General features: G+C 65.2%; 42 protein-coding genes (1 of these 42 running past the window's edge). 12 read left to right on the top strand and 30 right to left on the bottom strand.

Annotation, left to right across the window (positions count from 1 at the left end):
* Positions 1-238, bottom strand: partial view of a hypothetical protein gene (locus HS053_RS00210; protein WP_174209179.1) — the 5' portion only. The gene continues 38 nt to the left of window position 1, outside the view; only the first 238 of its 276 coding nucleotides appear in the window; its start codon is at positions 236-238; the stop codon falls past the left edge of the window.
* Between the two features lie 133 nt (positions 239-371).
* Here HS053_RS00210 and HS053_RS00205 point away from each other — a divergent pair, with 133 nt between their 5' ends.
* From HS053_RS00205 to HS053_RS00195, 3 genes are all read left to right on the top strand, one after another.
* Positions 372-773 (top strand): DUF1036 domain-containing protein, encoded by a 402-nt coding sequence (locus HS053_RS00205; protein ID WP_174209178.1) that lies wholly within the window; start codon positions 372-374, stop codon positions 771-773.
* A gap of 82 nt (positions 774-855) precedes the next feature.
* Positions 856-2565 (top strand): caspase family protein, encoded by a 1710-nt coding sequence (locus HS053_RS00200; RefSeq protein ID WP_174209177.1) that lies wholly within the window; start codon positions 856-858, stop codon positions 2563-2565.
* A gap of 18 nt (positions 2566-2583) precedes the next feature.
* A complete protein-coding gene (locus HS053_RS00195; protein ID WP_174209176.1) occupies positions 2584-4899 on the top strand; it encodes a peptidoglycan DD-metalloendopeptidase family protein in 2316 nt (771 codons plus the stop codon).
* Positions 4900-5113: 214 nt separating this feature from the next.
* On the opposite strand, the gene tssH is transcribed toward HS053_RS00195, so the two are convergent.
* From tssH to HS053_RS00105, 18 genes are all read right to left on the bottom strand, one after another.
* A complete protein-coding gene (gene tssH, locus HS053_RS00190) occupies positions 5114-7789 on the bottom strand; it encodes a type VI secretion system ATPase TssH (protein WP_174209175.1) in 2676 nt (891 codons plus the stop codon).
* A gap of 43 nt (positions 7790-7832) precedes the next feature.
* Positions 7833-8828 carry a type VI secretion system baseplate subunit TssG gene (gene tssG / locus HS053_RS00185; protein ID WP_174209174.1) on the bottom strand — a complete coding sequence of 332 codons (996 nt, stop codon included), beginning with the start codon at positions 8826-8828 and terminating at the stop codon, positions 7833-7835.
* Positions 8829-8836: 8 nt separating this feature from the next.
* Positions 8837-10777, bottom strand: coding sequence for a type VI secretion system baseplate subunit TssF (gene tssF / locus HS053_RS00180; RefSeq protein ID WP_174209173.1), 1941 nt, complete (start codon positions 10775-10777; stop codon positions 8837-8839).
* Positions 10774-11325 (bottom strand): GPW/gp25 family protein, encoded by a 552-nt coding sequence (locus HS053_RS00175; RefSeq protein WP_174209172.1) that lies wholly within the window; start codon positions 11323-11325, stop codon positions 10774-10776. The genes tssF and HS053_RS00175 overlap by 4 nt, the downstream gene beginning before the upstream one ends.
* 96 nt (positions 11326-11421) lie before the next feature.
* Positions 11422-11910, bottom strand: coding sequence for an Hcp family type VI secretion system effector (locus HS053_RS00170; protein WP_174209171.1), 489 nt, complete (start codon positions 11908-11910; stop codon positions 11422-11424).
* A gap of 59 nt (positions 11911-11969) precedes the next feature.
* Complete coding sequence (tssC, locus tag HS053_RS00165) at positions 11970-13460, bottom strand: type VI secretion system contractile sheath large subunit (protein WP_174209170.1); 1491 nt, start codon at positions 13458-13460, stop codon at positions 11970-11972.
* 60 nt (positions 13461-13520) lie between these two features.
* Positions 13521-14045, bottom strand: coding sequence for a type VI secretion system contractile sheath small subunit (gene tssB, locus HS053_RS00160; RefSeq protein ID WP_174209169.1), 525 nt, complete (start codon positions 14043-14045; stop codon positions 13521-13523).
* A gap of 87 nt (positions 14046-14132) precedes the next feature.
* Complete coding sequence (locus HS053_RS00155) at positions 14133-15461, bottom strand: type VI secretion system protein TssA (RefSeq protein WP_174209168.1); 1329 nt, start codon at positions 15459-15461, stop codon at positions 14133-14135.
* A gap of 198 nt (positions 15462-15659) precedes the next feature.
* Positions 15660-16964, bottom strand: a complete 1305-nt coding sequence (gene tagH, locus HS053_RS00150; protein ID WP_174209167.1) for a type VI secretion system-associated FHA domain protein TagH — start codon at positions 16962-16964, stop codon at positions 15660-15662.
* A gap of 100 nt (positions 16965-17064) precedes the next feature.
* A complete protein-coding gene (locus tag HS053_RS00145) occupies positions 17065-17661 on the bottom strand; it encodes a DUF6931 family protein (RefSeq protein ID WP_174209166.1) in 597 nt (198 codons plus the stop codon).
* Between the two features lie 2 nt (positions 17662-17663).
* Positions 17664-19502, bottom strand: a complete 1839-nt coding sequence (locus tag HS053_RS00140; RefSeq protein ID WP_174209165.1) for a type VI secretion system Vgr family protein — start codon at positions 19500-19502, stop codon at positions 17664-17666.
* A gap of 173 nt (positions 19503-19675) precedes the next feature.
* Positions 19676-22396: a serine/threonine-protein kinase gene (locus HS053_RS00135; protein WP_174209164.1), complete on the bottom strand. Its 2721-nt coding sequence runs from the start codon at positions 22394-22396 to the stop codon at positions 19676-19678.
* A gap of 3 nt (positions 22397-22399) precedes the next feature.
* On the bottom strand, positions 22400-23206 hold the full coding sequence (locus HS053_RS00130; RefSeq protein ID WP_174209163.1) for a PP2C family protein-serine/threonine phosphatase: 807 nt from the start codon (positions 23204-23206) through the stop codon (positions 22400-22402).
* Positions 23207-23263: 57 nt separating this feature from the next.
* Positions 23264-24235 (bottom strand): type VI secretion system-associated protein TagF, encoded by a 972-nt coding sequence (gene tagF, locus HS053_RS00125; protein ID WP_174209162.1) that lies wholly within the window; start codon positions 24233-24235, stop codon positions 23264-23266.
* 1 nt (position 24236) lies between these two features.
* Positions 24237-27842, bottom strand: coding sequence for a type VI secretion system membrane subunit TssM (tssM, locus tag HS053_RS00120; protein WP_174209161.1), 3606 nt, complete (start codon positions 27840-27842; stop codon positions 24237-24239).
* 16 nt (positions 27843-27858) lie between these two features.
* Positions 27859-29604 carry a type VI secretion system protein TssL, long form gene (gene tssL / locus HS053_RS00115; protein WP_174209160.1) on the bottom strand — a complete coding sequence of 582 codons (1746 nt, stop codon included), beginning with the start codon at positions 29602-29604 and terminating at the stop codon, positions 27859-27861.
* A 22-nt stretch (positions 29605-29626) separates the two neighbouring features.
* Positions 29627-30964: a type VI secretion system baseplate subunit TssK gene (tssK, locus tag HS053_RS00110; protein ID WP_174209159.1), complete on the bottom strand. Its 1338-nt coding sequence runs from the start codon at positions 30962-30964 to the stop codon at positions 29627-29629.
* 221 nt (positions 30965-31185) lie between these two features.
* A complete protein-coding gene (locus HS053_RS00105) occupies positions 31186-38877 on the bottom strand; it encodes an autotransporter-associated beta strand repeat-containing protein (RefSeq protein WP_174209158.1) in 7692 nt (2563 codons plus the stop codon).
* Positions 38878-39081: 204 nt separating this feature from the next.
* Here HS053_RS00105 and zapE point away from each other — a divergent pair, with 204 nt between their 5' ends.
* The gene (gene zapE / locus HS053_RS00100) at positions 39082-40167 is read left to right on the top strand and encodes a cell division protein ZapE (RefSeq protein WP_174209157.1); all 1086 of its coding nucleotides are present in this window, start codon (positions 39082-39084) and stop codon (positions 40165-40167) included.
* A gap of 94 nt (positions 40168-40261) precedes the next feature.
* Here zapE and HS053_RS00095 read toward each other — a convergent pair whose 3' ends face one another.
* On the bottom strand, positions 40262-41296 hold the full coding sequence (locus HS053_RS00095; protein WP_174209156.1) for an NAD(P)/FAD-dependent oxidoreductase: 1035 nt from the start codon (positions 41294-41296) through the stop codon (positions 40262-40264).
* Positions 41297-41343: 47 nt separating this feature from the next.
* Between HS053_RS00095 and mnmD the strand changes: the two genes are divergently transcribed.
* From mnmD to HS053_RS00080, 3 genes are read left to right on the top strand one after another with little or no spacing between them, the layout of a single operon-like run.
* Positions 41344-42012, top strand: coding sequence for a tRNA (5-methylaminomethyl-2-thiouridine)(34)-methyltransferase MnmD (gene mnmD / locus HS053_RS00090; protein WP_241699708.1), 669 nt, complete (start codon positions 41344-41346; stop codon positions 42010-42012).
* Positions 42009-42878, top strand: a complete 870-nt coding sequence (locus HS053_RS00085; protein WP_174209155.1) for a DMT family transporter — start codon at positions 42009-42011, stop codon at positions 42876-42878. The genes mnmD and HS053_RS00085 overlap by 4 nt, the downstream gene beginning before the upstream one ends.
* 5 nt (positions 42879-42883) lie before the next feature.
* On the top strand, positions 42884-43756 hold the full coding sequence (locus HS053_RS00080) for a DMT family transporter (protein WP_174209154.1): 873 nt from the start codon (positions 42884-42886) through the stop codon (positions 43754-43756).
* Here the strand turns inward: HS053_RS00080 and HS053_RS00075 are convergent, their stop codons facing one another.
* A complete protein-coding gene (locus tag HS053_RS00075; RefSeq protein ID WP_241699707.1) occupies positions 43757-45709 on the bottom strand; it encodes a lytic transglycosylase domain-containing protein in 1953 nt (650 codons plus the stop codon).
* A gap of 164 nt (positions 45710-45873) precedes the next feature.
* Between HS053_RS00075 and dapA the strand changes: the two genes are divergently transcribed.
* The gene (gene dapA, locus HS053_RS00070; RefSeq protein WP_174209153.1) at positions 45874-46746 is read left to right on the top strand and encodes a 4-hydroxy-tetrahydrodipicolinate synthase; all 873 of its coding nucleotides are present in this window, start codon (positions 45874-45876) and stop codon (positions 46744-46746) included.
* Positions 46747-46897: 151 nt separating this feature from the next.
* Positions 46898-47749: a DMT family transporter gene (locus HS053_RS00065; protein WP_206677564.1), complete on the top strand. Its 852-nt coding sequence runs from the start codon at positions 46898-46900 to the stop codon at positions 47747-47749.
* A gap of 3 nt (positions 47750-47752) precedes the next feature.
* On the opposite strand, the gene fzlA is transcribed toward HS053_RS00065, so the two are convergent.
* From fzlA to HS053_RS00045, 4 genes are all read right to left on the bottom strand, one after another.
* The gene (gene fzlA / locus HS053_RS00060) at positions 47753-48418 is read right to left on the bottom strand and encodes an FtsZ-binding protein FzlA (RefSeq protein ID WP_174209152.1); all 666 of its coding nucleotides are present in this window, start codon (positions 48416-48418) and stop codon (positions 47753-47755) included.
* A 67-nt stretch (positions 48419-48485) separates the two neighbouring features.
* A complete protein-coding gene (gene mtgA, locus HS053_RS00055; protein ID WP_174209151.1) occupies positions 48486-49220 on the bottom strand; it encodes a monofunctional biosynthetic peptidoglycan transglycosylase in 735 nt (244 codons plus the stop codon).
* Between the two features lie 433 nt (positions 49221-49653).
* The gene (locus tag HS053_RS00050) at positions 49654-50412 is read right to left on the bottom strand and encodes a DeoR/GlpR family DNA-binding transcription regulator (protein ID WP_174209150.1); all 759 of its coding nucleotides are present in this window, start codon (positions 50410-50412) and stop codon (positions 49654-49656) included.
* Between the two features lie 52 nt (positions 50413-50464).
* Positions 50465-51490 carry a glycoside hydrolase family 3 N-terminal domain-containing protein gene (locus HS053_RS00045; protein WP_174209149.1) on the bottom strand — a complete coding sequence of 342 codons (1026 nt, stop codon included), beginning with the start codon at positions 51488-51490 and terminating at the stop codon, positions 50465-50467.
* Positions 51491-51573: 83 nt separating this feature from the next.
* On the opposite strand from HS053_RS00045, the gene HS053_RS00040 reads away from it, so the two are divergent.
* Genes HS053_RS00040 through HS053_RS00030 form a run of 3 tightly spaced genes read left to right on the top strand, consistent with a single transcriptional unit; the run spans position 51574 to position 53411 of the window.
* Entirely contained in the window at positions 51574-51954 is a 381-nt protein-coding gene (locus HS053_RS00040) for a VOC family protein (RefSeq protein WP_174209148.1), read from the top strand.
* 10 nt (positions 51955-51964) lie between these two features.
* A complete protein-coding gene (locus HS053_RS00035; RefSeq protein ID WP_174209147.1) occupies positions 51965-52957 on the top strand; it encodes a glycoside hydrolase family 3 N-terminal domain-containing protein in 993 nt (330 codons plus the stop codon).
* A gap of 13 nt (positions 52958-52970) precedes the next feature.
* Positions 52971-53411 (top strand): VOC family protein, encoded by a 441-nt coding sequence (locus HS053_RS00030; RefSeq protein WP_174209146.1) that lies wholly within the window; start codon positions 52971-52973, stop codon positions 53409-53411.
* Positions 53412-53426: 15 nt separating this feature from the next.
* On the opposite strand, the gene HS053_RS00025 is transcribed toward HS053_RS00030, so the two are convergent.
* From HS053_RS00025 to HS053_RS00005, 5 genes are read right to left on the bottom strand one after another with little or no spacing between them, the layout of a single operon-like run.
* The gene (locus HS053_RS00025) at positions 53427-53603 is read right to left on the bottom strand and encodes a hypothetical protein (protein ID WP_174209145.1); all 177 of its coding nucleotides are present in this window, start codon (positions 53601-53603) and stop codon (positions 53427-53429) included.
* On the bottom strand, positions 53600-55111 hold the full coding sequence (locus tag HS053_RS00020; protein WP_174209144.1) for a GMC oxidoreductase: 1512 nt from the start codon (positions 55109-55111) through the stop codon (positions 53600-53602). The genes HS053_RS00025 and HS053_RS00020 overlap by 4 nt, the downstream gene beginning before the upstream one ends.
* Positions 55112-55115: 4 nt before the next feature.
* On the bottom strand, positions 55116-56204 hold the full coding sequence (locus tag HS053_RS00015; protein ID WP_174209143.1) for an ABC transporter ATP-binding protein: 1089 nt from the start codon (positions 56202-56204) through the stop codon (positions 55116-55118).
* Positions 56205-56208: 4 nt separating this feature from the next.
* Entirely contained in the window at positions 56209-57075 is an 867-nt protein-coding gene (locus HS053_RS00010) for a carbohydrate ABC transporter permease (protein ID WP_174209142.1), read from the bottom strand.
* A complete protein-coding gene (locus HS053_RS00005) occupies positions 57065-57607 on the bottom strand; it encodes a carbohydrate ABC transporter permease (protein ID WP_347233276.1) in 543 nt (180 codons plus the stop codon). Before HS053_RS00005 ends, HS053_RS00010 begins: the two co-directional genes overlap by 11 nt.
* Positions 57608-57671 lie beyond the last annotated feature (64 nt).

Raw genomic sequence — 57671 nt, 5'->3', positions numbered from 1 at the left:
TGCGCCGCACCGGACGCTCTCTGACCGGCGAATCGGCAAAGATCAGGGCGCGGGGCGGCTTGACCACAGGCAGGGCGCGCGGCGGCTGGCACTCGGGGCGCGCCGCGCGCACCTCGTCCCGCAGGTCGGCGCAGGTGGCGGCGATCACGGCCGACTCACCCGGGCGGGATGTCGGCGTTTCGGCACCGGCGGCAACCGGAAGGGCCAACAGGGCCAGAGCCAAGGCTGTCTGTTTCATGCACCATCTCCCACGGCGGGCACTCCTTTGCCCGACAAATTAACGTTAGCACGGAATTGTGGCATAAGACAGGCAGGGGTTTCCTGACGGCAAAGCCTTGCCGCCTGCCCCGGCGCCGCCCTATGATTGCACCATGCTGCGGCCCGTCCTTCTTGCGCTTCTTGCCTTGCCCGGCGTGGCCCACGCCGAATTTGCGGTCTGCAACCAGTCGTTTGACGTGGTGAATGTCGCCGTCGGGCAGGATGTCGGCGGCGAGATGCAGACCGAAGGCTGGTGGACCATCGGCCCCAACCAATGCGCCAACGTCATCAAGGATGAATTGACCAGCCGCTACATCTACATCTACGCGCAGGATGTCTTCGGTCAGCCGATCCTGAACGGCACCACGACGATGTGCGTCGATCCGCGCAAGTTCACCATCCGCGGCATCGCCGATTGCTGGCGCTGGGGCCATATCGCCGCCGGCTTCATTGAGGTGGACACGCAGAAGACGCAACGCTGGTCGCTGTTCCTCTCGCCGCCCCCCGGCGGTTGAGTGCCGGGTATGGAATCTAGCTCTGGTCAGACGGCATCCTGCGGGTTAGTCTGATCCCATAATTTCCGAGAGGCATTTGACGATGGCGGCCAGATGGCAGCAAGCATGGGCATCGCGCGCGCGGGCAACCGCCGCAGCCTTGGTGCTGTGCCTTGCCGCTGCCCATCCCGCCCTTGCGGAACGTCTGGCGCTGGTGGTTGGCAATGGCGACTATGCCGCAGCCCCCGATCTGGCCAATCCGGTCGGCGATGCAACCGCGATTGCCGCCGCGCTTAAGGATCTCGACTTCAAGGTCACGCTGATGACCGATGCCGGGGGCGATGCCCTTTGGGCCGAGATGGACCGCTTTGTGAAAGACGCCGAAAGCGCCGAAAGCGTGGTCTTCTACTATGCCGGCCATGCCTTTCAGATGAGCGGGGTGAACTATCTTGTGCCCGTCACGGCCAAGCTGGAAACCCGCGACGGGCTGACCAAGGAAACCTGGAGCCTGGATGCCATCATCGCCCGGCTGCAAAGCCGCAGCCGCCAGACGCTGATCTTCCTTGACGCCTGCCGCAATGATCCGCTGCCGCCCGCCGTGCGCGGCTCGGGTGCGGCGGCCGACGGTCTGGCGCGGGTTCAGGCCGGGGTCGGCACCTTTGTCGCCTTTGCCACGGCACCGGGCGGCGTGACCGCCGATGCGGTGGACGGCGCCAAGAACAGCCCCTTCACCACGGCGCTGCTCAAGCATATCACCGCCAAGGGCAAATCGGTCTCGGACATGATGATCGAGGTGCGCAACGATGTGGAAAATGCCACGCTGCGCAAACAGGTGCCCTGGGACCAATCCTCGCTGCGCGAGCAGTTCTATTTCGTCGCCCCCTCCGACGGCGGCAAACAAGAGTTGAGCGAAGCCGACTATGAACGTCTGGCGCAGCTTGACCCCGCCGTGCGCAAGCAGTTCCTTGATCTTCTGGCGCAGTCGGGCTTTGACGAAGCCTCGCTCAAACTGGCCGAGGAAGAGATTGCACTGGCCGAAGCCAATCTGGATCAGGTTGCAGAGGAAACCACCATCATCGAAGATGTCGCGCCCGCGCTTGAGGCCGAAGACCTGTCGCAAGCCGACCCTTCGACCGAAATCGGCGACGTGGTGATTGCCGCCCTGCCCGAAGGCATGGATGTGACCGGCGACGATGTCACCATCGGCGATGCGCCGGACGAAACCGTGATCGCCGCCATCGACCCGGCCCTGAAACCCGAAGAGACCACCGGCGAAGAGCCGATCCGCCTTGCCGCACTTGACTGGAAGACCCGCGAGGTCGCCTTGGGCCGCGGCGCGCCGATCCGCATTCCGGGCCACCAACTCAGCCCCGAAACCGATGAGGGCCGCGAGGTGATTGCTGCCCTTGCGCCATGGGTGCTTGAGGAAACCGTGACCCCCGAACTTGAAGGCAAGGAACTCGCCCGCGCGGTGCAGGCCGAACTGAAGCGCGTCGGCTGCTATCAGATGGCGGTTGACGGGTCTTGGGGCAAAGGCTCCAGCACGGCGCTGACCTCGTATTACCTTGCCAAGCTGGCCGTTCCCGAAAGCCTTGACCCCACCCCGGCGCTTTATGCCCAGCTTCAGACCGAAACCAAGGTTGTCTGCGAAGTGCGGGTGGCCAAGTCCGCCGTCAAGACCGGCAAGCGCGCCAAGGTGGAAACCAAGGTCGAGAAGGCTTCGGTCAAGTCCAACGTCAAGACGGGGAAAAAGCAGGAAACCGCCAAGACCCGGATCACCAAAGGCACCATCGGGATTACCGGGTCGTTCTGAGGGCAGGCAGCGGCGGCGATGGAAATTGACCCCCGCTTCAAAGCCGCCAAGGCCGAATCTCACCGCCGCCGCCGCAATTCCTGGCTGGTGCCGCTGATCCTGTGGTCGGGTGGCGCGCTGATTCTGGCGGGGCTGGGAACCGGGCTCTACTTCGGCGGTATCCTGAAATTTGGCCATCCGACCGAACGCGAGGTGGCCGAGAACGCCGGCGTGCAGGACGAAGGCGTGGTGATCGACGCCGCTGCGGCCTATAACACCGCCTTCGTCGATCTGGCGGGCGATCCGATGATCTTGCGGTTTGACACCTCTGCCGCCGCCGACCGCCGCAAGACCCTGCCCCGCCCGCCGGAAATTCCGGCCGACCGCGCAGGCAACGATCTGATCCTGCTGGCCGATGACATGATCACCACCTCAGAGCGGCTGATCACCACTCTGCCCTCCAGCCGCGAGGATTTCGCCTTCTTTCAGGCCCAGCGCAACGCCAAGGCGGCCCCGCTGGCCCCCGCCCCGACCCAAACCGCTGCGCCCCCCTCCGATACTCCGATTGAAACCGTCGTGGTCGAAGAGGGCGACGGCAGTTGGGGCGACAGCATCGAAGGTGTCACCACGCCCGGCCAGGGCGACAGCTTCACCCGCACCAAGATCGAGGACACCACCTCGCTCACCTTCATCCTGCCGGAAAAGAGCCGCGCACAGCCCTATGAGGATATCATCCTCAAGCTCAAGGATGCCCCCGACCTGATCAAGCTGATGGTCAGCAAAGGCATGGACGAAGCGGCGGCCACCCACTTTGTCGAGGGTGGCAAGGCGATCATCCCCGATATCGCCGCCCTGGCGCCGGGCCATATCCTTGCCATCCGGGCGGCAAGCCGGCAGGGCGTGAAGGTGCCGGTGCAACTGTCGCTTTATACCCGCGACAGCTATGCTGGCAGCCTTGCCGTCACCGACAGCGGAAGCGTGGTCGAAGGCGCCGACCCTTGGGTCGAAGAAGATCTCTTCTCCTTTGCCGGAGACAGCGCCACCGCCGAAGCCGACATCGGTCGCAAATACCGGCTGCTGGACGCCTTCTATTCCGCCGCAATCCGAAATGGCGTGCCTTCGGCGGTGGTGGCGGAAACCATCGTCATGCTCAGTCAATCCTTCGACATGGAAAGCTTCGCCAGCCCCGGCGACAAGATGACCCTGCTTTACGCCCCCGATCCGGGCAGCGCCGGACCCGGGCCGGGGCAGGTGCTGTATGCCGCCATAAAGGGCGAGGGCCGCAATCTTGAGTGCCACGTCTTCAAGCAGACCGGCAAAGAGGATTATAGCTGCTTCAGCGCCAGCGCCTCGGGCGGCGGCGGCGCGGGCGGCGTCAGCCTGCGCGGCGGCATGGTCACCCCCACAACCGGCGTTCTGACGTCGCGCTTCGGGCCGCGGATGCACCCGATCCTCAAGGTCGCCAAACTGCACAAGGGCACCGACTGGGCTGCACCTGTGGGCACGCCTGTCATGGCCGCTTTCGCCGGCACCATTGCCCGGGCGGGCGACGGCGGCACCTATGGCAACCTTGTCACCATCACCCATCCCGGCGGCACCGAAACCCGCTATGCCCACCTCTCCGCCTTTGCCGAAGGGCTGAAACCCGGACAGACCGTGACCGCGGGGCAGTTGATCGGCTATATCGGCACCACCGGCCAATCCACCGGCCCCCACCTGCATTTCGAGCTTTACGAAAACGGCGAGGCGGTGGACCCGTTCAGCGCCGCCGGCTCCACTTCCGCCCCGACCGGAGGGGCCTCCTCGGCGGTGGAAACGCTGGTCGATCAGATCATCCATGTCGAATCCGGCGGCAAGGCCGATGCCAAGAACCCGCTCTCCTCGGCCACCGGCCTTGGCCAGTTCATCGAAAGCACATGGCTAAGGATGATGAAGCAATACCGCCCCGACCTTGCCGGCTCGATGGGTCGGGAAGAATTGCTGGCGCTGCGCAACGACCCCACCCTCAGCCGCGAGATGATCACCGCCTTGGCCCGCGAAGGCGAAGCCTATCTGCGCGCCAGAGGGCACCAGATCACGGCGGGGCGGCTTTACCTCTGCCATTTCCTCGGGGCGGCGGGGGCGGATATCGTGCTGTCCTCGCCGGACGATGCGCTGGTGGGCGATGTGATGGGCGCGGGCGTGATCACCGCCAACCCCTTCCTCAAGGGCCGCAGCATCGCCTATGTCAAGGAATGGGCCGAATTGAAGATGAACCGCAAAGGCGGCAGCAGCCTGCCCGCCGTGGCCGTCACCCCGCCCGAAGTGCTGGCCTATCAGAAGATCATCGCAACCCTGATCGGCGCCACCGGCTGACACCCGCCAGAGGTTCCGCGCGGCAGAGGCGTTGAACCCTCCGGGGGGAGTATTTCAAAAGGTGCAAATGCAAGACCGCGCCCGGTTTGCACCTTGCAAAATACTCCCCCCGGAGGATCCGCCCCGTCAGGCAATGAAACGCCCCGGCCCCTTCCGCGGCAGCCGGGTGAGGGGGGCTCGACGCCCCCCGAGACCGCTGTCATTTCGGGCCCCTTCAGGCGAAGTCGTAGCCGATCTCGCCGTCCTGCAACACCAGTTCCACCCGCGTCATCGGCGACTGCGCCACCATCCGGTTCAGCACCTCGCGCGACAGCCGCGGCAGGATGGTGTTCGAGATGATGTTGTCCACCATCCGCCCGCCGGAATCCGGGTCGCGGCACTGATCGACGATATGGGTGATCACCTCGGGGCTGACCACCATCGCCGCGCCGTGGTTTTCCTTCATCCGCTTGACGATGGCGTTCAGCTTCAGCTTGGTGATCCCGGCCAGCACCTCGGTCGAGAGCGGGAAATAGGGGATGGTCACGATCCGGCCCAACAGCGCCGGCGGGAAGACCCGCAGCAGATGCGGCTTCATCACCTCTTCCAGCGCCTCAAGCTCGGGGCGTGTCTCGCCCTTTTCGGCCAGATCCATGATCGCATCGGTGCCGACATTCGAGGTCAGCAGGATCAGCGTGTTCTTGAAGTTGATCTGGCGGCCAGAGCCATCTTCCATGATCCCCTTGTCAAAGACCTGGAAAAACAGCTCATGCACGTCGCTGTGGGCTTTCTCCACCTCGTCCAACAGCACCACGGAATAGGGCTTGCGGCGCACCGCCTCGGTCAGCCGCCCGCCTTCGCCATAGCCGACATAGCCGGGCGGGGCACCTTTCAGCAGCGAAACCGTATGGGCCTCTTGGAACTCGCTCATGTTGATGGTGATGATGTTCTGCTCGCCGCCATAGACCGCTTCGGCCAGCGCCAGCGCGGTTTCGGTCTTGCCCACGCCCGAGGGGCCACAGAGCATGAAGACCCCGATCGGCTTGTTCGGGTTGGCCAGCTTGGCCGAGGCAGTCTGGATGCGGGTCGAGATCATCTCCAGCCCGTGATCCTGCCCGATCACCCGTTCCTTTAGCCGCTCGGCCAATTGCAGGATCGCCTGCAACTCGTCCGACACCATCTTGCCCGCCGGAATCCCCGTCCAGTCAGAGATCACCGCCGCCACAGCCTGAGCATCGACATGGGCATAGATCTTGCGGCTGTCGGCCGGGCGGGCCTGCAAGCGCTTGACGCTTTCCATCGCCTGCGGGCGCAGGGTTTCCGGCTCGCCCGCAACATCGCCTTCCTGCACCACGCCATCGGCGGGGGCCGCCGTCGGGCTTGCCATCTTCTTCCAGACATCCAGAAGCTGATCGACCAGCGCCTTTTCCTCGGCAAACTCGGCTTCCAGCGCGGCCAGCGTGCTGCGCTCTTTCACCAGCAGATCGTGGATTTCGGCCACGCGGCCCCCGGCATCTTCGCCCAGATCGGCCTGCCGCTCCTTGGCGCCCAATTCGGTTTCCAGCCCGGCGATGCGGGCCTTGCAATCCTGAATGGTGGCGGGTTCGGTGGACTGGCTGATCGCCACCCGGGCGCAGGCGGTATCCAGAAGCGACACCGCCTTGTCCGGCAATTGCCGCGAGGGGATATAGCGGGCCGACAGGTTCACCGCCGCCACCACCGCCTCATCCGAGATGCGCACGCCGTGGTGGGTTTCCATCGGCGCCAGAATGCCGCGCAGCATATAGGCGGCGCGGTCAAGGCTGGGTTCGTCGATGTTCACCGGCTGGAAGCGGCGGGTCATCGCCGGGTCTTTCTCGAAATACTTGGCGTATTCCATCCATGTCGTGGCGCCGATGGTGCGCAACGTGCCGCGCGCCAGCGCCGGTTTCAGAAGGTTCGCGGCATCGCCGGTTCCGGCAGCGCCCCCCGCCCCCATCAGGGTGTGAATCTCGTCAATGAACAGGATGATCGGCACCGGCGAACCCTGCACCTCGTCGATGACCGAGCGCAGGCGTTGTTCAAACTCGCCCTTCATGCTGGCGCCAGCCTGCATCAGGCCAAGGTCCAGCATGAACAGCTTGGTGCCTTGCAGTTTCGGCGGCACCTCGTTCGCCGCCAGCCGCTGGGCAAAGCCCTCGACCACCGCGGTCTTGCCCACCCCGGCCTCGCCCGTGAGAATCGGGTTGTTCTGGCGGCGACGCAGCAGGATATCGACGATCTGGCGGATTTCATCATCGCGGCCCACGATCGGGTCCATCTTGCCGCTGGCGGCAACCGCCGTCATGTCCACCGCGAAACGGCCCAGCGCCGTCGTGCCACCCTGCCCCGGCGCCGCAGCGCCGCCCCCGGCAGGCGCCCCGATGCCCGAGCCGTCCATCGGGCGCATGTCCTCTTCGTCGCTGTCAGCCCAGGCGGTGCGCGCCTCGTTCACCAGCGTATCGACGTTCAGTTGCCCGAACACCTTCGACAACTGCACCAGATCGCGCTTCAGCGTGCTGTTCTTCAGCGCCGCCACCAGAATATGCCCGGTCCTGATCTGCGCCTCGCCGAACATCAGCGTGGCATAGTGCCAGCCGCGGTCCAGAATATCCGTCAGTTGCTCGGCAATCTGCGGCATGTCGGTGGCGTTCTTGCGCAAAGCCCCGATGACCGAGCCGAGGTCGGCAATCATCCGCGCCCGGTCCAGCTTGAAATGATCCAGCGTCACCGAAAGGTCGGATTTCGGGTTCTGCACGATGTGGAACAGCCAGTGCGACAGTTCCACATTGCGGTTGCCCTCGCTGCGGGCGTGGCGAAGCGATTGCAGGAAGGCATCGTAACCGACGCGGTTGAGCTTTCCGGCAACGGTTTCAAGACTGATATCGGCCATGGTCCTATCCCTGTCTTTTCTTGTTCAATTCAGACTGTCCGAGTCACCTCGTCTGATGCTCGGACGAAAACACCGCATCGCTGCGGAAACTCCCCGGTTCCGCCGGGGGCGGTGAAATCCAGCCCGTCCAGCCCAGCGCCCCCGATTTGCCAAGGGCCATGCCGCGCACCTGATCGGCGGGCAGCGAAGGGGCAATCTCCACTTCAACCTCATGGCCAAGATAGCAGAAGAGCAACTCGGTCAGGCGGGCGAAATTTGATCCTCCGGGCAGAAAACTCTGATACTCGGCAATACTTTCGGTCCGCACACCGACGCGGATCTTTTCATTCACGCTTTGCACCCGCGCACCCAGCCGGCAATCGCGGCCCAGACTGGCCCCCGCCTGCCCCAGACGCGAGCGGTCCGAGGGTTCGAAGTTCAGCCAGGAGGGCACATTCTCTTCGATGGTGATCGAAACCCGGCACAGGTTTTCCAGCATCTGGCGCAGGCGCACCGGGCTTTTCACCCGCGACAGCGCCATGCCCGCGATGGGCAGCCGCGCCATGTCGGGCACCACACCCCGCCCCTTCAGCGCGGGCGAGGCAAGGCCCAGCCAAGCCCCGACATAGGTCTGAAAACGGTCATTATCGGGCCGGTCATATTGGGTGATGCCGCGGCTGTCAGACCAGGCGCGGAAGAACAACTGCTGAAAGCGGTTGGTAAAGATGTCGGCCAGCCGCACAAACGCCTCATCCCGGCGCAGATACCATTGCTGCACCTCGGCCGTCATGTTGATGGGCAGCGCCCCCTGCGGACCGAAATAGCCAAGGAAGTTCGAGCGGATACGCAACCGCCCATCCTCGCGCGGCTGCACCTGACTGACATTCGAGGCCGGGAAAGCCTGAAACGGCTCCTGCCCCAGACGAACCGCCTCATCGCGCAGCGACAGGTTGCGGCCAATGCGCGGCTTGTCCGGCTGGCCCCGCTCGATCTCACGCATAAGAGACAGGAACCCGAACTGCGTCGGGTCGTCCAGCAGCGCCTTGCGGCGGCGGGGCATCTCGCCGCTCACAACAGCGGCCCTTGTCCGGTGCGCGGTGGCCATGTCTTGATGACGCCCCGCTGATCGCTGCGGATCACAACCTGCGTGAAACTGTTGACCGAGGCATAATCGGCCAGAAACCTGTCCAGCACCGCGCCCAGCAGGAACACGCCCGAACCTTCAAACGCCCGTTCATCGAATTGCAACGTCACTTCGGTTCCGCGCGCCGCATGGTAACCGCCGCCGCGCCGGATGGTGCGCGTTACCGGCCGCGCCGACACGGCTTTGAGCCCCTGCAACTGCCGTTCGCTGATCTGGGCGGAAATGTCGGTGAAAAGCGACAGCATCTCGCGCAGCGCGGCGCCCTGATCGCGGCTGCCGCGATTATCAAGGCCCAGATAATTCAGCGTCAGATAACTCAGCAGCCGCCAATGCACCGGCCCAGCCGTGGCACGGTGCGGTGCGGCTTTCTCAAGCTCCACCACGCTTTCGCGCGGGTTGCTCGGCCCGGCGATGCAGCGCAGCGGCAGGTTGGTGTCGTCATTCATCCGAAAATCGGCCCCACCCTGCGCGATGGGCAGCGACTGCGCCAGATGTCGGTTTGAGCAGAGAAGCTTGATCTGCAACCGCTTCACCCGCTCTTCGCTGTCCAGATGGCCGGGTTCGTAAATCGAGATCATCGTCTCGGTTCCCGAATAGCCCTGCACCTTGCCGAACCGTTTCTCCTTGGCCGACAACCGCCGCGGCCGCTGGCGGGCGGTATAGAACAGCGCCTCACGCGGCTGGATCACATCGGACGGCAGACCATACAGAGGATGCACCGGCACCTTGGTTTTCACATCGGCGAAATAGGCGAAAACCTCGCGGATGCGATGCACCTCGTAATGCGAGGCGGGACTGCTGTCGGCCTGCACCAGAAATTCGTGCCGCAGCGTGTCCAGCTTTACGGTCGAGCAGTTCTCCTCGAACAGGTTCACCGCCGGCGCGGCATGCAGGCGGAAATTCTCGGTGGTGATGCGGGCCGGCAGGTTGGGCCGCATATTCTCCATCTCGATCAGCACGTCAAAGCTGCTGCCATTCACCCGGGGCAGGACCGCCGACAGACCGCCCAACCGGAAGCCAAGGAATTTCTGCGGAAACAGAAAGAACTCGCGCAACAGGGTAAAGCCGCGAAAAACACGGGTATCCTCGGCAAAGATCGCCTCGTCATCGTCAAAGCCGATCTGCCCGATGGCATCGGGCGGCAGCGCCATGAAAACCGGATCGCCCCGTGCATCCAGCCAGCGCAGGGTGACGCGGCTGACGCTGGTGAACAACTGTTCATATACGGCAATCATCTCCGCCGGATCGCCCACCAGATGCACCGGCAGACTGTCAAGCTTGAGCGGGGCAATGGGCTTGCCCGGTGCCCCCTCGGCTGCCCCCGCCGTCGCCGGACGCTGGAAGGACAGGATAAGCCCGCCCGCCGTGCCACGCCCGACATCCAGCCCCATCGCCTGAAAGGCCGTCGCCCCCGCCACGAACCGCGCCGCCTGCAAGCGCAGCGGCCAGACCCGCAATTCCGACGAGAGCCGGAACCGGCAGGAAATCCGCTGATCGCGGTCCACATAGCGCGCGTCCAGATAGGAACCGGGGGCAAAGCCCTTGCCCTTCTCCAGCTCGTCATCGGCGAAATTCGGTTCGGCCTGCACCAGAATGGCCGCCGGCGTGGGCGCCATGAAATTCGGCAGAAGCTGATCCAGCATCTCGGCGGTGAAGGTCTCGAACTCGGTATCCAGCTTGAGCTGGACCCGCGCGGCCATGAAGGCCGCCCCCTCCAGAAGGCCCGCGACCGCCGGGTCGAGATTGTCCTGCGTCAGCCCGCCCAGACGCTCGGCAATGCCCGGATAATCCTCGGCAAATTCCTTGGCGCCCTCATACAGAAGCGCAAGCTCGCGGTTGAAGGCATCGACGAAATCGCGGTTCATCCGCGCACCGTCAGGTTCGACAGGGCCACCTTGCCGGCCCCGGTGTCGATCTCGGCCACGAATTCCAAGGGCACATCCACAGGCTTGGCCGCCATCTCGGCGGTGATGTCAAAGGCAACATGGTGGCTGCGGCCACTGGTGCTGCGCAGCTTGACCACCAGCGTTTCGGGCACCAGCCGCGGTTCATGCGCCAACAGCGACCGCTTGAGATCCTGCGCCAGCTTGGTGCGGCGGCTGTCATCAACGGTCAGGTGGGTCAGATCGGACATGCCATAGTTCAGGATCGACCGTTTCACATGGTCGAACCCGTCCAGCGATTGCGCCGAGTCCAGATTGATGGTGGCCATCAGATTGGCCAGATCCTGCGCCAGATTCTCGCGCAGCGTGGCCTGCCCCGCACCTTCGCGCCGCTCAAGGCTGCGCACCGAAAGAACGCGCCCATCTTCGGTCACTTCACTGGTCGCCTTGCGGGCATCACGTTCCCGCGCGGCGTTGCGGAAGACGTTCATGAGCGAGATCTGGAAGTAGCCGTCGCTGCGCTCTTTCATCGTCGGTTCAGCTTTCTTCCGGGTCGTCCGCCTTGGTCATTTCATGCCCAAACCGGGCGCGACAGGCGCGCCCGGCTGGAATGTCTGCCCCGAATATCAGCCCACCGGGCCGACCGAGATGTCATACTCGACCGGAACCTTGGACTGGCCGGCGCCCTTGCCGTCCTGGACGGTGTAGGTCATCTTGAACTTCTTGAAGTTCAGAGCCAGGTTTTCGAAAATCCGGTCATCGTTGCCCGAGCCGCCGCCGGTCTGGTACATCGAGATGATGACCTCTTCCAGCTCGATGATCAGATAGTCCAAGGGCTTGCCGCCGGTCACCTTGCGGACGGTGATCTTGCCCTTGTCAAAGTGCTTGCCGTCAAGCAGCGCCTTGTAGAGAACCGGGGTGGACTTATCCATATATTTGGAAAAGCTGATGTCGCCGACATTGGCCTGACCCGAGCCGCCGCCCGTGCCATGCTGGCGGGTGGCCGACTGCGACGAGGCCCAGCTGTAGCTGAGCAGGTCAATCTTGCCGACAAAGCCGGACTTTTGCGACTCGCCCTCGACGGCGTCCATTTCCAGGAAGATTTCTACAGCCATTTCTGTGACTCCTATGTCAATCAATTGCACCCCGGGGACCGCCCCCGGAGTTGGTTAAGTCATTTCGCGCCCGGAAGCTTGGAGACCAGGCTCATCCCGATATCCATGCCTTCCAGCTGGAAGTGCGGGCGCAGGAAGAACTTGCCGACGTAATAGCCGGGGTTCTCTTCGTCCGCGATCACCTCCACCTTGGCCGCCGCCAGAGGCAGAAGTGCCTTGTCACGCTCCGACGCATTCGCGGGGGAGCCGTGAACATAGCCGCTGATCCAGCCCTGCAATTCACGCTGCAGCTGGTCGCGTTCCTTGTTCGACCCGATCATGTCGCGCACCATGCACTTCAGATAGTGGCTGAAGCGCGACACGGCGAAGATGTAGGGCAGACGCGACGACACATTGTCCGAGGCGGTCGCCTGTTCGTCCTGATACTTCTTCGGGCGATAGAGGGTCTGCGCGCCGATAAAGGCGGCGCGGTCGGTATTCTTGCGATGAATCAGGCTGATAAGGCCCGATTTGGAAAGCTCGCCCTCGCGCCGGTCGCTGATGGCGAACTCGGTCGGGCATTTCATGTCGGTCGAACCGTCGCCGGTGTCGAAGTTGTGGACCGGCAGGTTCGTCACTTCGCCGCCCGACTGCACACCGCGGATCTGCACGGTCCAGCCATATTCCTTGTGGGCGCGGTTGATGTTCACCGCCATGGCATGGGCGGCATTCATCCAAGCGTAATGCTTGCCTTCGTGACCGTCGGTGGCTTCTTCAAAGTTGAACTCGTCAACCGGCTCGCCGTTCTGACCATAGGGCGAACGCGACAGGACGCGCGGCAGGGTGATGGCCAGATAGCGCGAGTTTTCGCTGTCGCGCAGGCTGTTCCAGCCGGCATAGTCAGGCGTGTCGAACACCGTCGAAAGGTCGCGCGGATTGCCCAGCTCGTTCCAGCTATCCATGCCCAAGAGCGTGGGTGCCGCGGCCGAGATGAAGGGCGCATGGGCCGAAGCGGCGATCTTGCCAAGGTCGCGCAGCAGGCGCACATCCGACGACGAATGATCGAAGTAGAAATCGCCGATCAGCGCGCCAAAGGGCTGGCCGCCCAATTGGCCGAATTCGGCTTCGTAGATCTTCTTGAACAGCGGCGACTGATCCCATTTGGCGCCCGGGAACATGCGCAGCTCGCGGTCCAGTTCGGACTTCGAGATGTTCATGACCTGCACCTTGAGCGAGGCATCGGTCTCAGAATTGTTCACCGTATAGGCCAGCCCGCGCCACGAGCTTTCCAGCTTCTGATATTCGGGATGGTGGATGATCTCGTTCACCTGCGCCGAAAGCTTGGCGTCCAGCTTGGCGATCATCGCGTCGATCGTGTCGAGGATGTCGTCGGCGACGAGGCTGTCATCCGACAGCGCCTCGCGCACCAGAGTCGAGACGGCATTATCAATTTCTTTGGCCGCGGTGTCGCTGCGCGGTTTGAAGTTCTGTTTGAGGATCGCCGAAAACTCGTCGAGTTCGGCCAGTGCCCCTGCGCCACCACCGGCGCCCCGTTCCAGTTCAGTTGCCATATTCTTTATCCAGATGTGAGTGTTGGCTTCCCCTCCGGCCCCTGTGGGCCGGGCGCCTGATCATTCGGTTTCGCCGTCCTTGGCCCCTGCCTTGCGCTCGGAAAGCGCGGCCATCAGCGCCGGGTCTTGCAACAACTGCTTCAACTGGTCCTGCGCCGCCGATTTGCCGTTCATGAAGCGTTGCAGGTTCGCCAGTTGCTGGCGCGCTTCCAGAAGCGTGGCCAGCGCGGGCACCTGACGGGCAATCTCACCGGGGCTGAGGTCGGCCATCTTCGAGAAATTCAGGCTGACCGAAAGCTTGCCCCCCGCTTCCGGGTCCAGCGTGTTGTTCACGTTCAGCGCGAGACCCGGCTGGATGCTGGCCATATAGTCATCCAGATTGTCCTGGCTGACCTGCGTGAACTCACGCTCGGCCACCGGAAGCTTTTCCACCTTCGAGGCATTGCCCGAAAGGTCGGACATGACCCCCATGACGAAGGGCAGTTCGACCTGCTTGTTCGCCTCGATGGGGTCGGCGTAAGAAATCTGCACACGCGGCGGGCGATTGCGCTTGATGAAACCCGTTGCGGAATCCGAAGTTGCCATGAAATTCTCCCTTCTATTTTTCTTGATGGAAGCCGCAACGGGGCAAACGAGTCAACAGGATTGAACAGGGGTGGCCCGGGGGCCGGATCAGGTGGGGCTGGGCGGAAGCAACTCGCGCACCAGAGAATGAAAATCTTTGGTCAGGAAATTCCGGGCCTTGAACAAAAGGATCGGAATCGGGCTTGCAGGTTCACGCTGGCGGAAGAAATCTTCAATCTGTTTCAGCACGATCCCGGCATGTTCGCGCGAAACGATGACCGGCGGTTCGGCGTCGCCTTCCTGCCATTCGTCCAGCGCCTCGGCGCCCGGGATGCCGGCCTGAGTCGCCAGTTCGCGCATCCGATACATCGACAGCGAGAACCCCTGTTCGGTGCCGAAATTCAGCACGGCGTAATTGGCGTTTTGCTCCAGCAGCGCGTCAATCGCCTCCGACAGCGGACGGCCGATCAGGATGCGCGACTGGGTGACAAGGATCAGCGCCAGCGACGACGGCTCGGTCGAGACGAAATAGGATTCCAGCGCCTTGAGCGCGCGGTAGGCGGCACGGTGGTCGGCGATATCGCCGACAACGGCCGTCATGGTGATGGTCTGGCCCGCAGCACCGCCGCTGGCCGGCACCTCCCCCCCCTCGACGCCTTCGGCGAACGCGCCGTCTTCGGCGGTTTCCTCGGCCGGGACGCCGGCAAGATCGGGACGCGCGGTTTCGACCAGCAGGATGAAATCACCCAGCTTGTCCAAGAGCTTGTCAAAGCGCGGCGTGCAGGGTTGTGCCGCGCGCTGGCAGATCGTGGTGACCTCTTTCAGCCCGTCGCGTAGCGCGATCAGTTGCGCATAAAGCGCATCCACCGCCGCGATATTCTCAGACGAACCCAGCGCCGTGGTTGCCAGACCGGCATCGCCCGGCTCTTCGCCCTCGCGCAGGGTGATCTTGCCGCTGCCGGTGCCATAGGGCCGGAAGATGATGTCACCCGAACGGCGGTCGGTGATCAGCGCGGCATAGTCCAGCGGCGCCAGAACGGTGGGCTGCGCGTTCAGCTCTTCCAGCGCATTCTGCCGTTCCACCGGGTCACGGGGGTGAATGTCGTCGGGCCATGTCCGCACCAGCGCGATCATGCCCTGCACCGCCTCGGCCCAGCCCTTGAACCGACCGGCAAGGATCTGGAACTTTGCCTCGATCCCGACCAGCCGTAGGTCGCGGGTCTGCTTCAGAAGCGCGTCGATCTGCGCTGTCTCGCCCCGGTGATCGACCGATTTCGGATCGAACAGCGTGCCCGTCGCCAGCTTGAAATAGCTGGAGGGGAAGCGGTCATCGACGTTGAAGTAATAGTCCACGAACTCCGGCTCATCCACCGCGAGCAGGTCTTCGCCACAGGGGGCGTCTGGCGAAACAGGTTTCAGAAGATCGTCGAGTTTCATGGCGATACCCTCTCACGCCCCCCCGAAGCTGCGGCGCATGGGCCGGGCAGCTCGGGGTTTCGCGGATGCGACCACCCATAGGGGCAGAGGCAGCGGGCAGGCCATTGGAACACCTCGAAGGAATAACTTGTCAGTGAGCCTAGCCGCCGCTTTCCGCCCGGTCAATCTGCGCCCAAGGCCCAGAAGGATATCCTTACCTTACCCGCCCGTCTTCTTGACAGCCACGTCATAGGCATCCGCGAAATAGGCCAGGAACACGTCCAGCATCCCGTTTTCATAGGGGTGGGTCTTGGCGTCCCAACGCTCGACGAAAATCTCCCAGGCATTGGCCTTTTTCGACGACATCAGCCCGCCCGAAGCCCGCTCTTCGATCGACTCGGGGCTGAGGTCTTCCAGAAGCCGCGCCAGCGCCGGTTGCATCGCGGCATAGACCGCCGTCTGGTGCCGCTTGATGTCGTCAAACCCCTGCTGAAAGCTGGCGGTCGAGGTCAGATAGCTGTCCGAGCGTTGCGCGAACATGGTCTGCATCGCCTCGGCGGCATTGGGCTTGAACTTCAGCGGGCTGTTGTTCACCCCGCCGATCATGGTGCGGCTGGCGGATTTGACGAATTGCTTGGCGGCTGCGCGGGCGCCCAGAAGGGCCATCAGCTCTTCGGTGGCAATCCGCAGGCATTTGCCGATCTCTTCACCCAGTTTCAGCGGATCGACGGCGCCCAGGCTGCCCTCGGGCAGGCCCGCACCGCGGCAGATCGCATCCAGAAGGGCCGCGGCATCGCCGCTGGCCACAGGGGCCGCCGCGACGGGGGCAGCAGGCGGCAACGGCGTGGCCACCGGCTGCGGCCGGGGGGCAAAGGGTTCGGGGGCGGGCATCATCGGTGCGGCGGCGGCACCGCCAAGGCCCGGCGGCACCGGGGCGACAGGCGGCGGCGCAGCGGGCGTTGGCGCCGGGCGCGGCGCCTCGATGAAACTGTCGCCATATTGCCCGGCAAGCGGCGTCGGCGCCCGGTTCGGCGCCGGCATCGCCGTGGGCATCGGCGCAGGGTTGGGCACCATGCTCCACGGGTCCGCGGCCGCCTGCGGCGGGGCGGTCGGCGTGCTGAAAGGCTGCGGCGCGAAACCGGGCTGCGCGCCAAAGGGCGATACCGCCGCCGCACCGAAGGCCGGCCCCGGTGCCGCCGCCTGCGCCGGTTCGCTGATCAGCACCCGGATGATGTAATGACCAACCTGAAGCCGGTCGTTATGCGCCAGCAGATGCGGCGACGAAACCCGCAGCGTCTGGCCATAGACATAGGTGCCATTGGCCGACAGATCGTTGAGCCAGAATTGCCGGTCGCGGAAAGCCACCTCGAAATGCCGCGAAGAGATGCGGCGGTTCGGATCGGGCAGGGTCCAGTCCATCTCGCTGCCGCGCCCGGCCTCGAACCCGCGGCCATTGGCCGAAAACTCCAAAGGCCCGCCGTCTGGCAGGCTGTCATAGTTCTCGATCTTGCAGGTGATCTTCATACTGCCCGGGTCCGCTCGTCCCTCTTGTGCCACAATGGCAGAGGGCGAAGCAAGACACCACACGGCACGGCGATTCTGTTCAAGAGGCAAGTGCCCCTGTTCACGGGCTTTTTGCCAGCACTTCCGCCATACCGACATAATGGTCGATCATCCGGCGCCGCAGATCCAGCGGAACCCGCGCCAGCGCCGAATTGATCCCCGCATTCAGCGCCTGTCCCGTGGCACCCACCGGCGGCGGCACCGGCGGCAACCCCCGCCCCGAGATCGAGCCCCCGGACCAGCCGGTGCCCAGCGCCAGCCAGACACCCGGACCATGAACCGCCGCGCGCAGGCCGGCCTCTAGCGCGGCATAACGGCTGTCATCATCCTGTTCGGCCACCCATGCCGCGATCAGCGCCATCATCTCACGGTCCTGATCGGTCAGAAGCTCGGGCGTGGCTTTGAGGCATTCATGCCCCCACCAGACCGCATGGCGCGCCATCAGCGCAAAGGCCATGAAGGTCAGCGCCTCTTCCGGGGTGCTGCCCTGCAACAACTGCCGCAGGAAATCCATGCAATGCTGCGAGGGCTGCGGCCGCGCCAGCACCAGATTGGCAATGGCAGGCACGCTGTCGAACAAGTCCCGGGCCACCTGCACCCGCAGGCCCGGCGCGGGCTCTGTCGTCTTGGGTGCGTGGGTGTCGGTCCTTGTGGTCATGATCACGAATTGATGCGGACGATGGCAGACTGGATGGCGAAATCGACCGTCGCCCCATGATCCGCCTTCAGCGCGGCGGTCTTGAGCAGGGCGGTGGCCGAGACTTCGACACTGGTCGAAGTAATGGTGATCTTCTCCGGTGTCATGGTGATTTTCGAGGTGCCGCAAACCAGTTCGATCTTGGTCGCCGCCTCGATCTTCACATCGGCGGTGGACGAGGCCAGTTTCGAGGTCTTGGTCACCGTCACCGTGCTGTTGCCAGAGATGTTGGTGGTCTGGTTGCCGCCCACCTTCTTGGTGTTGTCCACCTTGATGTCGGTCACCGCGTTGTTCAGCACCGTCGAAGAGAAGTCCTTCTGCGAATGCAGGGTAAACTTCTCGCTGCCCGAGGTGTCGTCAAACGACAATTCGTTGTAACCCGAGCCGCCCATCGACGTGGTCTTGATGCCACTGACCGCCTTCTTGCCCGGCAGCGACCATGGCGGCATGTTCTGGGCATTGTAGACGCAGCCGGTGATCATCGGGTGATCCACGTCGCCGTTGATGAACTGGACAATGACCTCCATCCCTGCGCGCGGGATAAAGACCGTGCCCCAGGTGTTGCCCGCCCACATCTGCGCCACCCGGCAGGGCACCGATTCCGTCGCATCCAGATCCCAGGGGAAGGTCACCCGCACCCGGCCATATTCATCGACCACATTCTCGGCCCCGGTCGAAACCACCGCCACCTGCGGCCCATACATCCGCGGCCGCGAAGTGACGCGCGACGGCGCCACCGGATGATCGGCCTTGGTCAGGATGTAATCGCCGGAATAGCCGCGCCCGGCCCGGCCGCCACCGCTGCGATAGCTGTTCGAGGTGTAGTGATGGCTGGCTTGCAACACCGCGTATGTGCCATTCAGATCGCCCTCGGCGGCCCCGACGACATTGCAGCGCAGCCCGGCGCCCAGGCCGGGGGCAAAGCCCGAGGTCCGCACAACCCGGTCATTGGTCCGCAGCGCATCGACGCGCCGCTGGGCAAGGGTGCGGCCCGCTCCGGTATCGGGATAGCCGCCGGGATATTCGTAAACCTCATAGGCCGCACCCTGATAGCTGCGGCTGTGCGAGGTGCTGACCTCCATATTGGCGCTGGGCGTGGTGAAGTTGTAATCCATCATCCGCAACCCGCCCGAGGTCACCTGCCGCTGATCGGCCATCACCTCGAAGGTCTGTCGGTGCGAGATGCTGGCCCGGTCGGTCGGGTTGAACTTCACATCGCCGCCGGCACACATGTCGAAACTGTCCGCACTCTTGGTCAGCACGACAAAATGACCGCCATCATCCATTTTCACATGAAAGTTGATCCCGAATTCCTCCAGCAGGCGCCGGACGAAGGTCAGGTCACTTTCATTGAACTGGATGGTGTATTCCATCACTGGATAGGATTCACCCGTCAGCTCCAGATAGCCCGCGCCCGGCAGGCCCGAATACTCGCCATAGAAATGCTCAAAAATCTGGATCACGGTCATCTGGTGGAACGTGCGCGAGTTGATGCGGCGCTCCAGCATGGCAAACCAAGGGCGCAGCTCGAACTCATAGACGTGGCCATTCTGCTCGTGCCCGGCATAACGGGCCGAATAGACGATCTGGTGGAAGTGGCGCGTTACCCCGCCAAGATCGACATCGACCTGCATCTGCTTGCCCAGCAGATCGTCAATCTGCACGGGCTCGAACGAATGGGCCCGGACACGGAACTGGTTAAGGTCGTTGACATATTCAACGCCCGAAAAATCCAGCAGCGTCAGAATGTCATTGCCGAGGGGGGTCCTCAGTTGCGAGATGCGCCCACTCTGGGAATTCATCGAAGACATGCGTTTACCGCTTTCGAGCAAACTGGGTCAAAAGGCATCAAGGGGACGGACCAGCCGCCCATAATACGCACAAGGTTACATGTGCGCCGTTGCCCATGCAACAAAGCGATGCCCCGGACAAGCCGCGCGACAGGTCGGAATTCTGACCCTGCGCGACCCATCGCCTAGTTCTCCAGCCGGAAGAAGCCCAGACCAAGGGCCGGGTCGGTTTCGGATGCCTCCAGACGTTCTCCCACGAATTCAGCAAGTTGTTTGACGATCACATTGCGCTTGATCCCCTCCAGCGCCTGCGCCAGCGCCTCATCCCCGATCACCAGCAGCAAAAGCTGCGGCGAGGGCGGGGCGCCCTCTTTCAGCTTGGGCGCGAACTTGAACCGCATGGTTCCATCCTCGCCCGGGGTCACCCATTTGTTGACATTGGTCGCGCCACCCGCGCCGTTGACCAGAAACAGGGTAAAGGGACGGCCATTGATGCCGGTGATGGTGCCCTCGGCCGAGGTGCCGCTTTTCACCACGCCCGAGGGCGCGTCCAGCGTGACAGAGACGGTCGCCATCGCCTTGTTCGCCACCACGAACTCCAGCGCGGCGCATTGCTCTTCGTTGACAAGGGCCACCGTGACATCCGGCGTCAGCCCGGTTGCCGCAGCCCAATCCGCCGAAAGCTTTTCCAAAGGCGCGGTATCGGCGGCAAAGCCCTGCAAGCGGAAGCCTTCGGCCCGCGCCTCAAGCACGTTGACCGCAACACAGGCCGGCAAGGCATAGCCATCGACGAAAGCTTGCTGCCGCGCCACCGGATCGGCGGCAAGGGCATCGGCCTTGGCCTTTTCCTCGGCGGCGCGGGCGGCTTCGGCTTCGGTCACTGCCTTGGCCGCCTGACCGGCAAGCGCGGCAGCCTCGGCGGCTTGGGTGGCGGCGGCATCGGCAGCGGCCTGATCGGCTTCGGCAGCGGCCAGAGCCTCGGCCAGGGCTTTTTCCGCCTCGGGCTGATCCTTGACGGTTTCGCCCAGCGCGCGGATGTCACGCACCGCACCCGTGGCAGCCGCCTGCGCGGCCTCGGCGCGGTCAGCGGCGCTGACGGCAGTATCGGTCAGCGCCAGCGCCGCCGCGCCATCGGCGGCGGTCGCAATATCGGCAGCGGCCTTTTGCGCCTCGGCCAGGGCATTCTCGGCAATGCCGCGCGCCGCATCGGCACCTTCGGCCTTGGCCTTGGCCCCCTCGACGGCGGCCTTCGCAGCGGCTTCGGCATTGGCGGCAGCGGCGGCCAGAGCCTCGGCTTCTGCCTTGGCCTTGGCTTCCGCTTCGGCATCGGCTTTGGCCTTGGCTTCGGCATCTGCCGCAGCCTGTGCATCGGCCTTGGCGTCCGCCGCAGCCTGCGCATCCGCAGCCGCCTTGGCATCGGCAGCGGCCTGCGCGTCGGCGGCAGCTTTGGCCTCTGCCGCAGCCTGTGCTTCGGCTGCCGCCTTGGCCTCTGCCTCGGCAGCGGCAGGGTCAACCGCCGGCTCTTTTGGCGCTTCCGGCGCGGGGTCGGTCTTGACGACCACCTCCGGCCCCGGCGGCTTGGGATCGAACACCCCGGCGACCCAGGCCCCTCCGGCCCCGCCCAGCACGGCGAGCAAAACCAGAACCGTGATCAGCCCGCCCTTTCCGTTCTTGACCGGCACCACCGGCGCAGGATCGGCCTGCGGCGGGCGCGGCGCCTGTGCCGCGGGCGCCCCGAAGGGACTGGCATCCTCGGGCTCTTCCGGCGGGGCGTAAAGCGGCGCGGCTGTCACCGCCGGATGCGGCGCGATCACCGTCGCCCCATCGGGCGGGGCCGTCGCCTGCGCCGGACGATCCCAGCCGGTCACCTGCGCCACGGGGGCGGCGGTCTGTTGCGGGGGCGGGGCTGTCGGCACCGGGGGCTGGGAAACCGGCGCCGCCGTCATCACCGGCAAAGGCTCGATCACCGTGCGGTTGGGGTCGGGCGCGGGCGGCTCGGGTGCCTTGGCCTGCGGGATCAGCGCCGGGTTCTCCAGCGCGGCAATGACCTTGGCCATGCTTTCCACCCGCAGCGCCGGATCGGGCTGCAACATCCATGTCAGAAGCGGCACCAGCTCGGGGTCCACCCCGTCCAGCGCGGGCACCGTGGCCCGCTTGCCTACGGCATCGACGATCGACGCCCCCATCTGCAAGACCTTGCCCCGGCTGGCCGCCGCCGTGATCAGCGCGAGTGAATAGATGTCCGACCGGCCATCGACCACCCCGCCATAGGCGCCCAACTGCTCGGGCGAGACCCAGTTGAACTTGCCCGCGAACTGCCCGCCGAGCAGCGTGCCCGAGCCGAAGGAACTGCTTTTCGCAATGCCAAAGTCGATCAGCTTGGCATGTTCGACCGAGTCTTCTTCCAAAATCACGTTGTCGGGCGATAGGTCGCGGTGAACCACGCCCGCCCGGTGGGCCTTGTCCAGACCCGAAGCGACGCGGCGCAGCATCACCTTGACCTGATCCACCGGCATCGGCCCCTGCTCCACCCGGTCGGCCAAGGGCAGACCCGAGACGAACTCCATCACCATGCAGGGCCGCCCGATGGTCGGGTCATTGGTGAAGACGTGATAGCGCACGATGGCTTCGTGGCTCAGCCGCGACAGGACCGTCGATTCCTTCTGGAACAGCGCCACGATCTTGGGATCATGCGCGAGGCTGGGCAGCACGATCTTGATCGCCACCGGCTCGCCGTTGTGGATGTTCCGCCCGCGGTAGACTTCGCCCATGCCGCCGGAATTGATGATCTTCTCGATCTCGTAGGTGCCCATGATCAGGGTGCCCGCGGTGACCGTGGTGGAGACCTTCTGCGGACCCGGAACCGGGCCGCCTGCCGAGGTGGTGGGGGGGGTGTCGTCACTCATCTCTTACGCATCCACATGCCATTCGTCGCCGCCCGGGCGCGAGGCGCCGACCGCAGGCGGCACCGCCCGCCCGGCCGCCATACGGTCCAGACAGCGCACCACAACAACGGTCACGTTGTCTTTCGCCCCGCGCGACAGCGTAAGCTGAACAAGGGCATCGCAGGCCGCCTGCGGTGCCATAGTGGCAATCGCCTGCGCCATTTCGGCATCCTCGACATGCTCGGTCAACCCGTCGGAACACAAGAGGAAAACATCGCCATGGGCCAGCCCGCCGGCAATCTCGTCGGTCATCGGGCGGTCATGCACACCGATTGCGCGGGTGATCACGTTGCGGCGCGGCCATGAGGCGGCCTGCTCGGGCGTGATGGCGCCCTGCCGCAGCAATTCATTCACCTCGGTATGGTCGGTTGTCACCTGCTGATAGGTGCCGCCGCGCAACAGGTAAACCCGGCTGTCGCCCGACCAGACGCAGGCAAAATGCCGGCCATAGGCCAGAAGCGCCACCAGCGTTGCCCCCACCGTGGCGCCGTTTAGCCGGCGCGACTGGTCCTGGATGATGGCATGGGCCCGCGCGATCCGATCCATGAACCGCGCCTGCAGATCAGGCGCCGAGGCAGGACGACCGACCGAGGCCACCGATTCCGCGATGGAGCGGCTGGCGAAATCGCCCGCCTGATGCCCGCCCATGCCATCGGCAACCAGCCAGACCCCGCTTTCGGGCTGGGTCAGATAGCTGTCCTCGTTATGGTTGCGAACCCGGCCGGTATCCGATGCGGCGCCGGTTTCGAACACGAAAGGAGCGTCGATCATCCTACCTCCCGCAGGAATGCCTTTTCGCGCAGCTTAGGCGCAAAGAACCGGGTCTGCCTAGCCATTGCCCACATGCCCCCGGAAAAACCATGCCAGCACCGCGCCCGACGGCAGACCGGCCCCGGCCCAGACCTGCGACCAGCGCGGCGCGGCGGGGGCAGCAGGTGCAGCGGGCGTTGCCACGGCCTCGGGCTGGGCTGGCGGCGCAAGGCCCGGCTCGGGCGCTGCGAAAAGGCCCAGCCCCCCGCCTGTTGCGAAGGGAGACCCCTCATCCTCGGGCAGATCGGGCAGCGCCCAAGCATCTTCGGTCGCCGCAACGACAAGATCTGGCTCTGCCGCCGCATCTTCCACCGCCACCGCCGGCTCCGAGGCCGCTTCGGCCTCGTCCGGGGCGGCGGTTTCAACCGCCGCGTCATCAACCGCCTCTTCAACCGGCTCGGCTTCGGGCGGCGGGGCGATATCCTCATCCCCCGCGACCCACCAATAGCTGCGACCAGCAGCGGCGCTGCGGTGGTCGGCCAGCGCCACATCCTCCCACAGCGCGGCAGCCGAGGCGCCGGGCCGCACCGCCCAGAACTCCGGCGCGACCGGGGCCGTCACCCCTTCGGCCGTCTCGGGTCGCGGCGCGCCTGCCAGCAGATCGGCGGTCTGCTCCAGCGTGCCCCATCCCAGACAGGCCGCAAGATGCGCCGACAGTGCCGCGTGCCAATCCTGCCCGGCCAGTGTCACCGGCGGCGGCGGCGTGCCGCCGCCCGTGGCCAGCATGACCAGCGGAAAGCGCCGCCCCACCCGGTCGCGGCTGGCGGCCATCACACCCGCCACCGGCTCGCCCCAGATGCCCTCACCCAGCCAGAAATGCAGCCGGGGGGCGGCGGGCCAGACCGCCTCCCACGCCGGGCCAAGGGTCGTGCGCGCCTCGGCCAGCGCGGCATCCAGCCAGACCTCCAGCCGTTTCAGCACCGCAGGCGGCAAGCCGTAGTCGATGAAATCGCCCTTGGCAGGGTGTTTGCCGTAAACCCCCAGCGCCATGTCACAGCCCCGTCGGGCAGCGGAATTCGCGCAGTTCCGCCATGTTGAACGGATTGGTCAGCGCATTGACCCGGATGTCATAGCTGATGTTGCGCCCGCCCACGATATGGCTGACCTGCAACACATCGCCCACCTGACGCGGGCTGCCCTCACGGATGAACTGCATGAAGGCCCAAGGCCCCTGCCACAGCTTCTGGCTCTCGCGGTTGCCCAGTTCCGGCAGCAGTTGCAACGAGGTGTTGCCCCCCCCGCCCGGCCATTTGATGGTGACCGGCGTATTGCCCTTCTGGCGCATCTGCACCGGCTGATCATCGACCACCAGAACCGATTGCTTCACCCGGTCATGCGCCTGCGTCTGGATGATGGTCACATCCAGTGCCACCGTCGGGCTGCGCCCCGGGAAGAAGGCATCGCGGATCGCCGCGGCCCGCTGAAACTGCCGCAACGTCTGCAAGGAAAGCTTGTCTGCAAGCGGGCTGTCGGCGTTCCAGGTCCAGTCTCCTGCCCCCATATTGGCGTGAACCGCCAGATGGGTGTTGAAGAAGCGGTCCAGCACGCCATCCGGGCCAAAGACCTGCGCAAACTCGGACAAGGGCACCTGACGGCCCGGGTTGTTCGAGAAGGGATAACGCCCCTCGACCGTGGCCTGACAGACCGCCGCAACTTGGCTCGTCAGTTCCTGATTGATCTGCGAAATGGTCGAGCTTGCGGCATCGCCCTCAAAATCCTCGACCGCCTCGTTCACCATCCGCTTCAGCGGTGCGGGCAGTTTCGACACGGTGGCCTTCAACTGCCCGATCAGCGCGGGCATCTGTGCTGCCGCCTGCGCCTGATTGAACTGCGCCGACAGGATCAGCCCCTGCAACACATTGTCGAAGCTTTTCAGCAGCCCGTCGATCGGCCGCGCCCCCGGCGTGCCTTCCAGCAGCAGGTTATATTCCTGAAAATTCGCCTCGATATCGGCGCCGGGCACGAAACCGGCCCCACCCGCACCACCGCTGGCCCCGGCATTGCCGGCGCGGGCCTGCGACTTGCCCGCCTCCAGCACCAGCTCAAGCCCGATCCGCGACAGGCCCGAGGTGCGGCTGACAATCTGCATCTCGATCTGGCTTTGCGCCTTGTCGATGGCACCGCCGGCATGGTCGATGGTGGCCGAAAGCTGATCCGCCGGGGTTTCGGCCACTGGCGCCGCCGTCAGCCGGGTTTCCGCCGAAATCGACTCCACTAGCTTGAGGATGGGCGAGGTCGCGGGCGCCGCCGCCGCCGAAAGCGCCTGATAGGTCGGCTTGTCGGCGGCCATCTGGGCCAGCTTGATATTGTCCAGCATCGATTCCCATGCCGCGATGTAATCCTCGCGGTAGCGCGCCAGCAGGGTCGGACCCAGTCGCTTCAACTGCGCGCCGATATCCGCCTCCTCGGCCTGCTTGCCCATCACCCATTGCTCGGTCTCGATCTTCTGCGCGACGGCAGCGAGTTGGTCGAGGAAGAAGCCGTGGAACCCCTCATAGGTGTAAAGCGCGGGCACCCCCAGCACCGACAGATCGCTGCCATCGACCGTTTCGAACACCAGCCGCGCATCGGCGCCGGTCCGTTCGACAAGGTTGAAATCAGGAATGCCGGAATAGGGTGCCGTGGCCTTGATCAGCGAATACGCCTGCTCTTCCACGCTCATCCGGCCCAGAATGATTTCGGATTTGGAAACCAGATCGGCGTTCAGCGTCACCGAGGGCGTCGTGGTGTCATCCAGTTCCAGCATCGCCACCAGATGGTTCGACAGCATGGTCCGGGCGGCTTCGTTGTTGATGCCCGGATAGGTGACCTGCGCCCAGTCCTGTTCAAACCAGTTGCGCACGAATTCGTCCTGCGGCACCGGCGCGGCGCCGCCCAGCGCCTTGTAGACTTTCAGCGTCTCATAAATCGCCAGCGTGTTGTTCGAACCGACAAAGCCCTGCAACTGCTCTTCCACCCGCAGAACCAGACGCGGGCGGAACAGCCGCTCCAGCCCCTGACCATAGGCATCGCGGGCCGCCTGACGCAGCGCACCTTGCTGCGACAGGCCGAAACCGCGGGTCCAGTCGCTGTCGTCAATCTCGGGCGATTCATAGCCCGCAGGCATGGTGCGCAGGATTTGCAGGTGATTGGCCACGCGCAGCAGGTCGGTGTCCGAAATCTCGGTCGCCTTCATATCCTCGCTGGCGGCCAGTTCGTAATCGGCCAGCGCCGCCTCGGCCGATTGCACCAATTGCCGGTTGTTGTAGTAGCTATAGGCCCAGGCCCCCAGCACCGCCGCTGACGCCAGCAGCATCAGCGAATTTGCCGCGATGCGGAACACCGAAGAGCGCCGCACTGCCTTGCGGTCATAGGACACCCAGCCCTGTTCGGCAAAGATCACCTTGGCCAGAAGGTCATGCAGGAAAAAGCTCTTGCCGCGCCCCGACATCAGCCCGCTTGTATCGGCCCCGCCAAAGCTGCGGCTCATCGCGCCCAGAACCTGGTCGATCGGGGTGCCTTCCTGCGTGCCCGAGGTAAAATAGAACCCGCGCAGGATGGCATTGGTCTTGTAGCGCGTGGGTTCGAACACCTGCCGCAGGAAGCTGGCGATTTCGTCCTTCAACTCGGCCATCTGGCCGGGCAGGCCGAAAATGGCGATGCGGTTCACGCCATCGGGCTCTTCCGACATCCGGTCTATGACCTCTTCGGACAGCCGGGCGACCAGCGCGTCATATTCCGCTGGAACCCGGTCCCAGGTCTGCTCCTTGCGGCTTTGTGTCTGAAAGGTGGTGCCCCAGACCTTCTTGCGGCGTCCGGCGGCAAAACTGGCGAAATATTCGCGGAAGCCGGCAATCAGATCGGCCTTGGTGAACATCACATAGACCGGGAAATCGACCTTCAGCGCCTCGTGGATCTCGGCCAGACGGGCGCGGACGATTTCGGCGTGTTTGGTGATCGTCTCGGCATCGGCGCGCATCAGATCGGCCACCGAGAAGGCAAGGATAACGCCGTTGATCGGCTGCTTGGGCCGGTTCTTTTTCAGAAGCGACAGGAAGGACGACCAGCTTGCCTTGTCGCCCGCGGCATCGCTGTCTTGCGTGGTATAGCGCCCTGCGGTGTCGATCAGCACCGCATCCTCGGCAAACCACCAGTCGCAATAGCGCGTGCCGCCAAAACCCTTGAGCCCGGCCTGCTCGGTCGCGGCCAGCGGGAACTTGATTTCCGAATTGACCAGCGCCGTCGTCTTGCCCGAACCCGGCGGGCCGATGATCACATACCACGGCAGATCGTAGAGATAATTCTTGCCGCCGCTGGATTTCTTGAGCTGCACCAGTGCCGACTGCATCCGGCCTGCCAACTCTTTGCCGTCGCCATCCGGCGGGGCATCGGCCACCAGCGCGGTTTCCAGCGCCTTTTGCCCCTTGCGCCGCCGCAACAGCGCCAGAAGGCCCCAGATGCCCAGGATCAGCGCCAGCACGCCGATGATGGTCAGCCGCACCCAGAGGGGATCGAACGGCACCGCCTCGCCAAAAGAAATCAGCGGCCCGGCAAAGAACACCACCGCCGAAAAGGCCAGAAACCCGATGAGGATCAGAGAAAGCTTCACCCAGCGCATCTGTCGCGTCCCGTCCTCAGCCTGACTGGCCCAGCGTCTCCTGACGCTTGATCATGATTTCCACCCGGCGGTTCTGCGCGCGGCCATCGTCGGTTTCATTGTCGCCGATCGGGTCGGCCTCGCCCTTGCCTTCGACGACGAACCGTTCCTTGTCGGTCATCGTCTCGGCCAGAACCTTTTTCACCGCCTCGGCGCGGGCCAGCGACAGGTCGTGGTTGTTCTTGAACTTGCCCCGCCCGCTCATCGGGACGTTATCGGTATAGCCAAAGACAAAAACCGGCCCCGGTTCGTTGTTCAGCGAGGCGGTGATCCGGGCCGCCAGATCGGCGAATTCGGGCTTGGTCGTGGCCTTGCCCGTGGCAAAGAGCAGCGCGTTCGACACCCGGACAAAAATGAAATCACCCTTGGTCGCCACTTCGACAAGGCCGCCTTCGATGTCCTTGGCCATGGCGCCGCGCAGCCGGTCAAGCTGAGCCGGATCGCCCAGCGCCTCTTTGTCCACCACCAGCGGCTCAAACGCCACGGCAGCGGGACGCACCAGCGAAACCTCGGTCACCGGATGCATCGACAAAAGCCGCTGCGACACCACGCTGCCTTCGCCCGAAATCAGCATCGAGAGGCCGAAATAGGCCCCCATCAGCCCCAGCCCCAGAACCGAGCCGATCACCCACAAAGGCGTGCCGCCAAAGCGCCGTCGCCCGCCGACATCCACCGGCTGCCAGCGTGGCGAGATGTCGTCATCGGGGCGCTGCTGCACGCGGCGCAGACTGTCATAGATCATGCCCCGGATGCGGGCCAGTTCCACCGCCCCGTTGGGCGCCGTGCGATACTGCCCCTCGAACCCCAGCGACAGGCAGGTCATCGCCAGTTCCAAAAGCTGGAACCGCTGCGCGGGGGCCTGCAACGCCTTTTCCACCTCCTGAAAGAACCCCACGCCCGAGGTGCGGCGGTTGAAGAACCGCACGGTCATGGAATACTGAATCCAGATATGCCGGTCATTGCCCGGGATGTTCTGCACGATGTCGTCGGCCGTCGAACACAGCAGGTATTTCGCCACCTGCGTTTCATGCGGCTCTATCCCGGCCTTCAGGCAGTTTTCCTCGAAGACCTCGATCTCATGCGTCACATGCTCCATCAGCGGGCGCGCATCCATTTCCACCATCTGCGTGCGCAGACGGCCGAACAGGATCATCAGATTGGCAGCCGCCGCCAGCATCGGGCTTTTCGGCCCGCCAGACCCCAGCCCCTTGGCCGACAGCGCCACCCGCAGGTCGATCTTGGGGCCCTGCGCCTCGTAATTGGTGGGCTGCGCAGTCGAGACATCGGGGAAGAAGCTGTCACCCTGCGCGAAAGGCCCGCCGATCACGGTGCGCTGGTTCTGGTTCGGCTGGCCAAAGGCACCGCCACCGGCGCCAAAGCCCGGCTGCCCCTGCCCCACACCGGGGGCGAAACCGCCGCCGCCACCGAAACCGCCCGGCTGACCGCCAAAGCCCGGCTGCGGCGCGGGCGTGCCGAAACCGCCGCCACCGCCCCACGGATCATTCGGATCGCCGCCCATGCCCGAGGGCGCGGCGCCAAAGCCGCCTGCCTGCCCGCCGCCAAAGCCGCCCGGCTGCTGCGGCGCACCAAAACCGCCCGGCAGCGCACCGCCGATCACCGTGGACTGGTTCGGCGCCGCCTGCCGCTTGCCGCCGCCCGGCATAGGTGCCATCCCGCCCGGAAGCGCACCGCCGATGACCGTCTTGTCCTTGTCATTGCTCATGCCGCAGCCCTCATGCCCGGGATCACGACCGGGTCTCGACGATCGCCCAGAGTTCCATCTTCAGATCGGGCCAGTCGCCGGCGAAATGCATCCCGATGGCCGGCGCCGTGGAAAACTCGCGCCAGAGTGGCGAGTTCTTCTCGATGATGAAGTAAACATTGCGCGAGACAGCGCGGATCTGGCGTGGCGGTGTCGGCGCATGGATCAACTCGATCCCCGGCAGGTTGTTGTTGACGATTTCCGCCATCCGGGTGTTCGGCCCCACCTTGCAGAGCAAGGGGAATTGCTGCGCCACCACGGTCAGCGACCGGCTCGATTCCACCTCGACGACAAAGGTTGCATCGCGGAACAGGTTCCGGTCCGGCACCTGCGCCAGATAGGAATTCTGCCGCACCATGACCAGTTCCAGCCGCGTCGCCCGGCCCGGATCGCGCGACAACAGCCGCTGGATGTCACGCACCACCGGCTCGACACTGCCCTTCAGGTCGGCGTGGTCATAGGGCGTGTAAACCGGCGCCTGCCGCTTGTCGTTGTCAAAGGTCCACAGCTCACCGGAAAAGCGCAGAAGCTCTTCATAGAGCCGCTCGGGATGCACATAGCGGCTGTTGCGCAGGTGGCGCAGCACGTTGATTTCCCGGTTCAGCGCCAGCAGCATGAAGTAATCGGTCGCCTGCAACCCGCCCGCCGCCGAAGGGTCGGCGGCATAGCGGGCCAGACTTTCCAGCTTGGTCTCGACCCAGCCGATCACCCGGTCCAGCCAGCCCAGCGCCACCGAGTGACCAGTGATGGTCAAGAGCGGCGGCGGAAAGGCGTCATCCATGATCACAACATTGTCGCGCACCTCAATGATGCGGCCGACCTTGATGCATTGATAGCCCGGCTTCGGCGTGGCACGGATGTCCAGTTCCAGCCGCGGCATCGCAATCTCGATCTGGGTTTCCAGCCGCATCGCGCTGGCACTGTCGGCCACCGTCTCGGCCCCCAGAACAAAGCGGGTGGCGGCATCCGCCTCGGCATCCATCGCCACTTCGCGGCCGTTCATCACCTGATCGGGCAGGGTCAGCCAGACGCCCAGCCCGTCGCTGCCCTCGGGCACCTCGATGGCGCGCGGCAAGGGGCTTACCGCGGGGGCGTCAAACGGCGTGCCATCAGCGAAGATCCCAGCGACCAGCGCCAGTTCGATCCGGCCCTGTTGCAGCCGGTCGCGGTTGATCCGCATTTCCTCGATGCCCCAGGGATAGGGCGAGACATGCCGGGTCCGCGCCTCGACCAGCTTTTCGACATAGCGGTCGTTCTGCTGCAGATGATGGGGCTGCAGAAACAGCCCTTCCTTCCACGCGACCTTGCTGAACCAAGACATCCTGCCCTCAATCTGCCCGGGGCCATGACTGGCCCGAAATCACAAAACAAACCACTGGAACAAAACCCTGCGGGCCACAAACACCCGCAGACTGCATCCTGCGTCCTTGCTGCCGCCGGATCAAGTGCGGTTTTGGGCCGCCCGTCACAGGGCCGTGCGAAAAAGAAAACCCCGGCAAGGGCGGACCTTGCCGGGGCGATGTTCACACAGCCATTGCCCACTCAGAACGACAGGCGGACCTGTGCGGTCACGCTGTAAGCGTCGCTCACATTCTCGCCGATCCGCAGGTCGCCGCGGATGCTGGCGTTCAGTTGCTTGGCCCCGGCCGCCGTTCCGGCATCCAGGATCTTGACGTAGTTCAGACCCAGCGAGAATTCGCCAAACCCGCCGATCGACGCCACCGACACCGGCTCGGGGTTCAGACCGTCGCCATCGGTGTCAAACAGGGCCCCCCGGTCGCCGCCGAAGTCCTGATAGTAGTTGCCCGAGACAAAGGCCGTCGTCGCCGAACCGCCATCCTCGGCAATGAAGGTCCGGGCCAGCGCGCCGCCGACAAAGCCCACAACCGAGGTGAAGGCTTCAAGCTCCAGCGTCTCGCCGCCCGAAAGCGTCAGGGTATCGCCCGACACATGCGTCAGGTTGAAGCCTGCGGTCGGCACAAAGTTGATGCCCTTCTCTTCGTTCACGTCCATCCGGTAGCTGACCCGGGTGCCGATGGTGGTCGCCTTGGTCGAATAGCTGAGACCGTCCAGACCCACCGGCAGACCGACCAGCGTGGTTTCGCTGAGATCGAACGAAGTGTCGTCATAGCGCAGTTGCAGGTCCGCCGAGAGCCGGTCCTTGGCACCGGCCACATAAAGGCCGATGTAGTTCTGGGTAAAATCGGTGCCCAGAAGGCCGGTCGTCAGCCCAGGCTGCGTCGGGTCCGAGAACAGCGACTGGTCGGTCGAACCGGCGTTGTAGCCCAGCATCACACCCGCGGCACCGTCCCAGCCGTCGAAGAACCGGCCATCGAAGCAGCCCACGTCATAGCCGCCCTGCACGCCGTAGAAGTCCGACGAGATCGAGTTGTTGGTGGTAAACCCGTTCGAGCTGGACTGCCCGGCCACCGTGGCCCGGCCGCCCGTCGCACGGAAGTAACCGCCCTGCGAGCAACCTTCTTCCGCCGCCAGACCCGAAACGAAGGGGCTGGTCGGACGGTTGACGATGGTGCCGATCAGCGCCTGCGTCATCGAGGCAGAGGCCGCCACGCCACCCACAGCCGGGTTGACCTGGCTGCGCACCTGGATGTCAGAGCCGACCTGATCCAGCGTGTAGATGATCGAGCCGCCCACCGGCAGCGCCGAACTGCCCGTGACCGCAGCCCCACCTGCCGCCCCGCTGAACACCGTGATCGCCGAGCCGATATAGCCGTTGCCGGTGATCGTGAAGTCCAGGTTGATGGTCGAGGCCGTGGCCAGCGTGCCTGCCACCCGGTCCGAGGTGCCGTCCGACAGGTTCAGGTCAAGCTCATAGCTGCCCGTCCCGCTGACCCCGCCATTGACCGTCAGCACATCGTCCGTCGCACCGTCCTGAAGATCAACCGTGCCGCCGTTGCTCAGATTTCCGGTGATCGTCGAGGTGCCGTTGCTTTGCAGCGTGCCGTTGTTGGTCAGGCTGCCATCCACCGTGCCGCCATCCAGCGCCATCACAGCGCCCGCGTCGTTGGTCACCGTGGTCGCCTGCAGCGTCCGGCCGGCGCTGACCGTGGTCAGACCGCCGCTCTGGTTGGTATAGCTGCCCAGACCCAGAATGCTGCCCGCCGTCACCGTCACCGTGCCCGCGTTGGTAAAGGTCCGGGTCGCGCCGGGGGTGAAAGTCAGATCGCCGGTGGTGGCAAAGATACCCTCATCCGCTCCGCCGCCCGCACCCACGTTGTTGTTGACGACATTGCCCGAAATCGTGCCGCGGGCCTGCACTTCGCCGCCGGTGTTGGTCAGCGTGCCGCCCAGCGTGCCACCCTGCAACTGCACAAGGCCCAGCGTCGCCACGTTGACCGCGCCGCCCAGATTGCCGGTGGCCGTCACCTGCAACGTGCCCTCGGTCACCTGCGTCGTGCCGGTAAAGGTGTTGCTGTCGCCCGACAGAACCAACGTGGCCCCGCCCGTCGCATCGCCATCCGCGGCCGCATTCACCGTCAGCGTGCCGCTGCCGGTGATCGCTCCCGAGATCGCCGAGTTTGCCCCGGCCAGCGTCAGGTTGCCCGTCGCAAGATCGACAGTCCCCGCGCCGTTGACGGCATTGATCGTCTCGGTTCCGGCAGTGATGCGGAAGGTGCCCGCATTGGTCACCACCGCCCCCGAGACAAGCGCCGAACCATCGGTTTCCAGCGTACCTGCCGCAGCCGTTTCAAGATCGGTCGCGGCAATCGTGCCGGTGATCCGCAGGGTGCCTGCATTCACGTCAACCGTGCCGGTCAGGCCATTCACACCGCTGAACACCTGGGTATTGGTGCCCAGCTTGATCAGGTCGCCCGCGCCCGTCACATTGCCGGCATAGGTCGCGGTGTCCAGCGTCGCCTCACCCAGCGTCAGGGTGTTGGCCGCATCGACATCCACCGTGCCGCCCGAACCGTTCAGCGTGGCAATCGCCTCGTCGATGTTCACATCGACCAGACCGCCGTTCACTGTCAGGTCGGTCGCGGTGGTCAGACCCTCGCCGCCATCAAGGCTCAACTCACCCGAAGCCACGGTCACATTGGTCGAGGCGATGGTGCCGGTGACGGTGGTCGTGCCGGTCTGCACCGTCACAGTGCCCGCGCCGGTCAGCAGACCTCCCACCGAGCCGCCCGACATCGTGGCGCCACCCGATTGGGTAACCGTAGTGCCGGTGCCGATGGTGCCACCGTTCTGGCTGAAGGTGCCGGTCGAAACCGTCACCGTGCCACTGGTCGTGCCGCCGGTCTGGGCAAAGCTGGTGGTGGTCAGCGTCGAGGTGCCGTTCACAAAACCGCCGGTCTGGGTCAGGCTGCCGATCGTCTCGGCGCCGTTCACCCGCAGGATGCCATTGGCGCCCGCCACCGAAACCGCCGCCGTATCGGCAATCCCGTCGCCATCGGTCGTCAGCGCGCCATTGCCCGAGATGGTCACCACCGTCGAGGCAATCGCGCCCACGCCATTCAGGTTCAGCGCCCCGCCGCCATTGACCACGGTTTCGCCGGTATAGGTGTTGACCGCCGTCAGGTTGGTGATCGAGCTGCCCGTCACCGTCAGCCCGCCATCGCCCGAAATCACGCCCGCGATATCCGAGGTGCCGCTGGTCAGCGCCAGCACAGACCCCGAAGAAAGATTGGTCGTGCCGTTGCCGTCCATCTCGGCGATGGTCTCATCGCCACCGCCGGTCAGCATCAGACCAAAGGGCGCCGCCAGTGCCGCCGGCAGGCCATTGTTGGTCACCACCATCGCCGGATCAAAGGCACCGCCGTCGCTGGTAACACTTCCGGCCGCGCCGATAACGAGTGAGGCCGAGTCGAGCGAGCCGCTGCCGGTCAGCGCCAGCGTGCCGCCCGATACCGTGGTGGTGCCGCTGAAGGTATTCGCCCCGGTCAGGGTCAGCGTGTCGGTGCCCACCTTCTCCAGCGCGCCGGTGCCCGAAATCACGCCGCCAAAGCTCGAGTTCACCAGATCGCTGTCACCCACGATCAGCCCGCCGGTGCCCGTCATGGCAATGCTGCCAGCCGTGCCCGAAAGCTCGCCCATGGTCAGGACTGCCGAGACATTGGTGGTGCCGCCATTGGCCACCAGCCCGCCGATGGTATCGGCCACGCCCGCGTTCAGGATGCCGCCCGTCACGGTGACCGTGCTGGCATCGCCGATGTTGGACGCGCCCGAAAGCGTGACCGTGCCCGAGTTGACCGTCACATTACCGGTGATCGCCCCGGTATTGGTGAACAGCGCCGAAGAGCTGTGCGTCAGGCTGGCGAGCGTGCCGGTGTTCGAGCCGGTGCCCGCGCCGGTGTTGGTCAGCGCACCCGCCACGCCGTTGTTGGTGATGCTGCCCGCATTGCTGACCCCGGCCATCGCGCCATTGTTCACCACAGTGCCGCCCGCGCCGATTGTGGTCGCGGTCGCCACGTTGCCGCCGGCCTGAACCGTGGTCGTCCCGCCGGTCACGTTCAGCGTGCCTGCCCCCAGAATATCATTGCCGATACTGGATGCACCAGTCGCGTTGAAGGCGTTGGTCGTGCCGTTCACTGTCAGAGTCGCGCCCCCGGCCACGTTGATCGTGCCGCCGGAAGCCTGCTCGATCGAACCGATGGTTTCCGAGCCGTTGATGTTGATCGTTGCCGTGCTGAGGTTGACAAGCTCGGCATTGCTGGCCAGCGCACCGCCATTGGTGGTGAAAACCCCGGTCGCCCCGGTGCCGCCCACCTGAATTGCCGCGGTGGTTGCCCCTGCGGCCATGATCATGGTGCCGCCCACCGTTCCCATGGTGCCGGTCATCGTGCTGTCGCCGGTCATGGTGATGGTGTTGCCGAAGTTGGTCAGGAAGGCCGAGAAGTTGCCACCCGTGACATTGCCCGCAAAGCTGGTCGAAACCGCCCCGCTCAGGGTAAGGGTGTTCGCGCCCAATGCCACGGTGCCACCCGTCGCCGAGGCAACGGACCCGACAACCTCAGAGGTCTGGACATTGACGGTCGTGCCATCGGCAAGGATCAGGTCCACCGAATCCGCAAGGGCGCTGCCCCCGCTCAGCGACAGCGTGCCGCCGCTCACCGTCATGTCGCCGGTAAAGGTGTTCGCCGCCGACAGAACCAACTCACCCGCGCCGATCTTCTCCAGAGGACGGCCCGCCGCATCCTCGCTGATCACGCCCGATTGTTCTGCCGACCCCGTGGTCACCTGAACCTGCGTGGTGTTCGAGGCGATCTCGATCGGCGTCGCGCTGTTCACGCCATCGGCATAGTCGATCACCGAACCCGTCGTCGTGATCTGTCCCGCAGCCCCGCCGGCCGCGCCGTCGGATTCAAGCCGCAGCGTGCCGTCCACGGTAATGGCACCGATCGAATTGGTGCCGCCAAGGACAAGGGTGCTGCCCCCGCCAACGTCAATCGTGGCCATGGTGACGGTGCCGGACAGGGTATGTGTTCCCCCTGTGGTCGCCAATGCGCTGTCGGCGTCGCCGGTGATATCGCCGCTATGTGCCGAATCCTGCGTGCCGCCCGCCAGCGTCAGGACTGTGCCCACGCCATTGACATTGATCGTACCGATGCCCGGCCCGTCAAAGGCGTTGTTCGTCAGATAGGCGATGGTTTCCGAACCGTTGATATTAATGGTGCCGTCCGAGATCAGTCCGACATCGGCATTGGTCAGCACCCCGCCCTCAAGGGTCAGGGTCGCGCCCGTGATCGCGCCCACCGCGCTGGCGTCCAGTGTAGCCCCCGAGGCCAGCACCACCTCACCCGCCGACGCGCCCATCGTGCCGGTAAAGCCCGAGCCGTCGCCCGAGAAGGTCAGAACCGCAGTGCCCACCTGAGAGAATACGCCGGTGTTCCCGCCCAAAAGCGTGCCCGCAAAGGTGCTGTCGGCAGCGCCGTTGGTCATGAAGACCTTGCCACCAACATCAAGCGTGCCGCCTGCCGCGACGTTCAGCCTGCCAACCGTCTCTTCGTCGGTGGTCGATTCCAGAATGGCGCCCGCGTTGATCTGCACCGCAGAACTGTCGGCAATCGCCGCGCCGCCCTCAAGTGCGAGCGTGCCCGCGGAAACGGTGGTGGTGCCGGTGTAGGTGTTGGCGCCCGACAGGGTGGTCCTCCCACCCAAAGTCTTGGTCAGCGACATGCCACCGACGCCATCCTCAATCACGCCCGAAATCTCGGCGTTGAGGTTGCTTTCCAGTGTCAGCACCGTCGCAGCGCCACCGCTGTTGGTGATGGTGCCGCCGCCCGCCAGATTGGCGATGGCATGGAGGTTGCCCGCCAGATCCAGTGTCGCCCCGTCTTCCACCGTGGTGTTCCGGTCGGTCAGGACGCCGCCGGCACTGGTCAGAACGTTGACGCCACCCAATTGCAGCGTTCCGCCGGCAACGGTGACATCCGAATTGCTTGAAACCGTGGCGAACGTCGGGTCCAGAACGACGGTCCCGTCATTGGTGGCCGAGCCGAAGGTGGTCAGCGTATTGGCGCCGAAATTCAGCGCGCCCGGCCCAAGGGTCAGTGTCTCGCCGTTCACTGCGCCGATGGTGTTCGAGGTGCCGCTGGCAAGGGCGAGGCTGCCCGGGCTCAGGGTCGAGGTGCCGACGGCGGTCAGTTCACCCCCCGACAGGGTCAGGTTTGCCCCAAGGCTGCCGCCATCCACGTTCAGCGTGCTGGTCACGGTCACGGCACCGCCGTTGATCGTGCCGGTCAGCAGGGTGGTGCCCGTCTGCACCGTGGTCAGCCCCGCACCGCCGAGGGTGCCCGCGATGGTGCCGCCTTCAAGCGTCTTGGCGCCAGCCACGTTCACCGTCACACCCGAAGCAATCTCGCCGCCACTTTGGCCAAGGGCGCCCGTCACCGTCAGCGTGGAATCGCCCCCCAGCGTGCCGCCCGACTGGGTGACGCTTGCCACCGTATCATCGTCGTCGATGTTGACCGAGCCGGTGCCCGAAATATCCAGCGCCGTTCCGGCCGCAAGCGCACCATTGGTGGCGGTCAGGGAGCCGCCCGAGACATTGACATCTGTCGAAGCGATACCGCTCGTCAGGGTCAGCCCGCCCGAAACCACATTGGTTTCGCCGGTATAGGCCTTGTCGGCGCCGTTGAACTGCACCGTCGCGCCATCCACGGTAATGCCGCCATCGCCGGTGATCGTGCCGCCAACGTCATAGGTGCCGCTGGTCAGGGTCAGGTCGGCGGAGTTGTCCACCTCGATATCACCGAAGAAGCCGAAAAGGTTGCCCACCGCCTCGTCGCCGGTGATTTCCAGCGTGATGTCGCCCGCAATATTGGTGCTGGACGACAGCGCCCCGCCATCGGTCGAAAGGGTGCCGGCGGCGGCGCCGCTGATATTGCCGACGATCGTGCCAGCGCCCGTCACCGCAAGGGTGCCGGCGCTGATCGAAGTGGAGGCCACACTGGTTGCGCCGGTCAGCGTCAGCGTGCCGGTGCCTGCCTTGGTAAAGGTGCCATCGCCGATGATCCCACCGTCATATTGCGTCGAGGTATTGTCGCCGCCCGCCGTCAGGGTCTGCCCCGCCGCGATATCCACCTGCCCGCCGGTGCCCGCAAGGCTGCCGATCGTGTCCGAGGCGTTGACGTCCAGCGTGCCCTGATTGACCGTCACCTGTTGCGTGTCAGAGAGGTTGGTTCCCGTTGCCAGGAAAAGCGAGGTCGGACCGTTCAGCGTGGTCGTGCCGGTGACCACGCCCTGGTTGGTAAAGCCGCCCGCAGTGGCCGTCAGATTGCCGGTGATCGTCCCGGCGTTCGAGCCGCCTGCGCCACCCGCAGTCACAGCACCGACGACAGCGCCTCCGCTGCTGATCGAAAGCACGCCGGTCCCGGAAACCGTCACCGGCGAAGTCAGCGTGCCCGCCACCGTCAGCGAGCCGCCGGAAATATTCGTCCCGCCGACCGTGACCGAGTCCCCAGCCCCGATAACCGGCTGGAGGGCGCCGCCCCCTCCGGTGATCAGCGCCGTTTCACCCACGGTATCGGGCACCCGCCCCGCTCCACCGCCCGCCCAGTTGTTGAGCGTGAGCCAGTTCGTCGTGGCTCCGCCGGCATCCCAGGTCCGGTCCTGTGCCTCTGCCTGCCCGCCCAGCATCAGCATTGCCCCGGTGGCAAGGATGAAGACCAGTTCGGTCGCCCGGCCCATCCGGCAGTGGCGCCGCAGGCTGCGCTGGCGGATGCCGACTTGCCGGGTGGCGGTCGAGATCGGAAGGATGGATGCGGTCATAATAATAGCCCCTGTCGGCTGGCAGGTTGAAACGAATGTTGCCGGCAAGAGTAGGGAACGCCCCTTGCGCTTGCAAACGGTTTGTCTTTTTCGCGGCGCATTAACTTGCCCGAACGAGGATTGGCCGCAACATTTCTTGATCAAACCCCAGGATACCATGGTATACGGTCTTTTCCTGAAGGGCAGCAGCCGCTATCCAGAGACATGCGCCCCACGCTGACCGAGATTTATGACAGCCGCGTCGCCGCGGGCAGCCTGCGCCCCGATCCGGCGCAACATGCCGTGCTGCCCGGGCTTGAGGCGCTGCGCCTTTGGCTTGAGGCGAATGCGACCCGCAAGGTCGGCCTGTTCGCCGGTCTTTTCGCGCGTCCGGTGGCGCCGCCCAAGGGGCTTTACCTCTGGGGCGGGGTCGGGCGCGGCAAGTCGATGCTGATGGACCTGTTCTTCGAGGCGACCGGGATCAGCGGAAAGCGGCGGGTGCATTTCCATGCCTTCATGCAGGAAATCCACCGCGGGATGCATGAGGCGCGCAAGACCGGGGTCGAAGATGCGCTGGCCCCGGTGGCCGAAGAGGTGGCCCGCGGGCTGCGGCTCTTGGCCTTTGATGAAATGCAGATCACCGACATCACCGATGCGATGATCGTCGGGCGGCTGTTTGAAAAGCTGCTGGCGGCGGGGGTGGTGATCGTCACCACCTCGAACCGCCCGCCGGAAGACCTCTACAAGAACGGGCTGAACCGGGCGCTGTTCCTGCCCTTCATCGCCATGCTGCACGACCGGCTTGAGGTGGTGGGGCTGGAAAGCCCCAATGACTACCGCCAGCACCGTCTGGCCGGGGCGCAGGTCTATTTCCATCCCTCGGGCAAGGTGAAGGGCCAGATCGAGGCGATCTGGGCCGATCTGACCGGCGGTGCCCGGGGCGAGCCGCTGCGCCTGCCGGTGAACGGGCGCGAGGTGGAATTGCCGCGCTTTGCCAGCGGTGTGGGCCGCGCGAGTTTCTGGGAGCTGTGCGCCCGCCCCCTCGGCCCCGCCGATTACCTTGCCATTGCGGCAGCGGTGCGGGTGCTGATCCTTGAGGATATCCCGCAACTGTCCGCCTCGAATTACAACGAGGCCAAGCGTTTCGTCACCCTGATCGACGCGCTCTATGAGGCGAAGGTGCGGCTGATCTGCTCGGCCGCGGATGAGCCGGAGCGGCTTTACACCGAAGGCTCGGGCGCCTTCGAATTTGAACGCACCACCTCACGCCTGCGCGAGATGCAGGGGGCGGATTGGGGGCAGACCGGATAGGCCGGCGCCCCTGCCCGGCCAGCCGGGGGTTTCACACCCCCGGACCCCCGTGGGATATTTCTGGAGAGAGGATGTGGGGAACGGCTCCCCTCCGTCAGCCGGGCAGCCGGAACCCCTCAGGGACCCCGTCGCGCCCCTCCAGCACCAGATCGGCCATCACCTGCGCCACCTTGGGCGCCATGCCGAAACCGATCTTGAAACCGCCATTGGCCACGAAATGCCCGGGCCGCCCGGGCCATGGCGCCAGAAGCGGTGCCTTGGTGGTGGCCCTTGGCCGCAGCCCGGCCCAGCGCGCCACCACCGGCGCGCCCGCCAGCACCGGAAGCGCCGCCACCGCGCGGGTGTGCAGCGTGTCAAGCTGTGCATCGGTCGCTTGCGGATCGTCGAACGCCGTCTCGCTTGTCGAACCGATGGCAACCGTGCCATCGGCATGGGGCACCACATGCAACCCGCCTGCGAAAAGCTGCGGCAACCCCTCGGCCGCGAAGCGCAGCGACAGCGCCTGCCCCTTCACCCCGTCGCCGATCTTGCGGCCCAGCGCGGCGCCCAGACCTGCAAGCCCCGCAACGCCGGTGGCCCAGACCACGGCGCCTTCGTCTGCCGCCTCGCCCTCGATCACCGCACCGCCCAGCGCGCGGACCGCGCCCGCCAGTGCGGCAATCGCCAGCCGCGGATGCAGCCGGGCCGAGAGTGTATCACGCACCAATTGGCCCGAGGGGCTGGCCGGTTCCCACACCGCCCCCGTGGCGGGCACGACCTGCCATTCGGCCTGCCCCTGCCACAGCAGAGTCGCCCCGGCGCCCCGCGCACGGGCTAGTTCGACGGCCGCCGCATCGGCCAAGGGTTGCAGCCGTCCGAGCCGGGCATAGCCCGTGGGCAGGCCCGAGGCGGCCTCGACCCCGGCCCAGAACCCTTGAGCCATCAGGAGGCTGTCGAGCTGAAACGCCTTCTTGGCATTCCACCCTTCGGGCACATGCGGCGAGAGCGCCCCCACCAGCCCGCCCGAGGCGCCGGCGCCGATCCGCACCGCCTCGACCAGCCGCACCTTGGCGCCGCGGCGGGCCGCCTCATAGGCGATCGACAGGCCGAAAACCCCGCCGCCGCGCACCGTCAGATCGACCCTTGCCATTCGCCGCCGCCTTCCCCATGGTCCGCGCGGCGACAGGGATAGGCGAAATGACCGGCGGCGAACAGGGGCAGGGCTTGGACTGGCGCGATGGCGTCATCCCGGTCTCGCGCCGCTTTGATGACCCCTATTTCAGCCTGAATGACGGGCTGGCCGAAACCCGCCACGTCTTCCTTGCCGGCAATGACCTGCCCGCGCGGCTGTGCGACGGCTTTCACATTGCCGAGCTGGGCTTTGGCACCGGGCTGAACCTCTTGGCGCTGGCGATGGTGGTGCCGCCGGGTGTCACCCTGCGCTTCACCAGTTTCGAGGCGTTTCCGTTGCCCGCAGACGACATCGCCCGTGCGCTGGAGCATTTCCCGCAGGCCCGCGCCATCGCCGACCCATTCCTTGCGCAATGGGCGGCAGGCGCCACAAGCCTGTCGCTGCCCGGCGTCCATGCCGAGGTGATCATCGGCGATGCGCGTGACACGCTGCCGCGCTGGCAGGGCCGCGCCGATGCGTGGTTTCTTGACGGCTTTTCGCCCGCCAAGAACCCCGAATTGTGGAGCGCCGATCTGATGGCAGAGGTCGCCCGCCACACCGCGCCCGGCGGCACATTCGCCACCTATACCGCTGCGGGCCATGTCCGTCGCGCCCTGACCGATGCGGGCTTTGCCGTGACCCGCCAGCCCGGCCATGGCCGCAAGCGCCATATGACCACCGGGCGGCGGATATGAGCAGGGACAACCGCCGCGGCATCGGGTTGATGATTGCCACCGTCTTCGTCTTTGCCTGTCAGGACGGGTTTTCGCGCCATCTCGCCGGCACCTACAACACCCTGATGGTGGTGATGCTGCGCTACTGGGTCTTTGCCGCCTTCGTGCTGTTTCTGGCCCTGCGCCGCCCCGAGGGCCTGCGCGCCGCCGTGCAAAGCGACCGGCTGGCGATCCATGCGCTGCGCGCCGTGCTGCTGGTGGCCGAAATCTCTCTCATGGTCTGGGGCTATACCCTGATCGGGCTGATCGACAGCCTTGCCGTCTTCGCCATTTGCCCGCTTCTGGTGGTGGCCCTCTCCGGCCCCGTGCTGGGCGAGGCGATCAACCTGCGGCGCATGGTGGCGGTTGGGGTGGGCATGATCGGGGTCATCATCATTCTGCAACCCGGCGCCGGGGTCTTTGGCTGGCCCGCGCTGTTGCCCTTGGCGGCGGCGCTTCTGTTTGCGGTCTATTCGGTGCTGACCCGGCTGACCGCGCGGGACGAACGAACCTTTCCGGCCTTCTTCTGGCCTGCGGTGATCGGCGCCGTCCTGATGACCGTTCTCGGCCTGCCGCAATGGCAAGCCATTGCCCCCCTCGACTGGCTTTATGTGCTTTGCTATGCGGCGACCGCGGTGCTGGCAAACTGGCTGATGCTGAAAACCTACGAGGCGGCACAGGCCAGTGTGGTGCAGCCCTTTGCCTATCTGCATATCGTCTTCGCCGCGCTGATCGGGGTCTCGGTCTTTGGCGAAACACTGAAACTGCCCGTCGCGCTGGGCACCGCCGTCGTGACCGGGGCGGGCCTCTTCGCGCTGTGGCTGGAAAGGAAGCCGCGTCATGGCTGAACAAAATGGCTGAACAGAACACAAGGCTGGGCGCCCTTCTCATGGTGGCCACCACCATCGTGTTTTCGGCGCAGGATGTGCTGTCGCGGCATCTGGCCGAAACGCATAGCGTGATGATGGTGGTGATGATCCGCTTCTGGGCCTTCGCCGCCTTCGTGACCCTGCTTGCCGCGCGCAGCCCCGGCGGGTTGCGGGCCGCGGTGCATACCCGGTTTCCGCTGGTTCAGGTGCTACGCGGCGTGCTGCTGGTGGTCGAGGTCTGCGTGATGGTCGTGGCCTTTGTCAAACTCGGCCTGATCGAATCCCATGCCGTCTTCACCTGCTATCCGCTGCTGGTCGCCGCCCTTTCTGGCCCGGTTCTGGGTGAAAAGGTCGGCTGGCGGCGCTGGAGCGCCATCGGCATTGGCTTTGTCGGCGTGCTGATCATCCTGCAGCCGGGCTTTGCGGTGTTCTCGCCCTGGGCACTGCTGCCGCTGTCTGCGGCCTTCATGTTCGCGCTTTACGGGCTGCTGACCCGCTATGTTGCGCGCGGGGATGCCGCCTCGGTCAGCTTCTTCTGGACGGGGGTGGTCGGGGCGCTGGCCATGACGCCGCCCGGCCTTATGCACTGGACCCCGATGGGCGCGGGCCAATCGGCGATGATGGCGCTCTTGTGCATCACGGCCATGGTCGGCCACTGGCTTTTGATCAAAGCCTATGACGTGGCCGAAGCCTCGGCGGTGCAGCCCTTTGCCTATCTGCAACTGGTCTGGTCGGCGGGCCTTGGCATGTGGCTGTTCGACGAACGGCTGCGCAGCAATGTCGCCATCGGCGCCGGGCTGGTGGTGGCGGCGGGGCTTTTCACCCTGTGGCGGCAAAGGGTGAAGGCGCGGGGCTGATCACCCGCCCTTCAGCTCTGCCGTGATCCGCACCGGGCCAGCCGCGCCTTTCAACCGCTGGCGATAGATCACCACCCCTTCGGCCACCCGCATCACATAGGTCCGGGTTTCAGTGAAGGGGATGGTCTCGACCCAATCCACCACATCGACATCTTCGCGCCGCGGGTCGCCGAAACTGCCGATCCAGCCGCGCGGCCGCCCCGGCCCGGCGTTATAGCCCGAAGCCACCAGCGCGATCGACGGCCCGAACTCGTCCACCATCTGCCGCAGATAGGCGCTGCCCACCGCCACGTTATAGGCCGGGTCCGCCGTCAGCCGCCCGGTTGTGTGGTCGAGCCCCAGCCCCTTGGCCATCCGCCCCGCCGTTTCCGGCAAAAGCTGCATCAGCCCCCGCGCGCCCGCCGTGCTTTGGGCCGCCGGGTCAAACTCGCTTTCCCGCCGGGTGATCGCCAGCGCCAGCGCCCGGCTGACCGCCAGATCATCGGGCACCATGGCGGGCACCGGGTAATAGGCGCGCGGCAGGATCAGCCCGCGCTCTGCCGCTGCCTTGGCCACCAGAAGCGCGATATGCGGCTCATCCATCCGCAGGGCAAGGTCGGCCAACTGACCCAATTCCTCGCCATTCAGCCCCTCGGCCAGATGCAGGAAGAACCGCTTGGCCAGCGTGCGGTCTCCCGCCTCGGCCAGCATCCGCCCGGCGGCCAAGACCGAAGACCCGGCAAAGCGCGCGGTCTTCCAGCCCGGCCCCGCCTCACCCACCGTCACCAGCGCGGGGTCCAGCGACAGGCCCAGCTTCTCGCTGGCCAACAGCCCATAAAACGCCGTCTGGTTGCGCGCCGCCACCTGAAAGGCCGCCTTGGCCCCGGCCGTATCGCCCTGCGCCTCAAGCGCGCGGCCGCGCCAGTATTCCGCCCGCGCCACGCTGATCGGGGTCTTCACCGCCGCCTTCAGCCGGTCGAAATGCGTCAGCGCCCGTGCCGGATCGTTCAGCTTGCGCAGCGCGATGAAGCCCGACAGGAACTCCAGATCAACAAACGCATCGCCGCCCGACAAATGATGCCCCGAGGCCAGCCGGTAGGCCGTCTTCGCCTCCCCCTCGCGCATCGCCCGCCGCGCCAGAAGGGCGCGCCGTTCGGCCCAGGCTTCCGGCCGGCCCAAGGCGGCGACCGAACTGCTGCGCTCAAGGATCAGCGTGGCAGCGTCGTCGTAGCGGTCCTTCTTCATCCGCCAGATGAAGCGGTCCCATGCCAGCCCGGCATCCCCCTGCACCGCCGCAGGCAGCCGGTCGATCAGGGTCGAGACACCCGCCGTATCGCGCTGCAAACCCAGCCGCACCTCGGCCAAGGCGCGGAAATCGCCGCGCACCAGGGGCAGCATCCGCGCCGCCTCGGCCTGGCGGTCCCCGGCCCAGAGCAGGTTGTCCAGCCGCAACTCATGCGCCACCGAAAGGGCATCGCCCTGAAGCGCCAGCATCGCCGCCTCATCCTCGGGCGCAAAGCGCAGATTTGCCCAGGCATCGAAGGCCGCCTGCTCAGCCTCACCCGGCCGCCCGGCCTGCACCAGCGCCCGCACCAGCGCCACCGCTCCGGCCCCGGTCCGCGGCTTGCCCCCGGCAAACCACGCGATCACGCGTGAAGGCTCGGTCGAGCGGGCCACCGCCACCTCGCCCTTTTCGCGCAACAACGCCAACCCCGGCCAGTCGGGCCGGCGCGCAAGGAAGCCTTCATAGTCGCCCAGCCGCCCCTCGCCCGCGCGCAGCCAGTGCCAGAGGATCAGATCCCCCCCCACAGCCCCCGCCCCGCGCGCCGCCGTCAGCGCCGCCGTCCAATCCTTGGCCTGAACCGCCGCCAGCCCCTCGCGCAGCGCGCCGACAGCATCGGCGCCCGCCGGAACCGGCGCGCCAAGGCCAAGGCAAAGCGCCAGCATCGTGATGATTTTTCTTGTTCTGCTCATGGCGCAATCCTGCCAAAGCCCCCCCTTGCCCACAAGCCACAAGCCCGCGAGCCAACCCCCCTCCGGCATTTTGACGCCCATACTTGGCAAAGTGCCGATGCCCGGCTAATCAGGGCGCGTTTTCAACGGGCGACTCATTGCCCAGACCCAAGGAGAAGCGTGTCATGTTCAAGGGATCCCTTCCTGCCCTGATCACGCCGTTCAAGAACGGCGCTGTGGACTTTGATACGCTCAAAAAACTGGTGGACTGGCATGTGGCCGAAGGCAGCCACGGCCTTGTGCCCGTGGGCACCACCGGCGAAAGCCCGACCCTGAGCCATGAAGAACATGGCGCGGTGATCGAAGCGGTGGTCATGGCCGCCGCGGGCCGCATTCCGGTAATCGCCGGGGCAGGCTCGAACGCCACTGCCGAAGGAATCGGGCTGATCCAGCACGCGCAAAAGGTCGGCGCCGATGCCGCGCTGGTGGTGACCCCCTATTACAACCGCCCGACCCAGGCCGGTCTGATCGCGCATTTCACCGCGCTGCACGACGCCTCGGATCTGCCGATCATCATCTACAACATCCCCGCCCGCTCGGTGGTGGACATGCTGCCCGCCACCATGGGCGAACTGGCGAAACTGCCGCGGATCATCGGGGTCAAGGACGCGACCGCCAACCTCGCCCGTCCCTCGCAACAGCGGATCACCTGCGGCAAGGATTTCATCCAGCTTTCGGGCGAAGATGCCACCGCCCTCGGCTTCAACGCCCATGGCGGGGTCGGTTGCATTTCGGTCACCGCCAACGTGGCGCCGCGCCTCTGCGCCGAATTCCAGGAGGCCACCCTGCGCGGTGATTATGCCAAGGCGCTGGAGTATCAAGACCGCCTGATGCCGCTGCACGAGGCGATCTTCATCGAGCCCGGGCTTGTCGGCGCCAAATACGGCCTGTCGCTCCTTGGTCTGTGCAGCGAAGAGGTCCGCCTGCCGCTGGTCGGGCTGACCGATGGCACCAAAGACCGCATCAAGGCCGCCATGCAGCACGCCGGCCTCATCTGACCCCGGCGCGCCCCTGATCAGCGGCGGAGCCTCCGGCGGGGATATTTATCGCCAAGATGAAATGGCAGCGGGTTTCATCTTGGCGATAAATATCCCCGCCGGAGGCTTCTGCCCTTTCCGCAATACAGCCGTCAAAGGAAGGCCCCGCGCCATGACCGACAATCTGCGCGGCAGCCTTTACATGATCCTGTCCATGGCAGGCTTTGCCGTCGAGGATGCCTTCATCAAGGCGGCGGCGCGGCAGATGCCGGTGGGGCAGGTTCTGATCGTGATGGGGCTGGCCGGGATCGTGGTCTTTGGCCTGCAGGCGGCGCGGGCGGGGGCGCCCCCGTTACCGGCTGCCGCCCTGTCGCGCACGATGGCGCTGCGCTCGGGGTTTGAGCTGGCCGGGCGTCTGCTTTATGCCCTTGCCATCGCGCTGACGCCGATCTCCACCGCCTCGGCCATTCTACAGGCGACGCCGCTGGTGGTGGTGCTGGGCGCGGCCCTGGTCTTTGGCGAACGGGTCAGCGCCGGGCGCTGGGCGGTGATCGCCCTTGGCTTTGCCGGAGTGCTGGTGATCCTGCGACCGGGGCTGGCGGGGTTTGACCATCTGTCGCTCCTCGCGCTGGGCGGGATGCTGGGCTTTGCCGGGCGCGACCTTGCCACCCGCGCCGCGCCGCCTGCCCTGTCGAATGCGCAACTGGGGGTGGCGGGCTTTGCCGTTCTGGGGATCTCGGGCCTTGTGATCCTGTCGGTCACCGGCGGGGCCAGCCTGCCCTCGGCCTCGGGTGCGGGGCTGCTGGCAGGGGCCAGCCTCTTCGGCATCCTCGGTTATGGTGCGCTGACCGTGGCAATGCGCACGGGTGAGGTTTCGGCCGTAACCCCGTTCCGCTATACCCGGCTTCTCTTCGCCATGGGGCTGGGTATCGGGCTGTTCGGCGAGCGTCCCGACAGCGCCACCCTGATCGGCGCGGCGATGATCGTCGGCTGCGGTGTGCTGATCCTCGGGCGGCGGCGCTGAGGATCAGAAATCCAGATCGGCGTAATGCGCGGGCGGCGGAAAGCCCGGCACCTGATCGGCCAGAAGTGTGCGGAACGAGGGCCGCGACTTGATCTTGGCATACCAGTCCTTGACCGTGGCCGAGCGGTTCCAGTCCACATCCGAGATATAGTCGAGGCTCGACAGATGCGCCGCCGCGGTGAAATCGGCCAGCGACATGTCATTGCCGGCCAGCCAGCGCCGCTGATCCAAGAGCCAGCCCAGATAGTCGATGTGGTATTTGATCCGCCCCGCGCCGAATTTGACGTTCTTGCTGTCGGGGTAGCCCTGCCCCATCAGTTTCTTGTTCACCCGTTCGTAAAGCAGCTTCGAGGTGACCTCGCTGTGGAACTTGTCGTCGAACCAGGCGCAGAGGCGGCGCACCTCATAGCGGGCTTCCACGTCGCGCGGCATCAGTTGCACGCCCGGAAACGCCTCTTCCAGATATTCGCAGATCGCCTGGCTTTCGCTCAGAACCCGGTTGTCCAGCCGCAGCACCGGCACCTTGCCCGCCGGATTGCGCCGCAGGAAATCGGGCGAGGGTTCCCAATACCGCTCTTCGATCAGCTCGACCTCCAGCTTCTTCTCGGCAAGGGTCAGGCGCACCTTGCGGCAGAAGGGCGAGAGCGGGAAATGGTAAAGGCGGATCATGAGGACGGCATTCCGGTGGTTTGCCCCTCTCTGCCCCGCAATCGCGGCGATTTCAACCGCAACCGCGTCAGTCGCGCGCCTCAAAACAGTCATCGCGGCCATCGGCGGCAATGGTTTCGGCCCCCGACAGAATCTGATTTGCCCGCTTGCGGACAAAGGGGCCCGGCTTGCCGGCATCGTATTCCTTGGGGTTCGGCAGCACCGCTGCCAGCCGCGCCGCCTGTAGATCGGTCAGCTTGGCAGCATCGACGCCAAAGTAATGTTGCGCCGCCGCCTGCACCCCGAACACACCCTCGTCGAATTCGGCAGTGTTGAGATAGACCTCTAGAATCCGCTGCTTGGACCAGAGCAGCTCGACCACCGGCGTCAGCCCCGCCTCCATCGCCTTGCGCAGCCAGCTTCGGCCATGCCAGAGGAAGGTGTTCTTCACCACCTGCTGCGACAGGGTCGAGGCGCCCCGGTTACTGCCCTCCTTGATCGCCTCGCGGATGGCGGCCATGTCAAAGCCCCAATGCCGGCAGAAATTGGCATCCTCGCCCGCCACGACCGAACGGCCCATCGCCGGGGCAATCTCATCCCAGCCGACCCAATCCTTGGAGATCCCGCCAAGTCGCCAGGCTTCGCCCATCTGATACAGGTTGATCGGCGGCGGCAGGAAGCTGAACAACACGATCAGCAAGAGGTAAAACCCCGCTATCGCCGCAAGCCCGCGCCCGATCCAGCGCCGGACGCGCCGCAGCCGGGGTTCGGGCGGCAACGGCGGCGTTTCTTCGGCTTTCTTCTTGCGCGGCGTGGTCGTCATGGCCGCCAGCATTGGCCCAAAGCGGTGGCCGGGGTCAAGCCGCGCCGCGACGACAGGACTTGGCAAATCCTGCCCGCTGCGACCGTTGCAGTCGCCTTACCAGAGGGCTGGCCACCGTGGGCATCTTTCCTGACACCCTCCGGCTCTGTTGCACAAATCGGGTGATGGTCGGGGTTCCGCCTTTGCTGGGCAGAGCGATCCGGCGGCGCATCCTGATCGGACGGGTCTTCGGCAAAGGCAAGCGTTCGGCAAGACCGCAAAAGGATATGAAAAGACGGCAACCAACCATCCGGCTGCCGTCCTCATGGTGTGATCAAGGCTGTGGACCAAAGCTATGAGCCCACAGCTTGGTCCCAGCATCTTCCTCGGGCTGTAACCGGCAGCCCCGGCGCCCGGGGGCAGGAAAGCCGCCATGAGAAGATCGTGCCGCGTCCTAACTGGCCGTCAGCGTCCTGACCCCCAACCGCTCGAAAGCCGTCAACAAACCCGGTGCGGCCAAGCCGGAAGTCACGAGATCCGTGATCGCTGCCGCCTCGGCCACCCGATAGGGCGCGCGGGTGCCAAGCTTCTCGGCTGTGGCGGCGACGCAAAGCCGGGCGCTGTGTGCAGCCATGGCGCGCTTGACCTCGGCCTCGGCGGCGTCGAAGGCGGTCAGGCCAGACTGCGGATCGCAGGCGCAGGTGCCGATGAAAAAGATATCGGCGAAGATATCGGCAATTGCCGCAAGTGTCGTCCCGCCCAGCGCCGCACCCCGCTTCTGGTCGATCATCCCGCCAAGGAGAAGGACACTGGCGCGGGGATGGTCGTTCAGTGCATTGGCGACCAGCGGCGCATTGGTTACCACCGTCAGCTCGATGTCGCGCGGCAGGGCCTGCGCCAACAGCAGGTTGGTCGAGCCGGCGTCTATGAAGATCACCTGACCCGCAGCCACCAGACCCGCCGCCGCCTTGGCGACCTTGCGCTTCTCGGTGCTGTCCTGTCCCTGCCGCGCCTGAAGCGGCGGCGCATCCTTGGCCCGCAGGATCGCCCCGCCATAGACCCGCTCGCACAGGCCCTGCGCGGCAAGATCGCGCAAGTCGCGGCGCACGGTGTCCTCGGACACGCGGAACTCTTCGGCCAATTGGCCCGCCACCACCTTGCCATCGGCGGCGAGGCGGAGGCGGATGATGTTCTGGCGCTCTTGGGTCAGCATCTTGTTCCGGTTTTTGCCTCGACCCGCAGGTGACCCGCAGACGACGCCAAGGTCAAGTGAGCCGCACGGCGCGACGGGCCGCAAGCGCGCGCACCTTGGCCGCCGAGCGGGCCAGAGCTTCAGCCGAGATTTGGCCCGAGCGGGCTGCGGCCTCGATCACCCCGGCAATCTCGGTCACCTGGGTGCCAATATCGGCCAGAAGCAGGAAGTCGCAGCCCGCATTCAATGCGTCGATGGCCACTTCGGCCACGCTGTCGCCACGCATCGTCGCCTGTGAATCGAGGTCGTCGGCCATGACCACGCCCCGAAACCCCAGACCCTGCGTCAGGCGCCGCACCACTTCGGTCGAGCGCAGCGCGGCTTTGGCCGGGTCCATCGCCCGCACGATGGCAGGACCGACCATGATGACATCAACATCGGCCGCTATGGCCGCGCGGAAGGGCGCCAACCCGGCCTCGACCGCGGGCAGTTCGGTCAGGGAAACCGCCGTGGCGTCAATGGCGGGATCGGCGGTCACCGAGCGGAAACCCGGAAAGTGCTTGGCCGTCGCCGCGACACCCGCGCCCTGCACGCCCCGGATATAGGCCGCCGAGAGGCGCCCGATAACCTCGGGATCGGCAGACCAGGTGCGGCCTTCCAGCCAGGCATTCGGCCCGTCCAGCGCATCGAGGATCGGCGCGAGGAAAAGGTTGATGCCAAGGTCTGCTGCAACGCGGGCAACTTCGGCCGCTTGCGCTTCGATTTGGGCGGCGCTGGTTGTGGCGATCTCGGCGCGCGGCGGGAAGGCGAGGGCGAGGCCGTGCAGCCGGCAAATGCCGCCCAACTCCTGGTCGATTGCGGTCAGGAGGAGGTCCGTGTGCCCTTCTGCGTCACGCACCAGGCGACGGAAGGTCTCGGGCGTTTCGGCGGCCTTGCGGGCGGCACTCATTTCGCGCGCCACATATTCGGCGCGGGATTCACCCACCAGAATTGAAACCCCGCCCCTGTCGAGATAGCGCCGCACCGGGTCGCTCAATGTGACCCCGTCGAAAGCCGGGAAGAGGACGGCATGGGCGTCTTCGGTCAATGAATGGGGCATGGGAACCTCTGCAGCGGATTTATATTGCACGTTTATGCACGATCATGCATGAAGCGTCAAGAAGCCGCATGAAGGGGGCCTGAATGAAAATCCACCACGTCGCAATCTGGACGCGCAACATGGACGGAGTAGCGGCATTTTGGGCCCGGGTTTTCGGTGCAGAGATTGGACCTGTCTATGTCAGCCGCAACCGGCCCGGATTTCGGTCTTGCTGGTTGACGCTGGCCGATGGACCAAAGGTCGAGCTGATGACCGGGCCGTGGGTCGAGGACTTTGCCGAAGGCGAGCGCGACGGTTATGCTCATGTTGCCGTGTCGGTGGGCTCCATGGCGCAGGTTGACCGCATCGCTGCGCGGCTTGGGCTGGAGGGCTGCCTTGTCAGCGGCCCCCGCACCACCGGCGATGGGTTTTACGAGGCCGTCCTGCGCGACCCTGACGGAAACCTCATTGAAATCACAGCCTAAGGAGCCATGGATGCCCTCTGACATCGAAACTCTTGCCCGGGGCGTCTTGCTGCCCGTCTCAAACAACATGCGCGTTGAGGACCACCTTCTGGCCTTCCTTGACCAAGGCGGACGGGCGGTCCTCTTCGGCGAAGAAGGTGACGAGTTCCAGACCGGTCGACTGCGCCCCGCCCGTCTTGCCGAAGAGACGCCCGAATTCGTGGGCCGCACGCTCGAGGCGCTGCGGGCGCGGGCGGGCGGGTTGCTGGTGGCATGTGATGCCGACCTTGCCGCCGTCAACCGCCTGCAAGGCTTGGCCGGAGAATTGCCGACGCTTGTGACCGCCCAGAACCTGCCGGACGACCAGCTTTACACGATCTTGCACGATCATGCACGCCGCGCCCGTGCCCTGGGGTTCACGCTCTTCCTATCGCCCACCGCCGACCTGATCGTAGAGAACGCCTGGCTCGAGGGTCGCACGCTTGGCCCCGAGCCAGTGGCGCGGCGTCTTGTCGATCTCAACGTCCGGGCGATCGAGGCCGCCGGAGTGACCTCTGCACTCAAGCATTTCCCAGGACACCCGCGCCTCACGGGCAACCCCTCGCAAGGGGTGGCCACCGTGCTTTCGGACCGGGAGGAAATCCTGTCCCACCTCGGCGCCTTTCGGCAGGGCATCGCATCAGGGGCGGGTGGCGTCGTGCTGTCTTCGGCAGTCTTCCCGGCGTTTGGCGGCCCGGCGAACCTGTCGCCCGAGGTGACGCACCTTCTGCGCCGCGACTTGGGTTTCAAGGGGCTTGTCGTCACGCTTGACCTCGACCATCCTGCATGTCTTGGGGATGCCACATTGGCCGAAGTCTGCCGCAGGGCGCTGGTCGCGGGGGCCGACCTTTTGCTCTTGTCGCCGCAGGGCGCCCGGCAGATCCCGCAGATCGCCCACCACCTTGCCCGGACGGTCGATGATGGCACCCTGCCCCTTGACCGCCTCACCGCCGCCGCCACCCAAACACGCCGTCTTGCCCTCTGACCCGGAGACCCAGATGATCCCCCGCTCTGCCCCCTTCGATCTGCTTGGCTTCGATCATGTCGTCTTTTACGTCAACGACATGGCCAAGGCGCTTGATTTCTATGGCCGAGTGCTGGGCTGTGTGCCTGGCTATTCCTATCCCGACATCGGGATGGAGCAACTCTGGTGTGGCGCAAACCTTATCGTCCTGTGGGACGTGACGCACCCCGCGACCGAGGCGGCGCGGGGGCAGGCGATGCGCGGGCAGAACATGGATCACCTGTGCATTGCGACCGGGCCGATCGACCCTGTTCTTATGCGCGCCCACATGACCACCCAAGGTGTCGAGATCGTCGAGGAGGCATTCCATGGCGGGGCCCGCGGCATGGGCCATGCCTTCTATATCCACGATCCTTTCGGGAACAAGATCGAGCTGAAGGGCCCCGCCGTCTACCCGGATGGCCGGGCCGGATGAGCCTTGGTGGTCAGGTCACGCTTTGCCGGGGAGGGGCAACGCAATCGTCCCCTTCATCGCCTGCGCGGCCTCGGTGAGGCGATGAACGAGATCGGCCCCTTCCGCAGCGTCTTTCACCTTTGCCGAGCGACCCGGCGTGTTGCGGGTGAAGTAGTCGGGGCAGGCGACGGCAAGGCCGACATAGGAATTCATGATGTCTTCCCCTGTTGCAGGCATTCAAGAAGGGTCGGGGCGGCCCGCAAGGCCAGCGCGGCAACGGTCAAGGCAGGATTGACCGCCCCTGAGGTCGGCAGGACCGACGCATCCGTCACCCAAAGGTTGCCCAACTGGTGCGCCCGCAGGTCGGGGCGAACCACCGACCGGGCCGGATCGTTCCCCAATCGCGCCGTGCCGCATTGGTGCGAGGTCGTCTTGCGGCCAAAGGTATGGACCAGCACGATGGGAAAGCCCGCGCGCTTCATCACCGCCTTGGTGCGGGCGATCAGCGCGTAATGGGCGTCCATGTTGCTGCGCTCCCAGTGAATCGTGATCTGGCCATCGCGCAGGAACACGCGGCTTTCCGGGTTGGGCAGGTCTTCGCTTTGCAGGAACCAGCCGAAAGCATAGGCCGAGATCAATCGGGCCAGCGGCATAGGCAGGATCGGCATATTGGCCTTCAGGATGTTCGCCGTGATCCGGCCAAGGCCCTGAACATTGCCCAGAGGGAATCCGGTTTCCAAGTCCTTGTCGTAGAAGTCGTTGAAGCTCAACGTCTTTTGATAGACCGATGTGTTGCGCGTCCTGGGGTCCAGCGTCAGCATGGCCGAGGAATTGTGGTTCATGAAGTTGCGCCCGACCTGATCGGAGCCATTGGCCAGCCCCGTCGGATGCGCGCCATTGGCCGAACGCAGCAACAGGGCCGCCGACTGGATCGCCCCGGCCGCCACGGCAAAGGCGCGGGCGGTCAGCCGGGTCTCGCCCGTGGCCGTGCGGACCACGGCGGCGATGACGGTCTGGCCACTGGCATCGGTCTCCAGCCGCAGCACTTCCGTCCCGGTCATCAGGCTGACATTGGGATGGGCCAAGGCGTCGGTCAGCGGCCCCGATTCCGCGTCGATCTTGCCCTTGCCGGTGTTGGGGAAAGCGTCCCATCCGGTCTTGCCCTCGGCCAGCCAGCGGTCGATGTCGATGGCCAAGGGCAGCGACGCGGCGTGAACCCCTGCCGCCTTCAACCTTTGGCGCACCTTCGCCATGACAGGTTCGTCCGGCACCGGCGGAAAGGGATAGGCGCTGGCGTGCGGCGGTTCGGTCGGATCCTCGCCCGTCGTGCCGCGCACGCGGAACAGGGCTTCGGCCTTGGCATACCAAGGCTCCAGCTCGGCATAGGTCAGCGGCCAACCGGGCGATGATCCTTGCAGATGTGGGCGCGGTGTGAAGTCCGTCTCACGATAGCGATACATGACGGCGCCGTAGAACTTGGTATTGCCGCCCACGGCATAGTAATTGCCCGCGACAAAGGGCGTGCCGTCCGAGCCCATCCACTTTTCCGTCGGCGCGAAATGGCCGCGCCGAAAGATTGCATGGTCGTCGCGCGCCTCGGGCGAAGGCCGCAGCGGCTGACCCTTCTCAAGAACGAGGATCTTCAGGCCCGAGGGCGCGAGCGCCGAAGCCAGACTCGCCCCGCCCGCGCCCGAACCGATGATGATCAGGTCCGCGTCCATCCTTTCAGTCCAGACGGGCTTCGGTGGCTGCGTCGAAGAGGACGACCTTCTCTTCCTTGACCGCAAGCCGCAGACGGTCGCCCGCCGCCGCCGCGAACGGCTCCAGCCGGGCAATGACCTCTGTTCCGCCCATCGAGAAGACGGCGAGGGTGTCTGGCCCGGTCGGTTCCACCACGTCGATATGGGTATCGAGCCCCGTGGTCGAAAGCGAGAAATGCTCGGGCCGGATGCCCAGCAGCACCTTTTGCCCGTGGTAGCCCTTCAACGTCGCCGCCGAGAGCGGAATGCCCGCGATCCGCGCTTCGCCAGAGGGCAGCGACACCGCCGCCTCGGCCCGCCCGTCAGCCCCGACATGCAGGGTGGCAGGGATGATGTTCATGGCCGGAGACCCCACGAACCGCGCCACATAGGTGTTGGCGGGGCGGTCATAAACCTCTTGCGGCGGGCCGAAATGCTGAACGATGCCGTCCTTCATCACCGCGATCCGGGTTGCCAGCGTCATGGCCTCGATCTGGTCATGGGTGACGTAGACGATGGTGGTGCCAAGACGCTGGTGCAGCCGCTTGATCTCGGTGCGCATATCGACGCGGAGTTTCGCATCCAGATTGGACAGGGGTTCGTCGAACAGGAAGAGCTTGGGCTCGCGGACAATCGCCCGGCCCATGGCGACGCGCTGACGCTGGCCGCCCGAAAGCTGGCTGGGGCGACGGTCCAGCAGATGCGCCATTTGCAGCATGTCGGCCGCGATCTTGGTGTGCCGGGCGCGCTCTTCGGCCGGAACACCGCGGATCTTCATGCCGAACTCGATGTTCTGCCGCACCGTCATCGTCGGGTAAAGCGCATAGCTTTGAAACACCATGGCGATGTCGCGGTCTTTGGGAGAGCGGTCGTTGACCGCCTCGCCGGCGATGCGGATCTCGCCACTGGTGATGTCCTCAAGCCCCGCGATCATGTTCAGAAGCGTGGACTTGCCGCAGCCCGAGGGGCCAAGCAGAACCAGAAAGTCGCCATCCCCGACCGAGATGTTGACCTCTTTCAGGACATCCATCTGGCCATAGGATTTTTTGACGCGGTCGATTTCAAGCGTTGCCATTGGATCAGCCTTTCACGGCGCCCGCCGTCAGCCCGCGCACGAAGTAGCGGCCAGCGACGACATAGACGACAAGGGTTGGGATTGCGGCGATCATGGCCGATGCCATATCGACGTTGTATTGCTTGCGGCCCATCGTGACGTTGACGATGTTGTTCAGGGCCACGGTGATCGGCGTGCCTTCCCCGGCGGTGAACGAGACGCCGAAGAGGAAGTCGTTCCAGATTTGCGTGAACTGCCAGATGCAACTGACCACAATGATCGGCAGGGCGGCGGGCAGCATGATCGAGAAGAAGATGCGGAAGAAACCTGCGCCGTCGATCTGGGCGGCCTTGGTCAGCTCGTCCGGGATGGTGATGAAGTAGTTGCGGAAGAACAGCGTCGTGAAGGCGATGCCATAGACCGTATGCACCATAATCAGCCCTGCAACCGAACCCGAGAGCCCGAGCCAGCCGAGGACTTGCGCCATCGGCAGCAGCACCGCCTGAAAGGGCAGGAAGCAGCCGAACAGCAGCATCCCGAAGACGACGTTCGATCCTTTGAAGCGCCATTTGGTCAGGACATAACCGTTGATCGCTCCGATCCCCGACGAAAGGATCACCGCCGGGATGACCATCGAGATCGAGTTGATGAAATAAGGCCGCAGCCCCTCGCAACGGGTGCCGATACAGGCGGTTCCCCATGCCTTTGCCCAGGCTTCGAAAGTCACGACCTTGGGCAGGCCGATGAAAGACCCGGCATAGATCTCGTCCAGCGACTTCAGCGAGGTGACGATCATGACCCAGAGCGGCATCAGGTAGAAGATGGCAAGGGCGCCGAGCGAGCCATAGATGAACAGGCGGCCCAGGGCGCGGGATTGGCGTTCAGTGGCCATTCCGGTCCTCCTTCAGTTCCGAATAGAGGTAGGGGATGATGATTGCGGCGACGGCCATCAGCATCATCATGGCGCTGGCTGCGCCCACGCCCATCTGGTTGCGCCGGAAAGTGGCCGAAAACATGAAGGTCGAGGGCATCTCGGTTGCCGAACCCGGGCCTGCATTGGTCAAGGCCAGCACGAGGTCAAAGCTCTTGATCGAGATATAGGACAACAGCACGATGACCGAGAGGAAGGCAGGCCGCAGCATGGGAACGATGATCGACAGATAGATCCGCGGAAGGCTGGCGCCTTCGATCTGGGCGGCCTTGATGATGGAATTGTCGATGCCGCGCAGACCGGCCAGGAAGATCGCCATGGCGAAGCCGGTCGATTGCCAGACGGCCGCGATGATGACGCAATAGATTGCAACCTCTGGCCGGGTGATCCAGTCGAACACGAAGCTGTGCCAGCCAAGGTCGTTCACGACTTTCTGGATGCCCAGTGACGGGTTCAGGATCCATTTCCACGCCGTGCCGGGGCTCTGTTGCACAAATCGGTTGATCGTGGGACCTCCCCTTTCCGTGGACAGACCTACCCCGCGACCTCTGTGATAG

The organism is Tabrizicola fusiformis (assembly GCF_013328815.1).
GTDB lineage: Bacteria > Pseudomonadota > Alphaproteobacteria > Rhodobacterales > Rhodobacteraceae > Fuscibacter.
Note: the sequence above shows the minus strand (reverse complement) of the source record. Positions and strands in the feature narration are given on the sequence as shown.

Bases quoted from the DNA above. Each gene is read 5' to 3' on its own strand.
- HS053_RS00205 (WP_174209178.1), top strand. From the start codon at position 372: ATGCTGCGGCCCGTCCTTCTTGCGCTTCTTGCCTTGCCCGGCGTGGCC.
- HS053_RS00085 (WP_174209155.1), top strand. From the start codon at position 42,009: ATGAGCAGGGACAACCGCCGCGGCATCGGGTTGATGATTGCCACCGTC.
- tagF (WP_174209162.1), bottom strand. From the start codon at position 24,235: ATGGCGCTGGGGGTTTACGGCAAACACCCTGCCAAGGGCGATTTCATC.
- HS053_RS00025 (WP_174209145.1), bottom strand. From the start codon at position 53,603: ATGAATTCCTATGTCGGCCTTGCCGTCGCCTGCCCCGACTACTTCACC.
- mtgA (WP_174209151.1), bottom strand. From the start codon at position 49,220: ATGACGACCACGCCGCGCAAGAAGAAAGCCGAAGAAACGCCGCCGTTG.
- HS053_RS00045 (WP_174209149.1), bottom strand. From the start codon at position 51,490: ATGCCCCATTCATTGACCGAAGACGCCCATGCCGTCCTCTTCCCGGCT.
- HS053_RS00200 (WP_174209177.1), top strand. From the start codon at position 856: ATGGCGGCCAGATGGCAGCAAGCATGGGCATCGCGCGCGCGGGCAACC.
- HS053_RS00105 (WP_174209158.1), bottom strand. From the start codon at position 38,877: ATGACCGCATCCATCCTTCCGATCTCGACCGCCACCCGGCAAGTCGGC.
- zapE (WP_174209157.1), top strand. From the start codon at position 39,082: ATGCGCCCCACGCTGACCGAGATTTATGACAGCCGCGTCGCCGCGGGC.
- fzlA (WP_174209152.1), bottom strand. From the start codon at position 48,418: ATGATCCGCCTTTACCATTTCCCGCTCTCGCCCTTCTGCCGCAAGGTG.
- HS053_RS00130 (WP_174209163.1), bottom strand. From the start codon at position 23,206: ATGATCGACGCTCCTTTCGTGTTCGAAACCGGCGCCGCATCGGATACC.
- tssC (WP_174209170.1), bottom strand. From the start codon at position 13,460: ATGGCAACTGAACTGGAACGGGGCGCCGGTGGTGGCGCAGGGGCACTG.
- HS053_RS00015 (WP_174209143.1), bottom strand. From the start codon at position 56,204: ATGGCAACGCTTGAAATCGACCGCGTCAAAAAATCCTATGGCCAGATG.
- HS053_RS00080 (WP_174209154.1), top strand. From the start codon at position 42,884: ATGGCTGAACAGAACACAAGGCTGGGCGCCCTTCTCATGGTGGCCACC.
- tssB (WP_174209169.1), bottom strand. From the start codon at position 14,045: ATGGCAACTTCGGATTCCGCAACGGGTTTCATCAAGCGCAATCGCCCG.
- HS053_RS00140 (WP_174209165.1), bottom strand. From the start codon at position 19,502: ATGAATTCCCAGAGTGGGCGCATCTCGCAACTGAGGACCCCCCTCGGC.
- dapA (WP_174209153.1), top strand. From the start codon at position 45,874: ATGTTCAAGGGATCCCTTCCTGCCCTGATCACGCCGTTCAAGAACGGC.
- tssG (WP_174209174.1), bottom strand. From the start codon at position 8,828: ATGCCCCGCCGCCGCAAGGCGCTGCTGGACGACCCGACGCAGTTCGGG.
- HS053_RS00170 (WP_174209171.1), bottom strand. From the start codon at position 11,910: ATGGCTGTAGAAATCTTCCTGGAAATGGACGCCGTCGAGGGCGAGTCG.
- HS053_RS00040 (WP_174209148.1), top strand. From the start codon at position 51,574: ATGAAAATCCACCACGTCGCAATCTGGACGCGCAACATGGACGGAGTA.
- tssH (WP_174209175.1), bottom strand. From the start codon at position 7,789: ATGGCCGATATCAGTCTTGAAACCGTTGCCGGAAAGCTCAACCGCGTC.
- HS053_RS00075 (WP_241699707.1), bottom strand. From the start codon at position 45,709: ATGAGCAGAACAAGAAAAATCATCACGATGCTGGCGCTTTGCCTTGGC.
- HS053_RS00010 (WP_174209142.1), bottom strand. From the start codon at position 57,075: ATGGCCACTGAACGCCAATCCCGCGCCCTGGGCCGCCTGTTCATCTAT.
- HS053_RS00050 (WP_174209150.1), bottom strand. From the start codon at position 50,412: ATGCTGACCCAAGAGCGCCAGAACATCATCCGCCTCCGCCTCGCCGCC.
- tssF (WP_174209173.1), bottom strand. From the start codon at position 10,777: ATGAACCGCGATTTCGTCGATGCCTTCAACCGCGAGCTTGCGCTTCTG.
- tagH (WP_174209167.1), bottom strand. From the start codon at position 16,964: ATGAAGATCACCTGCAAGATCGAGAACTATGACAGCCTGCCAGACGGC.
- HS053_RS00195 (WP_174209176.1), top strand. From the start codon at position 2,584: ATGGAAATTGACCCCCGCTTCAAAGCCGCCAAGGCCGAATCTCACCGC.
- HS053_RS00145 (WP_174209166.1), bottom strand. From the start codon at position 17,661: ATGACCACAAGGACCGACACCCACGCACCCAAGACGACAGAGCCCGCG.
- mnmD (WP_241699708.1), top strand. From the start codon at position 41,344: ATGACCGGCGGCGAACAGGGGCAGGGCTTGGACTGGCGCGATGGCGTC.
- HS053_RS00020 (WP_174209144.1), bottom strand. From the start codon at position 55,111: ATGGACGCGGACCTGATCATCATCGGTTCGGGCGCGGGCGGGGCGAGT.
- HS053_RS00065 (WP_206677564.1), top strand. From the start codon at position 46,898: ATGACCGACAATCTGCGCGGCAGCCTTTACATGATCCTGTCCATGGCA.
- tssL (WP_174209160.1), bottom strand. From the start codon at position 29,604: ATGAGCAATGACAAGGACAAGACGGTCATCGGCGGTGCGCTTCCGGGC.
- HS053_RS00035 (WP_174209147.1), top strand. From the start codon at position 51,965: ATGCCCTCTGACATCGAAACTCTTGCCCGGGGCGTCTTGCTGCCCGTC.
- HS053_RS00030 (WP_174209146.1), top strand. From the start codon at position 52,971: ATGATCCCCCGCTCTGCCCCCTTCGATCTGCTTGGCTTCGATCATGTC.
- tssK (WP_174209159.1), bottom strand. From the start codon at position 30,964: ATGTCTTGGTTCAGCAAGGTCGCGTGGAAGGAAGGGCTGTTTCTGCAG.
- HS053_RS00095 (WP_174209156.1), bottom strand. From the start codon at position 41,296: ATGGCAAGGGTCGATCTGACGGTGCGCGGCGGCGGGGTTTTCGGCCTG.
- HS053_RS00155 (WP_174209168.1), bottom strand. From the start codon at position 15,461: ATGAAACTCGACGATCTTCTGAAACCTGTTTCGCCAGACGCCCCCTGT.
- HS053_RS00175 (WP_174209172.1), bottom strand. From the start codon at position 11,325: ATGAAAGAGCGCAGCGACGGCTACTTCCAGATCTCGCTCATGAACGTC.
- tssM (WP_174209161.1), bottom strand. From the start codon at position 27,842: ATGCGCTGGGTGAAGCTTTCTCTGATCCTCATCGGGTTTCTGGCCTTT.
- HS053_RS00135 (WP_174209164.1), bottom strand. From the start codon at position 22,396: ATGAGTGACGACACCCCCCCCACCACCTCGGCAGGCGGCCCGGTTCCG.